Here is a 52,545-nt window from a genome sequence, read left to right as displayed (position 1 = left end):
CCGTGCGCGCCCGGCCCATCGCCTCGTCCGAGACGGCCTTGGCGACGATGTAGGCGACGGCGTCGCGGTTGACCCCGCTGGCGCTGCCGAGGAAGCGCAGCTTGGCCGTCTCGAGGGGGACGAAGACAACGTCGTCCTGATCCGGCCCCTTGGCGTCCAGTACGCCCACCACCTCGAACGGTACGCTCATGATGCGCACCTCGGTGCCCAGGACCTTCTTCAACTCGTCCAGCAGGCCATCGGCCTCGAACGCCGTCTTCGGATTAGCCCCGGCCAACAGCTGGTCCAGGAGCGCATCAGGGATACGGGGTGCTTTGCGTCGTGCCATCGGAACCTCCTTCGGGTCCACTATGGCCGCCCGCACACGAAATTCCTTACAGTCCCGACGCGCCCGCCCGGCACGCCGCCCCACTCGACCGAAATGGTGGCCGAGGTGCTGGCGCTGACCTGCTCGGAGCCGTCGGGCGAGGTCACCCACTGGACCGGCCGTGCCGTAGCCCACGCGGTCGGGATCTCGTTGCGCGCCGTGCAGCGGATCTGGGACGCTCACCGCCTACAGCCGCATCGTCTGCGTACGTTCAAGCGCTCGCGCGATCCTGCCTACGCCGCCAAGGTCGAGGACGTGGTCGGTCTCTACATGGACCCATCCCCCCACGCGGTGGTGCTGTCCACCGACGAGAAGAGCCAGATCCAGGCGCTGGAGCGCACGCGCCCTGACCGTCTGCTCGCCCCGGCCATCCCGCCGCCCAGACCCACGACTATACCCGTCACGGCACGACGACGCTGTTTGCGGCCCTCGACGTCTTGGCGGGCACCGTGCTCGCCGCTGCATGCAGCGCCACCGGAACGGCGAGTTCATCCGGTTCCTCAACGCTGTCGAGGCTGCCGTCCCACCCGGCAAGGTGATCCACGCCATCCTCGACAACGTCGCCACCCACAAACATCCGAAGGTGGGCACCTGGCTCGCCCGCCACCCGCGCTGGATTTTCCACTTCACCCCGACCTCAGCCTCCTGACTCAACGCCGTCGAGAGCTCCTTCTCAGCACTCACCCGTCGTCGGCTGCGGCAAGGCTCATTCACTGGCGTCGTCGACCTGCAGGCGGCGATCAAACGCTACATCGCCGAGCACAACCAGAGCGCCAAACCCTTCGTCTGGACCAAGCCGGCCACCGACATCCTCGCCGTCGTCTGCCGAGCCCCTGAACCATCCGTCTGAGTCAGTGCACTAGCGGTGTAGCCGATGCACCATTTGAACTTCGATATAGCATCGGCGCTCGCCGCGAGACCATACCGGATCGCTCTTCGCGCATCGCTGCACCGCATTACTGCCCTGAATAATTACCGTCTCCGTTCCCGACACCATTGCCGATACCGAAATTGCCATTCCCGTTGGTAAGATTGCCGTTGCCGTTGTCGGAGCCGATGTTGCCGTTGCCGTTGAAGTTGCCTGAATTGCCGTTGCCGTTGTTGGAGCCGGTGTTGCCATTGCCGTTCCCGTTGCCGGTACCGCCCATCAGGTCTAGGTTGGAGGGCATGCCATTCCCATTGAGAGCGGCGGCACCGCCGGGTGCGAGCGCTGCAGCCAAACCAGCGGCGCCGGAGCCTGCGGAAGGCACGTGACCTGCCCAGAACGGGACGGTGACGCCACTGGGGGGCATGTGGTGGTGATGCCGGAAGAAACCCGGCATCGGGCTCCAGCCGTTGGCCGGGCCGGTGGGGGCCGAGGGCGACGTGACCACCTGGGCCGAGAGGGGGGCCGGGAGCAGCGCCGCGACAGTGATGCAGGCACCTCCGGCCATGCGTCGGAATGAGTCGTTCATGCTGAAATCTCCTTCGATGCTGGGAAATCTCCTTCGATGCTGGTTTGCATGCGAGGCGCTCGGCTTCCGGACAAAGCCCGAGATGTGGCATGCCTGCCGCACTCGGAACCGGCTCAGGATGCGGCCTGCCGCGGTCGAGAGAGGGCGGCCGGTGGCCAAGCGACGATCACACAGGTGGGACGAAGCACGCTGCCGAGCTGGAGCATCGCCGTTTCCGTCAACACGGATCCAGGCAGTCAGAGGGTGGTGCTGAGTTGTAATGCGGTGCGACCGGCCGCCCGCTCTTCTGTCTGTCGCCCTTCTTCCGGCCGGGCCGCTGTTTCGGCGTACGCTGGATGGCCCCCGCCTGCTCGTCCTCCGACCAAACATGACCGTTTACGGTCTGAAGGCGAGAATTCGGCTTTGGGGGTCGTCTACGGCCGGACCCGGACACGTTTTTCCTCCAGCTTGAAGAAGTTTGACACTCAGCCTCGTCGACGTTTCTAGCGAAAGCGCAGGGTCGGATTGCCGTTCAAGTTCCCGTTCGCAGACCCGATATTGCCGTTGCCATTGAAACTTCCGCCGTTCAGGTTCCCGTTGAACGAGCCGACATTGCCGTTCCCGTTGTTGGCTCCCGTATTCAGGTTGCCGTTGAAGGCGCCTGCGTTGTTGTTGCCACTGGTCGAACTGGTGTTGCCGTTGCCGTTGAAGGCACCGACGTTGCCAGTTCCCGAGTTGAAGGCGCCCAGGTTTCCGTTTGTCTGAATGGCACCGTTGCCGTTGCCGTTGCCGTTGCCGTTGCCGGAACCGGTGTTGCCGTTGCCGTTGAGGTTGCCGTTAGCGATCCCGATGTTGCCGTTTCCATTGCCGTTGCCGTTTCCGAAGGAAAAGGCGCGCGCTTGAGCCGAGGCCCCATCCGCGGCTAGGAGTGCCGCGAGAACGAGAAACCGAGCGTTCTTCATCATCGCCTCCCTGCAAACAGGTCGGGAGCGACCAGATGGGCCGCTCCCAAGGTCATCGTCGCGGCTCAGCGGTTCAGGTTGCCGTTGCCGTTGCCGCTGAAGAAACCGCCGTTGAGATTGCCGTTGGCGTTGCCGTTGCCGATACCGCGGTTGAGGTTGCCGTTGACGTTACCGTTGCCGAAACCGACGTTGCCGTTTCCGTTCAGGTTGCCGTTCAGGGCCCCAGCGTTGCCGTTGCCGTTCAGGTTGCCGTTGAACGCACCGAAGTTGAAGTTGCCGTTCCCGTTGCCGTTGTAGGCACCGGTGTTGCCGTTGCCGTTGGCGTTGCCGTTGCCGACGCCGATATTGCCGTTGCCGTTGCCGTTGCCGCTTCCCACGGAAAACGCGTAGCCCGTCGAGGGCAGAGCGGCGAGCGAGAGCGCGGCGACGGCCGAGAGCAGAATCTTTTTCATCAGATGCCTCCGTTGATGAATGCACGGCCTCATTGACCGTTTGAGCCGGCGCTCGCAGACGAGAGTTCTGCTCTGCATGACCGACGTCGCTAATATTAACGGCTAAAGCGCTGATGTGAATACTGATAAATTACTAGTAATTTTGGACTACATCAAAGGTAGTAGAAAAATCAAATTGTCCATTTTTTCAATCGCTTAATGATATTTTTGACCGATGTGAAAATTAAAAAAAATCGGCACAATACGGCCATAACCGTACAGCCAATAAAGCAAAATCATCAGATAAAACATAATATTTGAGATTTATATTCTGAATTACTAAAATATTGTCAATTCTTGGACAGTAAAAATCATGTCATCTGTCTGGATGTGAGACTTTCTTGGCACGTGCGGCTACCTTGAGGGCTTTCGGGAGTGCATTCGGGTCCGGCGGTTTGGTGACGGGTTTGGCGAGCTCAAGCTTCGCCTTCAGCCGGTCGCGCAATACCCTATCGGGTGAGCGGCCCTTCAGGACGCGCTGACAGCGGCGGTTGTAGGCGACTTTAAAACCGGAGAGCAGCGTCTCAAGATCCTGGTGGCTCCAGAGCGTGATGCCCAGCACCTCGCGCTGCACCCGGCCATTGAAGCGCTCAACCATGCCGTTGGTCTTCGGCGTGTAGGGACACGTCTTGCGATGCTGTACACCGTGCCGCTTGCAGGCGTGCTCGAAGGCGTCGGCCGTGAAGCAGGAGCCGCGGTCGGTGAGCACGTGCGTGACCTTGAGCGGAAAAGCCTAGAGGGCGTCCGTGAGGAAGGCCACCGCCGAGGCCGTGGTCTCGTCGTCCTTGACGGCGAGATGCACGTAGCGGGAGGCCCGGTCGATGGCGACGTACAGGTAGCGCTTGCGCGAGACGCGGTCGCGATCCTGCAGCTTGGGCAGGTGCTTCACGTCGATGTGGATGAAGCCGACCTCGTAATCCTTCAAGCTGCCGTGCGGTTTGCGGACCTTCTCGGTGGACGGCGGAAGGTTGAGGCCCTCGGCCTTGAGGATGCGGTAGACCGCATCCCGGTTCAGGTGTGGCAAGAAGTGGCTGACCACGAAGGTCAGCACGTCGAGAGGAAAGCCGGTGGCGCGGCGGAGCGCGCATACGATGGCGCGCTCCCCATCGCTGGCGCGCCACGCGAGCTTGTGCGGGCGCGCCGAGCGGTCCTGGCACGCATTGGGACCGCGTTTGCGCCACTTGCGGATGGTCTCGGTGGAGACGCCATAGCGTTTGGCCAGTACGCCGGAGCTCTCGTGGGAGCGGGCGATCTCGGCGCGCACGGCCGGGGTCGTGCGGGCCTGGGGATGGATGGCGAGCATCAGCGCTCCCTCCTGGCAGACTGGCGGCGCACACCGTCGAACCGCCACGCCTAGGCTTTGATCGCCCAACGCGCCGCATCTCAACGACGTCCCTCAACCTGACAGGCGGAGAACTTCGTGACCTTCCTGCGGATGTTGGCACGCGTGTGGCGGACGCGTTGCCTGCCCGAGGCGGTACGGAGCTGCGGTGCTCCAGTAACCTGACGTCGCTTAAGGCACAGAGTCAGGAAGGCTTTAAGAGCGGACGGGATGCGCCCTGGAGCTGGAGCGGCTGAGACTGCCGGCCGCTTCTACGATTCCGGTCTGCGTACCACTCCCGGCACCAGCACTCGGCGGAGATCCTGGCTCCCGCGCGAGATGCAAACGCGTGGGGCGAGCGCTCGGCGATTGCGCCCTCAGGAGAGCGGATCACCCAGCGGAACACGCTGGCGTCCATCGTGCAGGCGGTAACGTCGACCGCATGAGTACGAGTGAAAAGTCGTGCCACCATAAGCAGCTAGCGTGTTCACCTGGAGCCGTGATCCATCGCGCAGGCAAGAGGCTGGATTTCAGACTGCGTAGCGCGATCGTAGACGGCCGAAAGGCTGCTCCGAGTACTCAAATTGGCTGAGCTATGCCGGCCGCTGGCGAGCCTCCTGAACGGTCTGAGGGCCTACGGGTTCAACAAGGTGCCTAGGAGCCTGTCTGAGTAATCCCCTCGACGGCGGATCGAAAGGGTGCTTCACTCGGCTCATGGCCAAGGTGTTTCGCGCGTGGGATGTCGATCAGGGCTGGCTGCTACCGCCCTCGCTGCACGAGTTCGTACCGCCCGGGCACATGGCGCACTTCGTGCGCGACACGGTGCGGGAAGCGCTCGACCTCTCGGCCATCCTCGACACCTACACGGAGGAGCGCGCGTGTGCGGGTACCCGCCCTACCATCCCGGCATGATGGTGGCCCTGCTACTCGACGACTACAGCCGCGGCCTGTACTCCTCGCGCCAGCTCGCCCGCGCCTGTGAGGAGCGGGTCGACGTCATGGCCGATCTTGCCCGCGATCGACTGCATCGCGGCCCAGGGTGAGCCGTGCTCGCCCCGATGCTCCCGGACCATCCGGACAGCCCGCTCGCGGACCTCAGGGGAAAACGGTGGGGTATGCTTCGTCATGGCTCCAGTCTCTCAAGAGTTGGAGACTCCGGAAAACCCGGGGCGGTTCAGAACCGCACCATCAAGGACGCTACGGTCAAGCGCTATCACTATACGACACGCACGAACAGCTTCAGGCGCACCTCCAGCTGTTCGTGGACGCCTACAACTATGCCCGTCGGCTGAAGATCCTGCGCGGCCTCACGCCCTAAGAGCATGTCCTTCAGGTCTGGACCAAAGAGCCCGAACGCTTCAGACTCGATCCGTTACACCACATTCCGGGACCATACACTCGAGAGTCCAAAAGCTCATGACCAACAGTGCACATTGCCTTGAACGCCTACTACTTATTTCCTCGATCTAGGCGCTCGCCTGTATCGCGGCGGATAACCCCGCCGCCGATCAACCGCTTGAACGGACTCGCCTTGCTGCCTGGTAATGGGCGCCGCTGTGGATTCGCAATGCCCGCGTGCCGGTCGCGCACCCGCCGCACCCGCGCGATCACGCCGACGTCGACCACCGTCTTGGCCGCATGACAGGGCCGGCACAGCACCTGACAATTCTCCAATGAGGCGTCCTCGGTCAGCGCCGCCGGGATGATGTGATCGTAGTGGAACCGCCCGACCTGAAGCGTGCATGGGCAGCGGCTGCCGTCCATGAGGACACCCTCGCAGCGCTCGTCAGCTCGGGCGAGGGCGGCGCGCAGCACCGCCTTGCTAAACTCCCGCCGCGCCATCACGCTACCCCCGCAGCGCTGTGCGCGGTCGGGCCACCCAGGTCAGCCGCGACCTCGGCCCGCTCCGACTTGGACTCGGCCAACCGGTAGGCGTGCAATTCGCGCGCGCCGAGCGCAGCACAGGCGGCGAGCCAGCCGAGGAAGCCGGGATCGCCATCCTCGCAGGCGCGGGCCGCAGCGACCGAAGCCTGACCGTGTTCATCGCGAGCGACCGCAAGGATGACGGCCGCGTGCTCGGCGACGAGGTCGAGGGAGTCGAGCGGTTGGACGACCACGACGTAGCGCCGGCCGGAGCGCCCGCGCCAAACGCTCATGGCGAGTGCAGGCGCGCCGCGTAGACCCGCGGTCGTGCGCAGGCGCTCCTCACGAACCGAACAGCGGACGGCGCGGTCAGCCTTCAGCTCGCGCAGGGCAGCCGCCCAGGAGATGGTGCGCTTCGACATCGCCGGCCTCAGGCGCTGAGCGGGAAGAGGGCGACAGGCGGCTCGTCAAACGGCCGCGAGTGCAACTGCGTGGTTGAAAGGGACCCAGCAGGGCAGGGGGCTGGCTGAAAGGCCGCTGGGATTGAGGAGGCGGTTCGAATGTGGCCCTGAGTAGGAGAACGCATGCTGTGCTCCGAGTCGTCGGCGGGACCTGCCCCGCCACCAACCCGACCCCGCTGTCGGTCCATGAGACCGGCGGGGTTGAGGCACGCACGCCGCAGCCCTCAGGCGTGCTGGCTACTCGGCGTCAGCCCGAGGGCATGAGCCAGCCCCTGCCAGCGGTCACAGCGGCTACGTTACGCACGATCGGCTTACAGCTGCGGACGCTCATCGCGCGCGGGCGCTTAATAATGAAGGCCAGCCAAGCGCTTGGCAGCTTAGGTTTCCGACTCATCGGACCGGTCACTCGGGCTCTGACTGCGTCGCTCTGTGAGCATTGACGCTCCGTTAGCCGCGGCAGTCCAGTGTAGATCGATGTTAGCTGTCACTTTTCGGCGAAAAATCTTATAAGATACTTACGCGACACACCTCGCAACTGATTGCATTCGACCATGCGAACGAAGCAGGCGGTGATGTTTACACGCCGAGGCCGCCGGCGAAGGTGGATGAGGCTTCGGCTTACGAAGCCGTCACCATCCGAGGACGTCGTCTGTAGGTTAGCCCGGCATCACGATGCCGGAACGATCCAATCCACTAGGCCATGGTGCGATCCTTCCGCCTCACGGATGGCAAGACCGCCCGTCACCTCTTTGTACCGCCTCACGATCAGGTCGACGTAAAGCGGGTCGATCTCGACGCCATAGCACCGTCGTCCCGTCCGCTCGGCCGCAATTAACGTCGAGCCCGAGCCCAGGAACGGGTCGAGGACGACCTCGTCGCGCCCCGTGAGATCGAGCAAAGCATCCGCGAGCAACGCGACTGGCTTGACCGTTGGGTGATCCTGCAGGCCTTTCCGCGAGCCGGATCCGAGCGACGAGGAGCCGGGATGGGTCCAGAGGTTCGAGCGCCAGCGCCCGCCCCGGCCCAGATCGACGTTGTTGACGTGCGCCTCCTCACCCTTCTTGAACAGGGGGAGCAGCTCGTGCTGCGAGCGGTACAAGCTGCCCATGCCGGCGTTGGTCTTCGCCCACACGATCAAGTTCAACGGCGTTAAAGCCAGCTCAGCCGCCGCATGTTGAACCACGTGCAGCCCGCGCCAGTCGATGAAGGTGCCGAACACGCCGCCCTCGACGAGGTAGGGCAGGGCCGTCCCAATCCACTCCAAGTTGAACGTCCGGAATTCCGCCTCGCTCATCTCACCGCTAGCCATCGCGAATTCGCGGTGGTCACCGCCCGTCACGTGCCCGCGGATCGGCACGTTGTAAGGCTCGTCTGTGAGGAGCAGGCGCGCACGCTCCGGTCCCATGAGCGTGGCTAGCACGGCTGGATCGCGGGCATCCCCGCAGACCACCCGGTGCCGACCGAGCACGAACACGTCGCCCAGTCGCGCCACCGCTGCTGCACCCGCCGACGGTGTCAGCGGGCCGGGTTCGACGGCCTCGGGCTCATCGTCCAAGAGGACCTGATCGATCTCGCACTCCGTGAAGCCCGTCACGTCGAGCGCGCCGTCCTCAAGCGCGAGCTCCTCGAACTCAAGCTTCAGCTTGTCCAAGTCCCAGCTGCCGCGCTCCTGCAGCCGGTTTAGCGCCAGCCGCAGGGCGCGCTGCTCGCCAGGTGTGAGGTGGCCCGCGACAATGCAGGGAATGGCGCTTAAACCCACGAGCTTGGCCGCCTCGACGCGGGCCACGCCGTCGAGGATGCGGTCCTGCGCATCGATCAACACCGGATCGCAGAAGCCGAGAGCGCGGATCGAGGCGGCCACGCGATCCACCTGGGCAGCATCGCGCGTGCGCACCGCGCGAGCTGGCGCTGTTAGTGCCCCGGGTGAGCGCTGGACCAAGGCGAGGCTTGGAGCCAAATCGTTGCGGATGCGGCCAGCTGCAGCGCTTGGCCGATCCAGGCTAGCCCGACGACGATGGCTCTTGCTGTGCAGAGCGCCGACGAGGGCATCAGAGCCGTCCAGGTGTCCTTTCGTTGGGCGGCCCATTGCCACTGCTCCCTCTGTCCATATGACCGTCAGATGAGTGTGCGACCCGCTGCCCCTGATTGCTCCAGGGGCTGATGCGAGTCCTATCAGAGCCCCTGCGCCTCCAGCCGGCTTCTGTCGCCCTGTGCCTCAGCCACCAGCCGTCGCTGCTGGATAATCGCGTGAGCCTCCCATTCAGCATCGCTGTAGGGTATCTTGCTCGTGTGCGGTGGTGGCTCACCGACGCCGAAGACCTCGAACTCGAGGGCGTCGATCTCGCGAACCTTGCGAAACGCTCCGCCCATCGACATGCCGGGTTGCCAGTCGGGCGGGCGGGGCGCCCAGAACCAACCCACGCGCTCGAGCCCCGGCGCTCTCGATGGTTGCTGCAGGTACTGTGCCCGGAAGTTATAGGCGCCGACCTCGTGCAAGATCGCGGTCAGGATCTCCTGCCCTTCGCGATCCGGCAGCAATGGTTCGCCCTTCCGCCGTATGACGGTCCGCCGCTCGTGGAGCCGCCATGCCTCGTCCTTGAGAGCGATGGCCGGCAGCACCACCTCGGTCCACACCCCACTTTTTCGGACGTGAGCCGTCAGATCATCCCGATGCACACGCTGCATCACCAGGATGATCGCGCCTCCGCTTTTGTCGTTGAGGCGCGGCACGATCTCGGCGTCATACCAAGCATTGACACCCTCGCGCTCCGCGTCGTCTTGCGCCCGGTGCGGCGAGATCGGATCGTCGATGACGATGAGGTCGGCACCGCGCCCGATCAGGCTCTGGCCGACCGCTGTGTAGAGGATGCCGCCGCCGTGCGGCAGAACGATCTCGCCAAGTGTCACGGTCGGCCGCAAATGCGGGAACAAGGCACGGCACCGCTGATTGCGCATCAAGGCGATGGCCCGGCGCTGCAGCTCGGCAGCCAAGCCCCGCGTGCCGGCTCCGACGATAATCTTGCACGTAGGATCGCGGCCCAGGGCAAAGACCACCGTCGCGACCGAAGCGCAGTGCGATTTAAAACTGCGCGGCGGCGCGTTGAGGATCAGGCGGCTGGTGCGGCGATCGAGACAGCCCTGCAGCGCATCGGCCATGACGTCTATGTGCCAACTGGTGTCGAGAGCATGTTGCGAATGCAACTCGTTGAATGCGAGCTTGGTGAAAGAAGCGAGGTCCGTGCGGTAGAGACGCTCGTGAATTGAGTCTCGCATCATCAATCCTCCGATTTGACGTTATCGTCAGGCGGGACGAGCGTGGCGGCAAATTCGGCTAGGATCTTGTCGTCGTAGGGCTTGACCCCGAACGGATCAGGTTTGCCACTCTCGCGCATATGCCGCAGCAGAAGCTCCTGAGCGCGCGAATTGCCGTTCACCGCAGCCTTGACAATGTTCATCGCGAACAGCTCGCGCACGCTGACACGCACTTTCCGGCCGTCGCGGTTGACGAAGACAAGCCGGTCAAGCTGTTGATCAAAGAGCGTGCCGATATCCTTCGAACGGCGAGGGCGACCACGCGGGTTGCCGGAGGTCCCCTGCTTGAACCGTGTGTGGCGTGGCGGCTTTCCGTAGCCGACCTCGTAGCCATCATTTGTCATGATCACGCTCCTGAACGTGGAACTGGGCTACGGCATCGCTCCAGTTGCTCGGCGGCTTAGATGACCGACGCCCACGCTTGCGCGGCGGGGCACGCTGAGCGAGTTCGGTGACGCGGACGGCGAGCTCTGACAGCTCGATTATGAAGGCACCGAAGAGGCCATCCACGAGTTCCTCCGAGAGAAACGCGTCGAGGCTGGCACGACCGTACAAGACCTGCTTATGGCAGAGACGCTCGCCCGCCTTCAGTTCCCCTCCGAAGAAGGCAACAGCACTCTCGGTCGCCTCCACGCGCCGGACCGCGAGGAATATCTTAGTCTGCTCTCGCTTTTCTCGCAGCGACAGGGTCGAGTGCGAAACGCTTGATTGCGTTAGTTTTGTGCGGCCCCAGGTCTGCAACCCTGCATTTGCTCTATCGAACGCAGTCTTGAGGTCTTTCTGGAACTCGGAGATCAGCTCGACGACCTCTCCTTGTTTGCATCCGAAGCGCGCCAGCTCATGAGCGACAGCAAGGTTGAACACGCGGAGAGGCGTATACTGGACGTCATGACCCGTCCCGGCCGGTAGCTCGTCATAGAACGCCAGGGCAGCTTCTGGCTGCAGATCTTGGCTAGCGCGAGCGCGCGTGACGTCCTCGTCGAGAAGGCGTCTGACGCTGGCGATCAGCCGGGGAGGGATCGGTTTATCGAGGCGCAGGTGCGCTGTGTCTGATGCTCCGTACAGGAGCGCATAGACGAGCTGGATAGCCTGCTGGCGAGTCACGGTCATGATGCGAATATAGAGGCACTGACCGAGGTTTCAATAACGCAAACTGATCTCACATCTGCGCTGGCATATCCCTGCAAGGGGCCCTGTCATCCCTGTTGAGACAGAAAAATTCCCTGCTTCCGCAAACCGGCAGTTTCACAGCCAACCAATTGATTTTATTGTCTTATCTACGCGATTCTGTCTCAAAGCAACGCGGTTTCGCACTCGCTTCCCTGTTGCGCGGCTAAATTCAAGCCGTTTGGCTGCGCTCACGGTGATGAACGCGTAGACGATAAGCCAGGCATAGCCGCCCAACACGACGGCACCCGCGGGCAGGAAATGCACGAGGGGCTCACGCACCAGGGCGGCGATCCAGGCCGCGGCCCGCGCGCCCTTCGCCGGGCCGCGGCGCTCAGCCCCGGCCGCTGCGGGGCAGGTGTGGTCGGGCCTCGGAAGCATGACCCTAGCCCTACCGCCCGACGCGCCGGGACGTGCGCCGGGACGTGCGCCGGGCGACGCCGGCCACGCTCGGCGCGGTCGCGGGCCGTGCGATCCGCGCCCCGGCGCGGGAGACGGAGGCGAGACCGCCGAACCGCCCGGACGGCAGCGCACCGGCGATGAGGCCCGTCCCGAACGCGGCGGCGGCGATCAGGCCGTCGCGTGCATGTCGCCAAGGCCGAGCCATCCTGCTGCGATCCTCGCTCGCGCCGAGGTCCCGGTGCGCGGCCTCCGGCGGCGTCGCTCCCATCATCGGGAAATTCGTCGCGCGCTTGATTCCGCGGGACAGCCCGCCTCGAAAACAGGCCGTGGCCGGCGCGGGACGCGCAGCGTCCGCCCGGCGAGGGCGGTTCGGCGCGCGGTGCGGATCCTCCTGTCCAGTTCGGTCAAGCGGCGCGCGGCGTCACCGGCTAGGTTGGCGGGCCTCCATCCGTTCAGCGGCTGCCGCGAAGGCCGTCATGACACGCCTCCAGATCTCCACCGTCACCCTGATGCTGGCCTTCGTCGCCGGATTGGCGGCCGGGTCCATCCGCCCGGAGGCGCGGGACCGCCCCGCGCAGGGCACCGTCACCATCCCCAGCGACGCGGAGCTCAACCGGCTCGAACGCGAGGCGATCACCACGCCGCCCCTCGATGTGAGCGGAACGCCGCCGCGCGGTGGGGGCGGGGCACGGGACCGGCGCGAGCGCCGCATCGAGCGGCGCCCGCCGGAGCGCGGGGGCGCCTGCGACGACTGCTGAACGGATCCGCACGAGGTCGCGATGCCGGACCCTGAGCCCGCTTCCGTCGATCACGACCGGTCGGAGACGCGCCGTCCTGCAAGCCGTGCACCGCGACGGCGGTGGAGCCGCGCCCTCCTGGCCGGCGGCGTGCTGCTCGTGGCCGCGGCCGGCTTCGCCCTGGCGCATGTCTGGTCGCCGCACGCCAACCTGCGCGTCACGGTCGGTCCCCCCGGCAGCACGGCCGAACGCTTCATCACGGCGTTCGCCGCCGTCTCCAAGGTGCAGCATCCCCGCGTCAACCTGGACCTCGTCCGGGTGGACGACCTCACGGGCAGCGCCAAGGCGCTCGAGGAGCGCCGGACCGACCTCGCCATCGTGCGCAGCGACGCCGCGGTGCCCGCCAACGCCCAGACCATCGTGATCCTGCGCAGGGACGTGGTCGCCTTCGTCTTGCCCCCGCACGGCTCCGTGACATCGGTCGCCAGCCTAGCGGGCAAGACCGTCGGCATCGTGGCCGGCCCCCTGCAGGCCGCCAACGCGCGCCTCCTCGACATGGTGCTGAGCTACTTCGACATCCCCGCCCAGGATGTCGGCCGGACGTTTCTGCCGGTCGACGCGCTGGCCCAGTCCGTCAGGCAGAAGAAGCTGGCAGCCATCCTGGCGGTCGGCCCCATGGCGCCGGGCGAGGTCGTCGACGTGGTCGCCGCAATCGCGCGCGCCACGAAGGGGACGCCGCGGGTGCTCGCCCTCGACGAGGCGGAGGCGATCGGCAAGCGGTTCTCCGGCTGCGAATCGATCGACGTGCCCGTGGGCGCGTTCCGGGCGCGACCCGCCACGCCGAGCGAGTCCGTCACGACGCTGGCGGTCACCTTCCGGTTCGCCGCCTCGGAGTTGATGCCCAACGTCGTCGCGGCGGCGATCGCCCGGTCGATCCTGACCACCAAGGCCAACCTCGCGGCGGTGACGCCGCTGGCCACGCAGATCGAGGCGCCCGATCCGGACGACAAGAGCCCGATCCTGCCCGTCCATCCGGGCGTCGCCGCCTACCTGAGCGACGGGGACCAGAGCTTCTTCGACCAGGTCAAGCAGTACTTCTATCTCGGCGGCCTCGTGATCAGCCTCGCCGGATCGCTCCTCGCCGCCGCTTCGGCGGGCTGGAACCGGCGCCGGTCGGAGGCGGAGTGGCGCCCCGTCCGGCGGCTGGTCGAGATCGCCGACGCGGCGCCGGGGGTCGACCGCGCCGGGCTGGCCGCGCTGGAGGGCGAGTACCGGGCACTCGTCTCGGAGATGCTGGGCTGTACATCCGGGCTCGTCAGCACCGAGTGCCTGTCGGCCTTCTCCACGGCCCTGGCGCATGCGCGCCACGCCCTCGACCGCCGGCGGGCAAGCCTCGAGCCGCAGACGGCGGTTCCGTCCGGGCCGACGCTCGTCGTCGCGCGGTGATGACGGGCGGCGGCAACGGGCAGCGAGGGCGCGCCCGGCGCCGGTCAGCGCCACCCTTTCGCAGAGGCGTCACCCGGTCCCCTGCGCGCGCAGCAGCAGGTCGCGCAGGCGTCCGGCGCCCAGCACGCGGCCGATCTCCCGGAACGCGAAGTACGGGAGCAGCACCACGAACATCACCCAGGCGAAGGTGAGCACGCCCCGCGGCCCGCCGGCCATCTCCGGCAGGACGGCGCCCGGTGCCTTTCCGTGCCAAGCGCCGACCAGCACCTCCTCCAATCCGTAGGCGACCACCAGGACGGCCGTGAACAGGAGGGCGCGGTACAGCACCACGTAGACGAGGGGCCTGCGCCCGACGCGCCGGCCGAAGCGCAGCGATCCGAGCTTCGTCGCCTCGGCGATCAGCATGAACTTGGCCAGGACCAGGGCATTGATCAGCCCGAGCGCGTAGAAGTGGTAGCCCGGATAGTTCGGGATGTCGCGGTCGATCCGGGCGTAGATGTTGATGCTGAACAGGATCAGGGTGCCGAAGACCACGATCAGGTAGATGGCGAAGGCGAGGTATCGCTCCGCTTCGGCGGCCGCTCTCCGCCACAGGGATCCGGACCTTTCGGGCGCGTCGGCACGCGGCAGACCTTGCGAACCGGTGCCGGCGGCCTCCCGGGACGGGGCAGGGTGCATGGCGACTCCTCCGCGATTCCGGTCCGCGCACCACCCGGTGCACGTCCCGCCTTCACCCGCGCGGCGCTGGATCGGCGGGTCGATCCGGCGCCTGCAGGGCTGCGATCAGGCAGCCAGCTTGACCGCGTGCTTGCTCTCGATCGTGCGACGGGTCAGGCGGCGGGTCCGCTCCGTGAAGGCGATCTTACCCGCCCGGCAGCTTTCCAGCAGGACGCCGACCCCGAAATGCCCGCTCACGTCGGCCATGGCGACGAGCGCCACGTATTCGGCGATGCGCAGATGCATCAGGTGATTGGCCTTGATCAGGATGAACAGGGCCTTGGCGGCCGGGGCCCGGATCTCGGCCAGCTTGCGCCGGAAATCCTTGAGGAAGACTTCCTGGAGCCGGCCGTTCGCGGCGATCGGTTTCTCGCCGATCAGCTGGAAGCAGCGGTCGAGCGACTTGATCGTCTTATCCTGGATGAAGGCGCGCGCCTGGAGCGCCTCCTGGATCGCCGGATCCTGCGCGACCTGCCCCGGTTCCTCGTAGATCTTCGTCGCGCGCTCCGCATGATGGCGCGCATCGCTCAGCATGCGCACGAAGAGCTCCTTCGGTGTCTTGACCGCCATGGCAATCTCCTCACCCTTCATCGCTGTCGACCGAGGCATCCCTCGAATGCCCAGACCGCTTCGTGCGCCCTCGGCGCGACCGGAAGCAGCGTTCTGCCGGTCGCCGGGACGAGCCCTTCGCTCACCGCGCGGAAGCGGGGGACGCAATATGCCTCCGCGCCGAGCCCATGCTTGATCGGGGAAGACACCGGCCGAGCCGGGCATCGACCATGCCGCGGCGGCTCCGATGCGGCACGATCGGGTCACGCTCCTCAACCCGGCCGCGTCCCCGCGGATCAAGCGGCGGCGCCCGCGCGGCCTTACTGTGCGGTCGGTGCGTATCCGAGGGCAGAAGGCTTCGCACCTCGCCCAGCCCCCTCGGCAGGTCCTTCTCCAGAGCGGAGACCATCCCATGAGGATTCTACGGATTGCGTCATTGGCGGGTGCCGCCCTGATCCTGAGCGGTCTGGCCGCCGAGGCGCGCGGCTTCCACGGCGGTGGCTTCGGCGGCGGCGGCTTCCGCGGCGGCGGTGTCCGCGCCGGCGGCTTCCACGGCGTCCGGGCCGGCGGGGTCCGCGGCTATCGCGGGGCGGCGGGTTATCGCGGCCGTTACGGCGCCGTCGGCCGGTACGGCGGGGTCGGCCGTTACGGCGCCGTCGGTCGATACGGCGCCGTCGGACGCTACGGCGGGGTCGGCCGTTACGGGTATGGCTACGGCCGCTACGGTTACGGTGTCCGCCCCTACGGCTACGGCCTGGGCGCGGCTGCCGTCGGAGCCGCGGCCGCCGGCTACGGCGCCACCTACGGCCGCTGCGGTCCCTACGCCTTCTACGATGCCTATGCGGGCGTCTGCCGTCCGTACTGAGGCCGCTGAACACAGCCGAGGCCGCCAGGCCCCGGCTCCCGCTCATCCCGCCTGAACCCGCCTGAACCGGTGGTCCGCTCGGCCCGGCGGGCAGATGGCCTCAGAACAGAGGTGGTCGAACGCCATGACCTTCCGATCTGTCGCTCCGCTCCTGGTGATCTGCTCAGGCGCGCCCGCGCTGGCACAACCGTACGGCCTGCAGCAGCCGGCAGCCCTGTTTCACGGCAATTACTGCGGGTTCGGCAACAACGCCCCGTTGCCGCCCCTCGACGCGCTCGATGCCGCCTGCGCCCGCCATGACGCCTGTACCCCCGTGGGCCGGCTGCCGTCGCGGGCGTGCAATGCACGGCTCTTTCGGGAAGCCGACCGGATCTCGCGCGATCCGCGGCAACCGGACGATCTCCGGGCGCTGGCGGGCTTCGTTGCCGCGGGCGCCGCCATTCTGCCGGTCGACCCGAACGGGCCGGTTGTCGCCGTCAGGATCCCCGCCGCCGCGCGCTCCGGCGCACGCCCCATCTATCACGCCTATTAGCGCGCGCCGCCAAGGGCTCGACGCAGGCGTTCCGGTGCGGTCAGCGGCGGAATCCGCCCCTGTATCCGCCGACGCGACGTCCGTAGACGGCCCGGCCGCCATGAACCCGGCCGCCCCGATACACGCGCCCACCCCGATAGACGGCCCCGCCCCGATAGACGGCCCCGCCCCGATAACCGTACCGGGCGCCGCCGGGGTAACCGGAGATTCCTCCGCCCCGGTACCCATAATAGCCCGGCGCGCCGTAGACATTGGGGCGACAGGCGCCGTAGGGGCCGCGGTGGAAGCCGGGGCCGCACCCCCCGGCGGCCTGAGCGGCCGCGATGCCGAGCCCGCCCGCTCCGGGAGCGTTCAGGCCCAACAAGGCGCTGAGCGCGAGAGCCGTCAGTGGAATGATCCGCAACGACCGCATCGGTTCCTCCTGTCTTGTCCGTATTTTCGAATCTGTGAGAGATTTCCCCGGCGCATCGAGCATCACTCTTGAGCAAGCGGGGTGTTTTATTGATACGCTTGCCAAAACCAGTGTCGGCAATGCTCTGAACTGGCGGCCCGCTCAGCGCCCTCATTGATTCGGGACAGGACCGGGAGCCTCGGATCGGCCGCCGTTTCTGGGTGGCGGCACGTACGCCTCCAGATGCTGGGCGTCATGCCGGACCAGCGGCGGAACGCGTGGGTGAACGCAGCCGCCTCGGAGAAGCCCAGGCAGGCGGAGATCTGCGCCAACGGCATGTTGGTGTCGGCCAGGAGCTGTTTCGCCGTCTCGAACCGGATCTGGGTGGTCACCGACCGGAAGCTCGTGCCTTCAGCCCTCAGGCGACGGCTGAGGGTGCGCCGATGGACCGCCAAGTGGCGTGCCACGGCCTGGCCTGACCACGGATTCTGGATGAACTCCATGCGGAGAAGCCGCCGCAGCTGGTCCGATATCTGGGGCGGCGCTGCCACCCCGATCTGTCGGATGCGGTGTTCCGCGACCGCGAGAGCCGACCGATCCGCTCCCGCGATCGGTTGTTCGAGGAGGCGTGAGGGAAACGCGATGGCTGCCCATTCCTGATCGAAACGGACGGGCGCGCGGAAGAAATGCCAATAGGGATCCGTCTGATCCGGCGGCGCGCGCGGCAGCAGGAGTTCCGACGGCGACCATTGGGCACCCGTCAGGGCGCGCACGATATTGACGATCGTGGCGAGCGCCCCTTCCGATTGCAGGCCTACCGCCGTCGCCCCGGCCTCGTAAGGGAAGTAGTGCAGCAGCGCCAAGTCGGCCTCGACCCAGAGTCGGACGGCGGAGCCGCATGTCCAGGCCCAGGGTCGGCTCTCCAAAACACGCAGCGCGTCGCCGACCGTCCCGGCGTTCCGGATCAGAGCTCCGCTCGGCCCGAGCTTGGCGAGGGCGATACGCTGTCCGACGAGCAGACCGAGATGGCCGCACCGCGTGCGGTTCGCACCCAGCTGAAGCAGTCGGCCGAGCGCCGCATTCGAGACCGAAGCACCGCCGTCCCGGGATGCAAGCGGGTCGCAGCCTGCCTCGCAGAGGAGGCCGACAGGATCCGCGCCGAGTTCCGAGAGAACGGCACAGGCTGCACTCGCGACGTCGCCGTGAAAGTCGCCGTGGAAGTCGCCGTGGAAGTCGCCAGCGTCGGGCGGCCGATCCGCCTTCGGCCGCCGATCGGGAGCGGGTCGCTCGCGAGCGTCTTCACGCGCCAGCGCCAGGCGGTCGGCCATTGCAGGAACCCGTGTCTTTCCCAAAGTCCGAGTATTTCACGGTATTCGCAGCATGCTCACATTGCGCTGGATCAATCAATCTGTTTTCAAGAGAATGCACGTCGTCATCAATTCAATCATAAAAAATCGGACACATAATTCTCAGCCAGCCCCGCCCGTCCGTACGGCGGATGCGGAAGCCGTGGACATGCCCTGACGCCTTCAAGACCTGCGCAGATCGAGAGCGATGGAGGAGGGTTCGCGCCCGACACCAGGGCGTTTCGATCCCGGTCGAACGGACCATCCGACCGGCGATCCTGAACAGCGGCCGGCGCGCGAGCAGGTCATGGCGGCGGCCGGTATCCACCGCTTCAGAACATCCAGCGGAACGCACGCCGGATGCGCGCGCGTCCGATCCGGCCATCGCGCAGATGGGATCGGAAGAGCTTCCGCAGGGCGTAGGCGGCAAGGTCGTACTCGGCCCGGCATTGCACGGCGCGCACCTTGGGCAGGCTGCCCGCTTCGACCAGATAGCCGAAGGTTCTGCGATCGGCGCCGTAGGCGAGGCAGAGCAGGTTGTAGAGGCGCTGTCCGGCGAGGCTGTGACCATCGGCCAGAACCGCCTGGTCCGGAGTCTCCTCGGCGGCTTGGCTGCGCAGCAGGTCGGCCGCGCCGTCGATCGCGTGCCGCGCCTGGGCGGGCGGCAGTTCGAGCAAGACGAGGGCGGCGAACTGGTCGGCCGCGTCCTCCTCGCGGCCGAGCACGGGCACGTCGAGGAGATCATACAGGGCGTGGCCGAGTTCGTGGAGGAAGATCTGCGCGACGGAACCGAGGACGGCGTCGTTCGGAGACACACGAGTCTCGGACAGGATTCTGGACGCACGATCACGCACCTCCTGGACGTACTCGTAGCAGACCGTGATCGTCCGGCTCCTGGACGCGTACCATGCGTTGGACTCGCCGCAGCTCGACAGCCGCAGCGTCAGCGAGCGCGATGGGCGCATGCCGCCGGCGATCGCCCGAAGGCCTTCCAGAACCCGGCGCGCCTTGAGGTCGCGGTGGAGCGCACGCGTCGCTTCGTCGACGGGACGCTGATAGACGATCCGGATCGTCGCGCCCCCGGATCGGGCCGCCTGAGTCGGCAGCGCGCCGATGACGAGCGTCAAGCTCGCCGCGAGGCCGACGGCGCAGCGCATCCGGCACTCCCTGGACCTCGCGCCTCACTGCGACCGGACATGCACGATCCGGCGCGACGCGGGATCGACGATGACGGCCTTTTCACCCGGCGACGTGAAGCAGCCGCAGTAGCCCGAGGGGATCAGACCTGGAATCGACGGGTTGCGGAGGAATCCCATGTCGATCCGGGAGGGGACGCCGGTCCCGACCCCTTTCGCCGCGGCGTGTCGCGGTTCTGTCTCAGGCCGGGCGGCGATCATGCCCGGGACGCCGCCGCGTTCGATCTTCCCGGTCGTGCCGTCGCGCGGATCGATCTGCCGGGTGAGCGGCCGCGCTTGCGGCGGCCTGCAGACCCCCATCGCAAGGATGCCGGAAGTGCCCTTCGATGATGTTCCTGGCGTGCTCTGACTTTCCGCAGACATGGCAGCCTCCACACCATGCCCGCAGGGGAGCAGGGGCGGTTAAACCCCGAGGACCATTAAGCCATCCCGAGGCGCGTGCTTGATCGAACGCGACATGGGCTCGGCTGTGCCGCTCCGATGCTCGCCGGCCCCGCCCCTCATCGTCGTGCGGGACGAGGGCCGCGGCGACATGCGCGGGGTCGAAGCCCTCACGTTGGCGAGCCGGATGATGGGCGCGCAAGGGTGACCCGACCGGCTCGTTCTGGACCGGCCCGATGGACAGGATGAGCCTGGACCCGACGCGGTGGGGAGGAAGCGAGGACAGAGGCCGAGCGCCGAACCAATGGTGTTGAAGCTGGGCCAGATCGAGGTGCAGACGGCGCGAGGCAAGGCATCGCCGTTGCGTGTCAGGAGGCGGATGTCGCTGCGCAGAGTTATGACCGCTCACGCAGGGAGTACGGCGGCCTCGAGGTCAATCAGGCTAAGAAGATGAAGGACCCCGGGCGTGAGAACGCGCGACTTCGTCGTTCGGTAGCCGATCCGTCCTCGGAGGAGGAGGTGCTGGCGGACCTCGCCTCGGGTGAGCGCGCCCCTTCGCCGGCAGGAACTGGCGACGCGGAGATGGCCAGCCCAAGCCAGCATCGTCCGCCGATGTCCGGTTCGCTCGGCGGAACGCCAACTGGACCCGCCGCCAACCTATTGTGCTACGTGCTTGATTTTGCTGGCGCGCCCTACGGGAATCGAACCCGTGTTTTCGCCGTGAAAGTGCGAAGCCAATCGTCCAAATCCGTCCAATCCCGTCCAGATAAGCCATTGATGCAGAATATTTTATCTCGGATTTAGGTATTGGCTTGTCCAATCCGGTGTGCGATTATCCAAACACGTCGACAGGACACTGACGGGACACCATGGCTCGCAACGCGCGCGCACCGAAGCTCGAGACTCGAACCAGTCGGTTGCGCCTGCCAGTAGCCAAAAAACCCGTTTTCGCCCGCATCGCACCGGGGGTTTCGCTCGGCTACCGCCGGAACGAGACCGCTGGAACTTGGGTACTGCGGGTAGCCGACGGGAAGGGCGGCTCCTGGACTAAGCGGATCGGGCTGGCCGACGACTTCAGTGAGAGCAACGGTCAAAGCGTGCTGACCTTCTGGGAGGCACAACAGCTCGCGAAAACTTTGGCAGGCAGCGAGAAAGGGGAGGGGGCGAAGTGGACGCCACTCACCGTCGAAATCGCCGCTCGAACCTACCTAGCGAGCCTTGAAGCCCGGAACCGGCGCACGGCCTACGATGCCCGGCTGCGCTTGGAACGGCTGTTTCTGCCACGCTTTGGCTCGAGCCGGATCGAGGATCTCACACGCCGCCAGCTCGAAGCATGGCGCGATGGCTTAGTGCGGACGGGCGGCGACGCTGAGCAATGCCGCCGCAGCCAGGACACCGCCAACCGGGTGCTCAGCATCGTCAAGGCGATGCTCAACCACGCGGTGGGGGATCCGACGAATGGTTTGACGAACGATAGCGCCTGGCGGCTAGTCCGCCCCTTCCAACGGGTCGGCCGGCCTCGCGAGGTGCACTTCACGCCCACCGAGGTGCTGCGCCTGCTCGAGGGATGTGAAGATGCCGGTTTCCGAGACCTGCTGACAGCGGGATTCCTGACCGGTGCGCGTTACGGTGAGCTTGCAGCCTGTCAGGTCCGGCACTTCGATGCGGAGGATGCAACTCTGTACGTGCCGCGCGGTAAGACAGGAGCTCGCATCGTCATACTACAGCCCGAAGCAACGACGTTCTTCGCACGGCTGGTTGGCGAGCGTGCGAAAGACGCGCCGCTTCTGCCGCGCGCTGACGGAGACGCGTGGGGTGCGAGTCACCAAGTGCGGCCGATGAAGCGAGCACTCCTGACTGCGAAGCTTGATCCGTCTGGCACGTTCTACGCGTTGCGACACTCGTACATCTCACGTGCGATCGAGGCGGGGGTACCACTGAACGTAGTCGCGGAGAACTGCGGAACGAGCGTGAGGATGATCGAGACCACCTACGCCAAGGTGCTGGCCGCAAAGCGGCGAGAGTTTATCGCGAACGGCGCGCCACGTTTGTTCGCTGACGCGGCTTGAGCTTAAAAAATCAGATTGAAAGCCTCAGATTCCGACTTCTCTAACATGCAATTCATTTCGGCGAGAAATCGCGGCGGCAAGCGATCAGAAGCTAGATCGTCCGGCCCCGTTTCCCAGCCTCTAAAACTGGATTTTTCTGCGCGTCCGGGAAAGACTGGGGGTGTCCCCAACCTCATGTTTGTTTTCGGAGGATCTTCGCAATTTCTTGGACGCCCTCAGCCTCTACAAGGCAGACGTTAGTTTACTAAACGCCACGCTTGCTTAGAAAACGCTATAGGACAAACTCGAGCATTACTCGCGTGGGAGCGTGATTGAGGATTTTGATGCCGTTCCGCATCATTGTTGAAAGCGGACTTTCCGCTTTGCGCCCATTGCGGCCGCTCAGCCGGCTCTCGCAGCTTCTCCGAAGCGGACGTTGCAGCAGCTCAGCTTGTAGGTCTCAGTTGCGCCATAAGCTGACCCTCGGCGTAACGCCCAGAGTGGCTGCTCACCATTCAGAATTGCCGACGGGGTTGGGGTCGGCTTGGGTCATGGAGGTCGTAGTGCGGCAACTCATCAGTGTGATCGCGCATTGATCTGCAGGCACCCGACCACCGAAGCCGTAAGGATACTTCCCATGCGCAATGCACGCCTTCCCCTCGTCGGCCTGCTGTTGCTGCCGGCCTTCCCCGCCCTGGCACAGAACGCTACGGCGGCCCAGTCCAGTGGAGGTATGACTTGGCTGTGGATCCTCATCGCCATCCTCGTGATTGCCGGTGGAGCTTGGTACTTCATGACCCAGCGCCGTGGCCTTCGGTCCACGCCGGGCGTCTCCCACGACCGGGTCGGCGGTGCTGCTGAGCAGGCCAAAGGCGCTGTGAAGGACACCTTCGGCAGCGTGACCGGTGACGCCAAGCTCCAGACCGAGGGCAAGATCGACAAGGCTGAGGGCCGGGCGCAGAGCGCATATGGCGGGGCGAAGGATACCTTGCGCGGCCGCTGATCCTGCAGGCGCCTCAAAGATGCTCTGGCCCGCCAATTGGGCGCTGTAGGACGAAGTAAAGATGGAGGAGAGTGCTGCGCTGTGGCCGGCTCGGCTACTGAGACAGGGTATCCGTGGTCACTTTCCGCCGGATCATCTCACCCACCGGGGTTACAGGGGTTGTGGATGTATGTAGCTCGCCGACCAGCGGGTGCGCAGACTGTTATAGGCCTACACCCCCAGCGTTTTACACGTAAGGTCAGCCTTAGGACCGAGAGAGACCCACCACAGTGAACCAAGCAGCTGGAAATGGCGCAGTATAACACCAGTTTCGCCGAGCCGAGATGGGAATGCGAGACGGCGCAGCCGGAGCGGCTGATGGCACGCATGCTGAGCTTCTTCGAGCATCTCGACGGACGTCGGACGACAGAGGCCGGGACCCGCGCGCAGGGCACGCAAACCGCTCGAATTCTGCTGCGTGCGTCGGCGAAGATCTGAGGCCCCCGTCCATTGGATCACTGCGTCTCATCGGAAGGCCGGCGCCCCGTGTCGGACATGTCTCAAAGTCCGGTTGGGGTCGATTGCGACAGTCTAAGGGTTGCGCGCGAAAGCCGGGCGGCTGGAGCGCTCTCGTGGCGCAAGCACAATTATGGCACCTCCCTCTAACTTGCGAGAAGGGCCATTTTCACGCACACTTTGTTTCGTATTGCGTGCGGCGCTGCAGCGTGGTTTGGTTGGCACGAGGTCCCGGGTCGACCGGCCGTAGTGGCGAAATCCGGCATGATTGAAACATCTCCGGAAAAAGAAGCGCTGCGAGGCTCTTCAATCGCCCGTCCCACTGGTCGCTCGTCTAGGTCGGCATCCCCAAGGCGGGGCATGCTGGCCGTGCTCGCCGCAGACGTCGCTGGCTACACTCGACTTATGGAGCGCGCCGAGGAACTCACCCACAAGCGCCTCAAAGATATCCACCGAAATGTCGTACTCCGAAGTATCGCGCGAAATTCGGGCAATATTGTGAAAAATTTGGGCGATGGGTTTCTTGCGACCTTCTCAAGCGCGGTCGCCGCAACACAATGTGCGATTGAAATACAGACCGAAATAAGGCCTTTTTGCTACGGCAAAGCTCAGAGTGATACTATCTTATATAGAATAGGTATTAATCTAGCAGACGTCATCATTGAGGCGCACGACGTGTTTGGTGACGGGGTAAACGTTGCTGCGCGCCTGCAGACCTATGCCGAACCAGGCGGCATCGTCGTTTCCGGAATGGTAGCGGAGGCGATCGCCGGCCAAGTTGCAGCGACGGTGACCAGCGTCGGCGACTTCTTCCCAAAGAACCTTAGTCGGCCAATCCGGGCCTTCGTCGTGCATCCTCATAATGCACCTGCAGCTGCCGTCACTACTGCGGCAAGCGGGATGGATCGCCCCTCCATCGCGGTGCTGCCGTTTCGCCACCTCGGCGCGGACCCCGAGGACGCCATTCTGGCCGAGGGCGCGATCGAGGGCATCATCCATACCTTGGCTGGCCTAGATAACCTGCTCGTGATTTCGCAGGGCTCAACCCAGGCTTACGCAGGCCAGCGACCGGACGCGCGCGACGTGGGGCGTGACCTTGGGGTGCGGTATGTACTGTCAGGCAGCATGCACCGTGCAGGCAAACGACTGCGTATACTTACCGAATTAATCGATGCCGAGACCGGGACCGTCGCCAGCGCAGACCGTTATGACGGCGATCTGGAGGATTTGTTTGACCTGCAGGACCGCATTTCCGCGCATGCCGTTGCGATCATCGCGCCGCATGTGCATGAATGGGAACTTCGCAGAGCACGGCGCAAGCCCGCGGAGAACCTTACCGCTTATGAGTTGATGCTGCGCGGCACAGATTTGATGCTGCGGCTCGACGAGGCCAGCTTCAACCGCGCGCGCGGCTTGCTGCAGAAGGCGATCGCCGAGGACCCCGGGTACGCGCCGGCCCGGGCCTATGCCGCCTATTGGCATTTGCTACGTATCGGCCAGGGGTGGTCCCCCGATATTGGCGCCGACAATGCCGAGGCGGACCGCTGCGCGGCAGCCGCATTGGAACGCGACGAGGGCTACGCACTGGCGTTGGCCATCCGCGGCCACATGAAGTCCTTCCTGCATCGCGCTTTTGCGGAAGCCGGCGAGCTGCTCGACCGAGCCTTGCGTGCTGGGCCGAACGTCGCCCTGTGCTGGTCCTTCGCCAGCGCTACGAGCGGTTATCGCGGCGACGGCGTCACCGCGGTGCTGCAGGCCGAGCGGGCGATGCGGATTTCACCGCGCGATCCCTTCGGTTTCCGACACGAGCACATGCTGTCGCAGTCGCACTACATCAACGGGAACTTCAAGGAAGCCGTCGCCTGGGGCGAAAGGGCAGCGCAGCACAACCGGCGGATGGCTTCGAACCTTCGCACGCTTTGCGCTTCGCTGATCGCGTTGGGAGAAACGGTGCGTGCTCGCGAGGTGGCAACCGAGTTGCTCGCGGTGGAGCCGCGATTCCGCATAGGACCGTGGTCTGAACGCACGCCGCTGACCGGCACCATCCTCGAAGGGTTTGCGGCGCGGCTGCGGGAGGCTGGGTTACCGGAGTAGCACGCGCGGGCAGACCTGTGCGGCACATCAGGAAGGGGGGCGCGCCATGGCTGGAAGCAACGAAGGCAACGAAGGGAACGAGGGCAATTCCGGCAGCTTGGGGCGGGGCGGCGGGGGTGGTTTCAGCGTGCTGCCCGACCGCGTGGACCTGCCGTTCGTGTCAGTTGGCAGTATCGACGGCAAACGCCTCACGCGCGCAGGCTGGCGTCAGCGCTACTGGGCCGGCGAATGGGCAGCTTGGCTGACGCTGGTGGATTTCTCGAAGACGGCGGTGCTGCCTTACGCCCGGCCCAACCCGGCCGTGACCATCACCCAGGCGCGCCAGCCGAACAACATTGGCAACGGTACCTGCGTCGCGGCGAGCCCTGCCGTACAGGCGTCCTGGCAGACGGGGATCTACCAGTTGCGCTGCATCAACGCGGCGAACAATGGCATCTTCACGCTGACCGACCCGCTCGGCCGTCTGATGCGGCTGGTGACGCCGGCGAGTTCCGCAGTGTCGGCCGAAATCGTCTTCACGCTCACCGCCGGCGGCACGCCGTTTGCCGTCGATGACGGCTTCGACATCGCCGTCGGGGTGAGCAACAACAACATCTGGCTGAACCCGCCGGTCGCATTCCGGGCGCGGGCGCCTGTTGAGCTTGCCATCTCGTCCAGCTTTCCGGCCACCGCAAACAAAGGCACCTGCAATCTGGTGCGTCCGGAGCCGACGCTGCGCGGCGTTCAGAAAGGCGACTACAAGCTGGCCTGCACGAACGTTGACTCGTCCACCCAGGTGGCCACCTTCAGTCTCACCGCCCCCAGCGGCACCGTGCTCGACAACGCCATTACGGCATCCGCGGCACAAGGGTCGTCCGCCCTGGTGAGAAACCAGGTGCAAGTCACCATCGTGACGGGTAGCACGCAATTCAGTGTGGGCGATACGTTCACGATCACGGTTTTCGATGTTGTCGTCGACATCGCACCCAAGCTGGCAGGCAACCAGGGTAACGGCACCTGCACGTTGGACCCGGTCGCGCCGTCGCCGGACGGCGCCATCATCGGGTTGTACACGCTGCGTTGCACGAAGGCGGCTACCGTCGGCGCGGGCACCTTCACGACAGGCGCGGAGTTCAGCCTAGTCGACCCCGACGGCGTTGCCGTCGGTACCACCATCGTCCTGTCCGCCGGCGCGGCATCGTCGTCTGCCCTCGTCAACGCCCCGCTCAAGTTCACCGTCACGGATGGCGACCCTACCAAGCCCGGCACGCTCTTCGCGGTAGGCGACGGCTTCGATCTGGACCTTGGCGGCTTCGAGGAGATCGAACTGCGCGACCTGGTGCGCGCGGCCGAAGACGAGCGTGCCGATGCGCTCGGCGAGATCATCGCGCAGCATGACGGGTTCATCAGCTACTTCATGGCGGCACTGTCGATCTCTCCCAAGACGCATCCGGCCACCTGCCTGCTGCTGCAGATCGGCAGCGTCGTGGGCGCCTTCGTCTCCCTGCACTTCAAGGGCATCTACCAGCGCCGACGGCCCTCGCAGCGCGCCCCAGCGCTGCTGCCGCCGGTGCCGGTGCCGGGGCACCCGGCCTATCCGAGCGGGCATGCGACCCAGGCGCATCTCATGGCGCTTTGCGTCAGACGGGCTCTGCCCGCGAACGGCATTCGCCAGCAACTCGGACCAGTGCTAAATGCCTTGGCCAACCGCATTGCCCGCAATCGCGAGATCGCCGGTCTGCATTTCGGCAGCGACAGCAGGGCCGGCGCCCAACTGGCGCAGCAGATCGTAGACATCCTCGACTCCAACGGGATGCCGCAGAGCCTTCCGCAGAGTATCCCGCCCGACACGGCCGTGGGAACGCGGAGGCGCTTCAAGGACATCGTCGCAACTGCAACGGCTGAGTGGCAATGACCATCATCGTACCTAGCAATCCGCTGGCCGGCGCTCCGACCATGCTTGGAGCCGGGCTGGTCAACCGCCTCAGAGCCGACATGCAGGCACGGATCTTACCGCCCGCGGATGACAAGGAGCAGGTTTTGGGCGTGGACTTCGACCCGGAGGACCCCACGCTTGATCTCGCGGCCTGCCTACGGCGGGGCATTCCACCTCGCCCGCAGGATCCAGCCGCCCTGGCGCTATGGCTGCGGATGGTGGAGCCGCCGCTCACGTTGCTGCCGTTCAGGGCGGCCGACGTGATGCTGCGCGGCGACATCACTCATGGCAGCTTCAGGATTGCCGGCGTCAGCGGCGAGGGCATGGATGCTGGCCAGGAAGAGGCGATAGCCGTCTTCACCGGCGGCGGACGCCTGTCCAGCAGCGCCAACTGGTCCGGCGGCGCCATCCTCCCGCGCAACGGCGAGCGCTTCGTCCAGGTCCTGGCCTCCTGGCGGGTGCCAGCGGTGCGCGCCGGTACCGGTGCGGGACCCTGGGTCTGCTCGACCTGGATCGGGATGGACGGGCTGCGCCGATGGATGGGGTCGATGCCACAGATGGGCACCACCCAATCGTTAGGACAAATTGAACGCGGCAGCTTGCTGCCGGCCAATTTCCCCTGGTTCCAGTGGTGGTTGCGAGGCCAGGGCATCCAGCCACCGGTCCCACTTCCCTTAAGCATCAGTCCTGGAAGCCTGGTTTATTGCGTTGTGACTCGGCTGCCCAGGAACCAGCCATCGCTTGGCGACCAGGATATGGTGCAGTTCTTCATACGAGCCGGTTCCACCGCGACCTACCTCATATGTAAGCCGCCACCGGTGGCATCACCCGGCGAGAAATTCGCCTCACACGGCGCCAGCGCGCAATGGATCCTGGAGCGACCGACTGCGCTGAACCCCAGCCCAAATGGCAATGTCCGCGTGGGTGACCTGTTTCCACTGCCTGACTTCAGCACCGCCGGACTCGACGACTTCGCCGCCAGCTTGGCGCGCACGCCGAACGACACCGGAGTGATTGGTAGCATTGAGGCGCCCGCCTTGACCCCAGCGACGCCGCTGCGAGCGCCACGTCTGCTGCGCATGGTCGAGACCCTGCCCGATCCGCCCCGGACTGCGGTGATCGCCAAGCCGGCGTCGCTCGATGGCCGCCTGCTGGAGGTACGCTATCGGGGCCCGGGGTAAGAGGCGTCGGTGGACCCGACGGGGCTGACGCTGTCGAGAGTCCACGGTCTGCCTATCTAGGCAGGCGTACCCGACGTCCCCATATAGGGAAGTGACTCCGCTCGACCGGGGCGCCTGGCGCTGCACCCCGGTGCGAGGTGCGCGGGTGTGGAGGGTGCTCGCGAGCAGCAATGACACCTTCGCGGTTGATGGAGCCATGGGCGACAAGCCAGTGCGGGTCCGGGCTGACTTGATCTTGGCTAGATTGGTCGCCGTTGTGAGGAGGAAAGATCCTTCCCTATAAATACCATCCGAACCACGCTCGCATCTCGTGGCAAAGCGGACCTTTGGAGATGCGGGCAAAGGCTTGGAAGGGGTCAGCTACTGCCGTTTCGGGCGTCTGCGAGGAGCCGATCCGCGGCCTCAGAAATCTCGTTGCGCCAGGCAAGTTGATGAAGCCAGCGTTCTGGGATGGCGGACGCACCGTAGAGTGCGCCGACGAGCTGGCCGGTAACGGCGCCGACTGTGTCGGCATCGTCGCCGAGGTGCACGGCTAGGATGAGAGCCTCTTCAAAGCTTGTGGTGCTACCGACGGCCCAGAGTGCCGCTTCAAGCGTGTCGACGACGAAGCCGGATGAACGGATCTGGTCGCGGGCCTTGTGGCGCCAGGAGCCAGCCGCGATGGCGGCAATAGCAGGGTCGCCGGACCAGGTGCGGGATCGGAGTACGTCGGGCTGGCCGAGAATGGCTTCCCGCAAGAGTTGGGCGAAGTAAGCGCATGCCTCAACGGCTTGCCGGGCAGCGTGCGTGACGCGGCTTTGGTCACGGGCGAGCTGGTCGGCGCGGCCGACGTCATGAAGGGCGAAGAGCGCGACCGGTGCGAGGCGCATGAGGCTGCCATTGCCGGCAGTGCGAGGGTGAGTGGAGCCGGCATAGGGCTCGCCGGTGTGGACGAAGTGGGCGAGCGCCTCGCGGGTGGTCATGCCAATGTCGAAGCAGGAGCCCGTACAACTGTAGGCGCCCTGTTGCCACCAGCGGACGAAGCGCGTGGCGAGGTCGTGTGGATCGAAGCCGCTGCAGCTGATCAAACTGTCGGCGAGCGCGAGCGCCATCGCGGTGTCGTCGGTCCACTCGCCTGGCGCGAGGTTGAAGGGACCACCGCCCGTCATCTCGGCGTGATGAGGTAGGCTGCCGCGCTCAGTGAACTCCAGCGTAGTGCCGAGGGCGTCACCGACGGTGAGGCCGAGGAGTGGGCCGTGGGCGCGGTCGTGAATGGCGGGGGAAGTAGCGGGGACTGGGTCAGGGGTTGAGTTCTTTCGAGCGGGGGCAGCGAAAGCTTCACGGTTACGGCCGGGAAGTTGCTCTCTAGCTGTCGCGCGGGAAACGGAGCGGAGGACCCGGGAAACGGAGCAGCGGGCGGGTAAGTTACTGACCCAGATGACGAAATTGGTGAGGCCGCGTACTGCGCTTGTCGCCGCCCCAATAGGAGGGGAGCAGGTAGCCGTCGAGCCGAATGGTAGGATCGGAGAGGACGGGCGGCAGTCGGAGGTGGCGAAGAGGCGTGGGGAAGAGATCCAGCAGTAGTGGGACAGCTAACGTCGGCAGAGATGCCACGGTCTGTTGGGATGCCGCCATCAAACGAGGTTATGCGAGAATATGGTAGCGGAATAAGTCTTCTGGCATGTAAAAGTCAGGATTTCACCTATCGGACAGTGTCAGACTAAGGCGTGACCGAGGGGAAAGCGTTGCCCCTACAGCAAGATATTCGGCCCCAAAACCTCTGGCTTGGGTCGATCAGGCAGTCAGGCCCCGTAGCCGCGAAGCGGTGCGCCGCAAGTGCAGGCTTGACGGCGTGACCGCACTGCCCATTGCGCGTCGCTCAGCATCGTCCCTCCTCAGGTCGAGGGCACAAAACGCCTGCTAAGCCAGATGGTTCAGGCGACGACAGACCCTAGCCACGTCCTCCGCGGTCCCGTCGAGCGCTCCCCGATCGCTGGCCGGTGGCGGCGTGCCGAGGGTTGGGCCGGTTTATGGTTTCGGATTGCGGTTCGCGCCGTAAACCTGTCGAGCCGCGCACCTGTCTATCTCGTCGACCATTGAGGGCCGATCGGCTCAGGATGCCGGCGATCCTGCAGAGGCCAGAGCCTTTCGGCACACAGGTGCGCGCAGCCTCACAACGGAATATGCTTCAAGTCTTGATGGAGTTTTTGACAATTAAATAATGCGTAAGAATATATTAAAACGATTCGATACAAGAATATTAGAATTCATTCTGATCTGAACCACTGAAAATCAAAAGGCTAGGTAGGGCCGGACGCGATTTTTTGCAAGGCTGTACGATCAAACACGGTGCAGGCGCCCGGCGCCAGGGCGATATATCCCTTCCGTTGCCACGCTGAGAGATGCCGGTTGGTCCCCTCGCGGGAAAGGCCGACCATGTGGCCGAGTTCGCGTTGCGTTGTCAGCACGCGGTTGCCGTTGCGGTCCGGGGCGCCGGCCAGCGTGAGCAGGGTTTTGGCCAGGCGCTGCTCGGCGCAGACGAAGGCGTGATCCGACAATTGCTGGCTGGTCCGCCGTAGCCGTCCGCTCAGGATCGCCAGGAGCCGGACAGCCAGCGTCGGGAAGTCGTTGACCAGGGGCAGGAGGTCGCGCCGCTCCAGCAACAGGAGGCAGCAGCGCGTCGCCGCGATTGCGTCGGCCGTGCGTGGCCCGTCATCGAGAAGCGCAATTTCGCCGAAGACCTCGTTCGGCCCGATCAGGTTCAAGATGAGCTCGGACCGGCCCTCCGGACAAGGCGTCGAGATCCGAACGTGCCCGCTCACGACGGCGAGCAGTCCATGGCTCTCGTCGCCTCGGTGAAAGATGCGTTGCCCGCAGCGAAACGTGAGGGGCTGCGCGCGCTTGGCGAGGCGCTCGATGACGGTTTGCGGCGCGTCCCTAAATAGCTCGTGCTGCGTCAGCATGCGTCGCTTGTCGAGCGGCGCTGCGGCTCTGTAGGACGGCACGGGTCAGGCTCCCGGCCCGGGCCGGAACACCCGTAGCACGCGTCCGCCGATGATCCTGAAGACCGACGGCGTAGCCCATGAAGACCTGTTGTCTCGCTCAAGCCCTAGCATATCGGACTGTATCCACTGCACACCGATGACGGATGTCATCTCCGGGATTTCGCCGACGCGCGGCAGCATACTACAGTCGGACACGAAACCGGGACAAGGCCCTCCCGCTTCAGCATCGGGCGTAGCCAGCTGTGTCGATCGTCAACAGAGACTGGATCCCGTGGCGATCAGGTAGTGTCATGACCGGCTGGAGAGGCGCGTTGCGCCCTCAACGATGGCGCCGCCGCCCGACATCAGACTCCGGCGCCAGCAGGCGCGCTGCGGTCGCCCTGTTCTTCTGCGCGGTGCAAGAGTGACGAACCTCACACCCGCTCGGATGCGACGGACAACACTCTATCGGCGCTCAGGAGGTCGTTTCACCTGAAGCGGAGGAGGGATCGCTCATGTTGGCTGCCGCAGACCCAACCCCGATGATGCCGGGCGCCCCGCATGCACCCCGCGGTGACCTGAGCGGGGCCGGATCAGACCGGGCGGACGACGCCGACGGACCGCAACACGCCCAGGTCGAACCGACGCGCGTCGCCGCCGCGCTTCAGGCTTTCGTCGAGCATCTCGAAGAAGGGGTGGTGGTCATCGCCACCTGCGGACGCGTGCTGTTCCTGAATTGCGCAGCCCGAGCCATGGTGCGCGGTGTTCCGTTGCGGCTCGTGAACGGTCATCTCCGCGCCAGCGTGCCGAACGACACGGCAGCCCTTCGTAAGATGGTTTCGGGTTGCAGGCTCAATGGCGGCGATTCGATCCGTCTCGTGAGTGAGGATAGGACCTTGCTGATCGCCGCGAGCGCGCTGGCCCCGATAGCCTTCGCGCCGGCCGAGTCGGCGGTGCTCCTGCGCCTGATCGATCCCGCCGCCATCCGGCTGCCCCGGCAGGAAATATTGCAGGTGCAATTCGGTTTTACGCCCGCCGAGGCCGCGTTTGCGCTCGAAATGCTGGCCGGGAACGATCTGGTGGCGAGCGCGACCCGCCGCGGGATCGCGCTGAACACCGCACGTGCGCACCTGCGCCGCATCTTCGATAAGACGGAGACACGTCGGCAGGCGGCGCTAATACGTCTGCTCCTGCTCTGCCCCCAACCGGTCACGCGGCAGGTATGAAGCGGAAGTCGATCCAACGGTTGAAGCAGGTCTCAAGCGAGGCAGCCCTCGTCCGGACCAGCGGCTTTCGGCCAGATCCGGTCGGCCACTTCGGACGCACTGCAGCCAAATGCGACCTTGCAGCGCGAGCTGTAATGGCGGCGCAACCAAATTAGAAAGCGATTGGGTGCGCCTTCTGTCATGAGCCGCTCAAGAGGCGGCTCAGTCGACCTGCATGAACCGCTCCGGGTTTCCCGGAGGCCGTTTGGTTTGGGTCAGGCGGCGGAGGCTTGGACCTCGGCCTGGGCATCCGCACCGCGCGCTCGCGGACCTCGGGGGAGAAGGGTGGGGTATGCTTCGTCATGGCTCCAGTCTCTCAAGAGTTGGAGCCTCCGAACATCCCGGGGCGGTTCAAGTCCGATCGCGCCGACCCGACGCGCGTTGAGGCGCTCCTGGCCGTAGAGGAAACCGATGAACGCGAGGAAGATCGGCATCAGCGACAGATTGACGATCGCCGATATCCCGCTGGGGGCATGCGCGATACCCCAGAACACGAAGCTGTAGCAGCCCGTCGTGATGAGGAGAGAGGCGGCGGCGATCCGGCCGAACGCCGGGATGCGCAGTGGCAGGCGCCGTACGCGAACGATGACGAGGAACAGGACGCCGGAGAGGAGGAAGCGCGCCGTTGCGAGGAAGATCGGCGGCACGGTCTGCACAGCGATCTTCGTCGGCAACCACGTCACCCCCCAGATCAGCGCCATGACGCCGAAGGCTACGAGGCGGCTCACGCCGGATTGCTTCCGACACTCATGCGGAACTCATCGCCAGCGACTCATGAGTAGCAGCGGTGCAATACCGATGGCCGTGGAGCGACGACGGACCGCGCTCGGGATCGCGATCAGGAGTCGTCGCAGGATGTAGGCGCCCATGGCGCTTAGACTCCCGCTCAGGCCTCCCTGTACCAGTCGGGCAGGAACGACAGGTCGTTGTCCCAGCCGCTCTGCGGGGCGACGAGCTTGGCGCCAGCGGCCGAGACCTTCGCCCGGTGGATCAGCGGCAGCACGTTCTCGGAGACCGCGAGGTCGTTGCACGTGATCAGGAGTGCGGCCCGCTTGACCGGGTCGAGCTCGGTCTGAGCGGCGTTGTAGGCCTTGTCGTAGGCATCGTTGCGCCAGCGCACGACGTTGCGGCCCTGCCACTTGTTGGCCTGCGCCGCGACTTCCCACGAGACATACTGGAGCAGCCAGATCGCCGGATCGGCCTGCGTCATGTTGTTGGTGTACATCTCCATGTCGGCGTAGAAATGTGGGTAGGTGTCGGGGTTGGCCGGGTCGGAGGAGAAGAACACCGAGCCTGTGACCGATTTCAGCTCGATCTCGATGCCGGCCTTGGCGGCCGCCTGCTTGATGATCGCCTGGGTCTTCTGGCGCGGGGCGTTGATCGAGGTCTGGAAGACGAGCTTGAGCTTCTTGCCACCCTTGGCGCGGATGCCGTCGGAACCCTTCTTCCAGCCGGCCTCGTCGAGGAGCGCGTTGGCCTTGGCCGGGTCGAAGGCGAAGCTCGTGTTCTTGGAGACGAAGCGCTCCGGGCCGTTCACCGTGTTGGCGGTGGGCTTGCCGGTGCGGCCGTAGATGTAGGTCTGGATCGACTTGCGGTCGATCAGCAGGTTCATCGCCTGGCACACCTTCGGGTCGGAGAAGGCGGGGTGCTTCGTCGTGATCGAGGCGCGCTCGCCGTCGACCTCGACGTTCGGGTCGGTGGCATTGAGGAGCAGGAACTCGAGGTTGCCGCCGTAGACCACGTCGACCCGGCCCTTGCCGTCTGTCTCCAGGCGCTTCAGCACCTCGTCCTCGACTTGGAGGTTCCAGGCGTAGTCGTACTCGCCGGTCTGGAGCACGGCCCGGGCCGCCGAGACCGCGTCGCCGCCGCCCTTCATCTCGACGGTGTCGAAGTAGGGCCGGTTCGGCAGGTGATAAGCGGGGTTGCGCTCCCCGCGGACGATGTCGCCGGGCCGGATCTCCACGAACCGGTACGGGCCGGTGCCCACGGGGGCGAGGTTCTGGGGCGCGTCCCGGGACTTGGCGCCGCTGTAGGGTCCGAACAGGTGCTTGGGCAGCACCATGCCGACGACGCCCACGAAGGCGTCGCACCAATAGGGCGTCGGCTTGTCGAACAGGACCCGGACGCTGAGATCGTCGACCTTCTCGACCTTGCAATCCTTGTAGGACCCGGCCGTCACCGCCGCGGTGGCGGGGTCGCGGGCGTATTCCCAGGTGAAGACCAGGTCATCGGCGGTGAGCAGCTTGCCGTCGTGCCACGTCACGCCGGGCTTGAGCGTCCAGACCACCGAGCGTCCGTCGGCGGCGAGCGCCCCGTTCTCCTTGGACGGGATCGTGGCGGCGAGCACGGGTGTGAGGTTGCCGTCCGCGCCCCATGCGGCGAGCGGCTCGTAGAAGATCCGCGAGGCTTCCTGATCCTTGGTGCCGATGGCAAAATGCGGGTTGATCAGCGTCGGCGCCTGCCACCAGAGGAGTCGCAGGAGGCCGCCACCGCCGGGCTTGGCCGGCTTGTAGCCGGCCCGGATATCGGCCGCCATCGCAACCCCGTTCTCGGCCAGCATCAGTCCGGCCATGGGCGCGGTGAGGCCGACAGCCACCATCCGCTGCACGAAGGCGCGCCGCGACAGGCGGCCGTCCTTCACCTGCCCGATGAGGCCGCGCAGATCCCGCTCGTCCATGAGTTCATCCCTGATCCCCGCCGCGCAACGCGTCGTGTGATCATTGCGTCAATTCGTGCCCCGTGTAGTCGATCCGGCCGTCGGTACCTTTGGTCCACGCGTACATGACGTAGTCGGGCCGGGTGATATCGCCCTTCTTGTCGTAGGCGATCTCGCCGATCACCGTCTGTGTCGGCTTACCCTGATGCAGCCACTCGGCAAGCTTCTTGCCGTCGCTGGAGCCGGTCTCGGCCATCGCCTTCGCCAAGACCTGCACGGCCGCGTACGAGTAGAGCGTGTAGGCCTCGGGATCGATGTTCTTGGCCTTGAACGCGGCGACCGCGTCCTTGGCGTTCGGGTTCTTGCGGGCGTCCGGCGAGAAGGTCATCAGCGTGCCCGCTGCGCCCGGCCCGGCGATCTGGACGAACTCCTTGTCGGTGATGCCATCACCGCTCATCATCGGTGCCGTAAGGCCCTGGTCGCGCATCTGCCGGATGATCAACCCGGCCTCGGTGTGCAGGCCGCCAAAGTAGATGGCGTCGATGTCGGCCGACTTCAGCTTGGACACGAGCGCGGAATAGTCCTTCTCGCCCAGGTTGATGCCCTCGTACATCGCCTCCTTGCCGCCCTTGGCCTTGAGTGCCTTCAGGGTCTCGTCGGCCAGACCCTTCCCGTAGGGGGTCTTGTCGTGGACGAAGGCGATCTTCTTGCCCTTGAAGTGCTTGGCCAGGTAGGTACCGGCCACCGCGCCCTGCTGGTCGTCGCGGCCGCAGGTGCGGAACGTGTTCCACATGCCGCGCTCGGTGAACTTCACGTTTGTAGAGGCGGGCGTGACCTGGATGATGCCGGCGTCGAGATAGACGTCGGAGGCCGGGATCGACACGCCTGAATTGAAGTGACCAACGACCATCTTCACGCCGTCGCTGGCGAACTTGTTGGCCACCGAGACGCCCTGCTTGGGATCGCCAGCATCGTCGCCGATGACGGCCACGAGCTTCTGGCCGTTGATCCCGCCGGCCTTGTTGATATCGTCGACCGCCTGGCTGACGCCGTTCTTGATCTGGGCGCCGAATGCCGCGTTAGGTCCGGTAATCGCACCGACGATGCCGATCTTGACCTGAGCCTGCGCTGAGCCGACCATCAGGAGAACGAGGATACCGGTCAGTATAGAAGCGCGCATGTCTATCCCTCGGGTTATCGCCCTCAGGCGTCAACCCTGCCTGCAAGATCGCGGCCGACGAGGACCACGCGTATCCGGCCAAACCGGCCGGCGACAGCGGTTACGGTTTAGCTGAGATGCTGGGCTGGCCCGTCTACGAGCACGGCATCGAGCCGCATATCAGCGTGTTCCACAAATCGGCCCGCACCGACGGCACCTTCTCGTGCGCCGACTTCACTTACGACCAGCCGGGCGACGTCTATCGCTGCCCGGCGGGCCAGTTGCTGACCACGACCGGCACCCTGGTCAACGACGGGGCGACGCTGCTGTACCGCGCGAGCAAGTTCGATTGCGCGCCATGCCCGTTGAAGACGCGGTGCTGCCCGAACGAGCCGGTGCGCGAGGTGCCGCGCTCGATCTACGAGGGCGCGCGGGACATGGCCCGCGACATCGCACGCTCCGAGGAAGGCCGCACCTCCCGGCGTGAGCGCAAGAAGGTCGAGATGCTGTTTGCCCACCTCAAGCGCATCCTGAAGCTGGATCGCCTCCGGCTGCGAGGGCCGAACGGAGCGGGAGACGAGTTCCACCTCGCAGCCGCCGCCTAGAACCTGAGGAAGCTCGCCAAGATCATCCCGGTCCCGCACCCGAGCCCGGTTTGACCGGCAGGCGACACCTGGCCTGAGGGCGAGGACTCATCTCGCCCCACTTCGATCTCAGCCGCCAACGAGTTTTTCAACATCGGGTAATGGGCGGCAGCTCTTCCGCGGAAGTCGATAGGATCGGCTCCGCTGCTGGAAGAGGAGGCTGATCATGGAGTATTTCGCTGGCCTAGACGTCTCGATGGAGGAGACGCACGTCTGCGTGGTCGATCGCGACGGCACGGTCACGCATCAGGCAAAGGTGGCCTCTACGACTGCCGACATCGCGCAGGAACTCGCGAAGGCGCCTGCCTGCCGTCGGGTTGTGTTCGAGACGGGCCGGATGGCTCCGTTGCTGTTCCACGGCTTGGCTGAACGCGGTGTGCCGGTCGTCTGCGTCGAGAGCCGGCAGGCTTACCAAGCGCTGAAGTCGCTCACGACGCACAAGACCGACCGCAACGATGCGCGTGGCCTTGCTCACCTGGCACGAACGGGCTTCTTCAAGTCGGTGCACGTGAAATCGTTGCCGGCTCACGCCGTGAGGTCGTTGATCATCGCTCGCAAGAAGCTGGTCGGCCAGCGGGTCACGCTGGAGAACCAGATCCGCGGCCTTGCTGTCGTGTTCGGGGTGCGACTGCCGCGGGCGCTCAGCTCTGCGTTTATCGAGCAGGCTTTGCGTTCGAGCGAGGGGATCCCTGGGCTGTCTGCCGCCATGCGCGGCCTGGTCGGAGCGCGCGCTGCCGTGCTGTCAGCCGTCATCGCCATCGACGCCGATATCAAGCGGATGGTCCGAGCCTCAGAAGCCTGCCGCCACTTGATGACGATCCCAGGCGTCGGTCAACTCACCGCGCTCGCCTTCACGGCAGCCATCGACGATCCCGAGCGCTTCAAGCGCTCTCGCGACGTCGGGCCGTATCTCGGTCTCGTCCCACGGCGTTACCAATCGGGCGAGGTCGACTACAGCGGCAGCATCTCGAAGTGCGGCGACCGGCGGGTCAGAACGCTGCTGTACGAAGCCGCCAACGTGATGCTGACGCGTTGCAGGCAGCCCCTGAAGCTGAAGGCTTGGGCTCTGGCCATCGCGAAGCGCTCGACGATGCGCAAGGCGCGCATCGCACTCGCGCGTCGGCTGGCGATCATCATGCACGCGATGCTGCGGCAGGGCACCGAGTTCAGGCCTGCGTAGCGGCTGACATCACCGGACAGGAGGCCGAACCGAGCTCCCGAGCGGGAGCGACGCCCGAGGGAGGGAGCAGAAGACGGCGCCGATTCTGTAGCATGCGGCCTTGTGCCGGCTGCGCTTTCAACCAAGCCGCTCTGCACCCAGCTGACCCCATCAAGTGCCGCACGAGCACGTAGAGAACGCAGGCACCCGAAAGCGTCCAACGATCAGGACCGAGCTGTCGCCCGTTGACTTATTAGAGAACAAAATCGGTCGGTAGCAGGCTGTCCGCTTTTCCCGCGTACCTTCTCCAAAGCGGACTGGCAGCTTACGGCCAGGACCGGCTGTTCGAGCGCACCTCCGGCAGTCGGAACCGGCGGGGTCCTCACAGGGGGGCATCTCGGTCCGGGGGTTCACCAAGATGGACGCGGGCAAGCGCGCACGATGGCGCGGGCCAGAGCCGCGAGCGCGGGCTCATGCGGGCTAGCTGCTCGGGGTCAGAGCCGTTCCGGGTCTTGCGCAGTCGGCGGACTCCATCAGGAGACACCCGCGAGGCGGCGGTGGACCCGTGCCGGAAGGCTGGGGGCGCCAACAAGCTGCGGCATCGCCGGTTTCCGAGAGCCTTGACTGGAAAGGTCGCTACGAATGTCCCGCTCTGCCTAGCACTCACACGGGAGGACGGACCGCGACGCTGGCAAAGGTGTTTCCCTTGGGTACCGCCTCACAGATCGCGGTTCACCGCCGCGCAGGCCACGGGTGACATGAGCTTCAAGAAGATCACACTGAACCGCTGGCGCTTCCTCGGCTCCGGACGGCGCCTTCCGGGATCATCGCTCGCCTTCATGCTGCTCGCCCTCGCCGTGGCGGCAGGCGGGTGGAACTACGTGGCGGGCGCGCACAGCCGGGCCGAAACCGCTCGCCTGAACGGCCTCGTCGCTCAAAGTGAACACATCCTCTCGGTCATGAGGGACCTAGAAACCGGCATGCGCGGCTACGCCCTGACCGGGCGCGAGGAGTACCTGCAACCCTACGATGCGGCCTTGGCCGGCATCAGCGGCAACTTGGACAGGCTCGACAGCCTAACCCTCGAACCGCCGACGCGGGAGCGTCGGAGACAGCTGATCGAGGCCGAGAAGTCCTTCTCCGCACGTGTGGTCGCGTTGCGCCGGTCTTCCGGACAACAGGCCGCCACCGACCTGATCCAGTCCGGCGAGGGCAAGCGCAGCATGGACGCGATCCGCACTTTGACGCAGGACGTCCAGGACCGCGCGAGCGCGGACATGGAGACACGGGCGGCCTCGGACAGGGTTCGCTCGCCGCTGCTGACATTGATCACGTTGGCTGCCGCCGTGGCTGCCGTGGGCCTACTCGCACGTCTCGCGTTTGTGCGCCGTCGCGAGGGTCAGCGTATGGCCGACCTCCTAGAGAGCGTGCTGGAGAACGCACCCGTAGGCCTGGGCTTCCTCGACCGCGACCTCAACATCCGGCACATGAACCGAGCCCTGGAGAACATGAGCGAGCGCGGCTTCGGTGCCGATGTCGGCGCACCGATCTGGGCCCTCCTGCCGTCGCTGCAGGACGAACTCGCCCCGAAGCTGGCGGCTGCACGCGACCAGGGTCTAGTCACCGCGAACGTCGATGTCGGTGTGCCGGCCCCGAGCGCGCCGGGTGGCACCCGCCACCTTCAGTCGAGCTTCTTCCCCCTACGCCGTGAACGCGGACGCGACGGACGGGCGGACGGCGTCGGCATCGTCATGGCCGACGTGACGCTCGGCAAGCTCTCCGAGCTGCGGCTGGTTGAGAGCGAGGAACGCTTCCGCTCCCTCACCGAAGCCACCTCGGCCATTGTCTGGAGCACGACCCCGGACGGTGAGTTCCGGCGGGTCACCTCTGAGTGGACGCGTTTCACCGGCCAGGCCCCAGCCGAGGCCGCCGGTCGCGGCTTCCTGGAGGCCGTCCATCCCGAAGACCGGGACAGGACGCGTGCGGCCTGGGAGCAAGCGGTGGAAACCCGCACGCTCTACGCCGTCGAGCACCGCCTGCGCCGGCACGACGGCGTCTACCGGTACATGGATGTGCGCGGCGTGCCGATCCTGGAAGAGGACGGGCGCGTGCGCGAGTGGGTCGGCGCCCATGCAGACATCACGGCCCGCAAGGAAGCCGAGCTGCAACTGGAAGCCGCCAAGGAGGCAGCCGAGGAGGCCAACCGTGCCAAGAGCCAGTTCCTGGCCAACATGAGCCACGAGCTGCGCACGCCGCTCTCGGCCGTCATCGGGTATTCCGAGATGCTGCAGGAGGAGATGGAGGATCTCGGTGAGGAGAGCCTGCTCTCGGACATGCGCAAGATCGAGTCGAACGCCCGCCACCTGCTGGGCCTGATCAACGACGTGCTCGACCTCTCAAAGATCGAGGCCGAACGGATGGAGATCTACGCCGAGGAGTTCGACGTCGCAGGGACCGTGAACGACGTTGCTGCCACGGTCGGTGGCTTGGTCGCCAAGAAGGACAACAGTCTCGACGTCCGGCTCGCTGACGAGCTCGGCAGCGCGCACACGGATGCGACAAAGCTGCGCCAGTGCCTGATCAACCTGCTGAGCAACGCCGCCAAGTTCACCGAGGGCGGCCTGATCACCCTCACGGCGGAGCGCGAGCACCGCCAGGGCACCGATTGGCTGCGTTTCACCGTGACCGACACCGGCATCGGCATGAGCGAGGAGCAGCTGGCGAGACTGTTCCAGCGCTTCAGCCAAGCCGATGCTTCCACGACTCGTCGCTTCGGCGGCACGGGTCTGGGGCTTGCGATCACTCGCGCCTTCGCCCGGATGCTGGGAGGCGAGATCGCGGTGGCGAGCAAGGAGGGGGAGGGTACGACCTTCACCCTGGACCTGCCTGCCCGGTACGAGGAGCGACCTTCCGCCGAGCTTGCGGCTCAGGTCATGCACGACCTACCCGCTCGACCAGCCAATGCCGCGGCCACTCCGAGCCATGCCGAGCAGATCCTGGTCATCGACGACGACCCGGCCACGCGGGACCTCCTCGCTCGCTTCCTGCAGCGCGACGGGTTCAAGGTGGTCACGGCCCCGGACGGACGTGAAGGTCTGGAACGGGCTCGTGCCCTGCGTCCACGGGTAATCCTGCTCGACGTGACCATGCCACGCATGGATGGCTGGGCCGTCCTGCGGGCGCTGCGCTCTGACCCGGAGCTCGGAGCGACCCCGGTGATCATGGTGACCGTGCTTGACGAGCAGAACCTCGCCTTCTCGCTCGGCGCGACCGACTACCTGCACAAACCGGTCGAGTGGGGCCAACTGAAGGAAGCGATGGAGAGGTTCAGGCCCACGGTCCACGAAGGGCCGATCCTCGTGGTCGACGATGATCCCGATGTGCGCGAGCGCATGACGACGCTCCTGACGCGAGAGGGTTGGCGGGTGGTCTCGGCAGAGAACGGTCGGGCTGGCCTGGAAGCAGTGGGCGTTCGGAAGCCCGGGTTGATCCTGCTCGACCTGATGATGCCGGAGGTGGACGGGTTCGGCTTCCTGCGGCAGTTGCGGGCGAAGGCGGAATGGCGCGACATCCCGGTCATAGTGCTGACTGCCAAGGACGTGACGGCGGACGACCGGAGGCGGCTCGGCGGCCAGGCCGACCGCATCTTGCAGAAGGGCGGTCTCAGCATGGCCGACTTGGCCGCAACCTTACGCTCGCTGATGAGCCCCGCCGCAGATCCTGATGAACGAGATGAGGCGGCGGCGAAGGCTTCGGAGTTAGGCTACGAGGCCTCATAAGGGCGTACGAGCCGCCTCCACCTTCGGCCAGACTACGTCGCGCCGGATTGCCGTTGCGCGCAGAACCGGACGTTCGGCTTCGCGCCCGTTCCAGTCACTCGGGTCGACTCGGGCGCTTCTCAAGAACGGACATGAGTCTTGGCGGATCACCAACGGTTTCACTTACGTGAGGTGCGCTTACGCGCTGAGGAGGAGCCCTCTCAGCTCGGCAGGTCCGACCGAGCCCGATGATCCAGCTCGCGGCGGCCCCTCTCTTTGGCCACCTCACTTTGCCCTTGCCATCGAGCGCCTGCGAGGAAGCTTAAAACAAGCGCTCGTCACCCGTCGCTTTAGGGTACGTCGGCGGCAATCCACGCCTGCACGGCGGGGCGAATTTGCAGCCGCTGCCGGTACGCGATGAGCGCCGGCGTCGATGGTCGCGCAATGGGCGTCAGAAGCCATCGTTGAAGCGAAAGGCCGACCACTACGTCGGCCAAGGTGAAGGTGTCACCGACGATATAGGCATCGGTCCCGGCCAAGTGCCGCTCTAAGATGAGCATCAAGTCATTCCACCGTTCCGCGCTCCGTGCAATCGCAACTTGATCATGCCTGTAAGAAGTATTCTTACGGACCAAGCCCAGGAAAGCCGCCTGCCAAGCACAATTCAGATCGGCCACCTGCCAGTCCATCCACTTCTCGACGGCCGCACGCGCGAACGGAGTATTGGGCAGAAGATCATGCCGGCCTGATTTCGCAACCAGATATCTGCATATCGTATTGCTTTCCCAGAGGACACCCTCTGCGGACACGAGGACGGGAACGAGACCGTTCGGGTTGAGGGATCTGAACTCTGGACCTTGCGTGTCCTTGGTCAGCGTCCAGTCGTTTTCGTGCTCGAAGCTCAACCCGGCCTCGGCCGCGGCCCAAAGAACCTTGCGGACGTTGATCGAAGTCGAGCGGCCGAGGATGCGCATCATGAACTTGCCTTGGCATAAGGTGTCTGGTCTGGCCATCCGGTGCAGCCCGTCAGGTCCCAACGATCACCTCTCGCGGCCTCCGCCGGTGGCCGGACGGTTCGCTCAGGTCTTCCTGATGTTCCAGAGGATCGGAAATCCGAGGACCCGGCCCGTTAGATTGCGACCGAAAGAGGTCATGGATCGATAGGAGCCAACCGGTACGTAGGCCACTTGATCGAGCGCGACCCGCTGCATCTCCGCGCAGAGCGCCTTGCGCACCTGCGCATCCGGAGCGGCGAACCAGGCCGCGCGGAGTTCCTCCAGCTTCGGAATCGACGGCCAGCCGAACCAAGCACCAGCGCCGTTGGCCCTGAGCGGTTGAAGCGCAGCCGGATCAGCATTGTCGAACGACGAAAACGTGGTCAGCAGCACGGACCAGCCGCCCTTATCGACGGGCTCGCGTGGGACGCGGCGTTGGATGACCGTACCCCAGTCGCTGAGGGCCAGATCCACGTTGAAGCCGATACGGGGCAGCAGATCGGCCGCGACCTGGGTGATCGCCGAGGGCGCCAGGATGTCCGTCGGGCCGATCAGCCGGACCTTCGCGCCGCTATAGCCCGCAGCTTTCAGCGCCGCCCGCGCCTTCCCGAGGCTACGCGGCCCCGTGAGCACCTCCATGCCGGCATCCGTGGCCATCGGCGTGCCCGGCGTGAAGATCCCACACCGATCGTCATAGTTGGCTGGATCATCGCCTGCGATAGCCGCCATGAAATCGCTCTGGATGATGGCCGGCAGCACCGCCCGGCGCACCTCGACATTGTCGAACGGCGGCTGCAGGTGGTTCATGCGCAGGATCGCTGGATTGGTGAAGCGGTCGAGCCCTTCCACGACGATGTTACGATTGCGGGCGAGGAGCTGCTGGAGTTCCGGCGGTGGCTGCTCGTACCAGTCGATCTCGCCGTTCTGCAGCGCAGCCGCTGCAGTCGCGCCGTCGGCGATGATCTGCCACTCGACCCTGTCGAAATGGGCGATTTTGCCGCCGGCGGTCAGGCTCGGGGCGCCGGGGGCGGGCACGTATCCGGCGTGCCGCTCGTAGACCATCAAGCTGCCCGAGTTGAACTCGTCCGCCTTCCAGCGGAACGGCCCGGAGCCGGTGGCGTCCGTGATCTGTTTGAACGGATCGGTCTGCGCGATCCGCTCCGGCATGATGAAGGCGGGTTGGCTGACGCTCGCCAGTGCGTTCGGCAGCAGCGGGAAAGGCGCCTTCAAACGGAAGACGATGTTCGCATCACCGTCGTGCACGATCTCGTCCGTCGCGGCCATCAACGTCTGGCCAAACCCGTTTCGCGCGGCCCAGCGCCTAATGCTGGCGACGCAATCCCGCGCGAGGACGGGTGTGCCGTCATGAAAGCGCAGCCCCTCGCGGAGGGCGATCGTCACCTTCCGACCATCTCGCTCGACCTGGTAGCCGGCCGCCATCTGGGGTTGGGGTTGCAGGTCGGCATCGAGGCCGAAGAGGGTGTCGTAGACGATGTAGGCGTGATTGCGCGTCACGATCGCGGTGGTCCAGATCGGGTCGATGGACGTCACGTTCGCCTGGGGCACCATGCGCAGCACCCGGGCGTCTTGCGCTCGGCCGACGATTGGCGCTGCCAATGTCGAGGCACCTGCGGCGAGGAATGTGCGTCGCTTCATCGTGGCCCCCCAGCGAGACGCGCCAGCATAGCAACCGCCGGACCAACGCGAGACTCCGCGCACGCCGCATCCTCGCGACTGCTACCGCAACGCATCTCGAATGCCACGCGAGAAGAGCGCGGTGCATCCGTTGTCGGCAACAGTAGAGTTCGCTTTCGTGTCCGGCTGCAGGTCTTCGACGATGGTAAGCGGCACGTTCATCCCGGCCTTTGCGCCGATCGGCAGGTAATAAGAAGCCTTTCCTACGATAATGAGCAGCCTTTCTTACGATGACGAGCGAGAGTCAGACCAGTTTATGACCCGAATTACCGGCACGATAATCCGTACGGGCCGCTCAAGGTCAGGCCTACCATGCCTACTCCACCCGCGGTGAAGTGCTCGGTCAGAACAGGTGCATGGCACACTACACTACCTTTTCAGTGATTTGCTGCGGCGTGGGTCTCGTCCTCTGGAAAGACGGCCGCCGTTCCATGCGATCGCTGTAGGCGGCAAGGCTTGGGTACTGCTCACGCCAGGGGTAGTCCGGCCAACGAACGTCGAGATATCCGACGACCGTCCCTGCCGCGATGTCCCCGAGCCCGAAGCTGTCGCCGACCGCGTAATCACGGTCGCCGATCAGGCGGGCAATCTCGCGCACTCCGCCATCGACCTTTCGGCGCTGCCGGGCGATCCATTCCGGGCTCTGCCGCTCTTGATCGCGCATTTGCTCGAAGAACATGAGCACGAACGCGTCACACGTGCCGTCGCACAACACCTCGAACTTACGTGCAAGGAGCCGACCGTCGATATCAGCTGGAACGAGCGGCGGCGCGGGGTACTTCGCCTCGATCCATTCCATGATGTAGTGCGACTCGTAGACCGCACTGCCATCCTCGAGGATGAGAACCGGAAGCTTTTCCAGCGGATTGTACTGCGGCGTCACGGACGTGCCGTGCCAGGGCACTTCCGTCTCCAGATCGAAGGGGATGCCCTTCTCGGCGAGGGCGATTCGCACCTTGCGAGCGTAGGGGCTCGGTGTCGCGCTGATCAACTTCATCATGGCGTGATCCTCAGAGGACTCATTCTGCGGCCACTGGAACGGACGGGGCTGTCCGGCCGATCGAGGCGCCCCGCTGGTGATCGATCCTTGCCTGCGGACTCTTGTCCGTCACTGACACGACGTAGCAGACGAGGAACGCCAGTGGCATCGTGACGATTGTCGGCGGATCGATTGGGAAGATCGGTGTCGCGTAGCCCAGCACACCGACCCAGACCGGGCGGCCTAAGACGGTGAAGAGAAGTGCGGTTCCAAGCCCGACGCATCCCCCGACCACTGCACCGCGCGTCGTGAGGCCTGGCCAGTACAGAACGAGGATCAGGAGCGGCAGCGTTGACGAGCAGGCGATAGAGAACGCCAAGCTCACCATGTAGGCGACGTTCTGGTTCTGGAACGCGATGCCGAGCCCGATCGCGACGACTCCCAGGATCACGGTGGCGTAGCGCGAGACGCGAACCTCGGATGCCTCGCTTGCGCCGGCGCGCCGGAATACGCTGGCATAAAGGTCGTGCGACACCGCGGTCGCGCCTGCGAGCGTCAAGCCTGCGACGACGGCGAGGATCGTCGCGAAAGCGACGGCCGAGATGAACCCGAGCATCAGGTCGCCGCCGACCGCGTGCGAGAGGTGAATCGCCGCCATGTTCCCGCCACCGATCAAGCCGCCGGCGGCGTTCACGTAAGCTGGGTTTTTCGCGACCAGGGCGAGCGCTCCGAACCCGATGACGAACACGAGTGCGAAGAAGTAGTTCATCCACACAGACGCCCAGAACACGGACACGCGGGCGGCACGGGCATCGGGCACTGTGAAGAAGCGCATTAAGATGTGAGGAAGACCGGCAGTCCCGAACATCAACGCGAGCCCGAGCGAGATCGCCGAGACCGGATCGCGGGACAGAAACTGCGGCGTGAGGATAGCCTCTCCACGAGGGTGACGGGAGACCGCCTGTCGAAGTAGTGCGCCGTAATCGAAGTCGAAATGGGCCATCACCAGCAGCGCTATCACCGTTCCGCCGATGAGGAACAGCACCGCTTTCGTGATCTGCACCCAGGTCGTCGCGACCATGCCGCCGAACAGGACGTAGCAGATCATCAGGAGCCCAACGATGAACTGCGCATAAATGTAATCGAGGCCAAGCAGAAGGCGGATGAGCTGCCCACCTCCGACCATTTGGGCGATGAGGTAGAAGGCGATCACGACGAGGGAAGCCGAGGCCGCGAAGATGCGGATCGGCTTCTCTTGGAGGCGCGTACAGGCGACGTCCGTGAAGGTGAAGCGGCCGAGCGCGCGCAAACGCTCTGCCATGAGGAAAACGACGATCGGCAGCCCCGTCGTGTACCCGACCGCGTAGATCAAGCCGTCGAAGCCATTCCCATAGACGAGGCCGGCGAGCCCCAGGAAAGCACCCGCCGAGATGAAGTCTCCGGCGATTGCGAGGCCGTTCTGGAATCCTGTAATCCGTCCGCCGGCCGTGTAGAAATCGGAAGCCGATTGCGTTCGTTTCGCCGCCCTGTAGGTGATGTACAGCGTGCCCATCACAACGGTAGTGAAGAGCGTAATCGCTGTCAGGTTAAGGCCATCACCGGCAACTCCCGACTGCGCGAGTGCGGGTGCTGGCGCGAGGAGAGCGAGACCGATCAGCGTGCGGCGCGCAGCTAAAACACTCATCTGATGACCTCGCGGTTCGCGATGAGCACGTAGATCCCGGTCAGGGCAACGCCGAGTGCGATGACGAACAGACCGTACGCGAAGGCGACGGTTACCGTACCGCCATCGAAAAGGGGCTTGGCTAAGATGGCGGGCGCGAAGGCGCCGAGCCCGACAAAGCCGAAGTAGAAGACGATCAGGATTGCCGTGAGGGCGAGGCCGAGCCGGGGCCGCCCAATTTCGACGCCTTCCTCGGAAGGTGGAGAGATCTGCACAGCCATGGATTCCTCCGGACGCGTACCGGAAGGATGAGCAACTCGGATGCCAACCTGGTCACCGCTGCGAGAAAGGCCTACCGCCTCGATCGGGTGGCGCCGAATATCCTCAATCTAAAAACGTCTACTGAAATCGATGACCCCGCCATCAGTTGAAATTTTTCGGTATGATCAAGGCTGCTTTCCTGCATCTTTCGCTTCAAAGCGGGCAGGCCGCCTTCGGCCAACAAATGTCATTGTGGTTGGCGCGTTCGTTTCGCCATTAGGCACTTGCTCGCTCTATAAGTTCATAACCGAGGTCAAGCCTACTGACGTCGCGGGAGGGATTTCGAAGTCGCTTCATCAGCATCTCGGCTGCTTGATGTCCGATCTGATAGCGAGGAAAGCGCAGCGTTGTCAGCGGTGGGGAGACGGCCTCCTGGAGTTCGTTGTCATCCGAGCCGACGATCGCGATCTTATTCGGGACATCCAAGCCGCGACGGTTCGCTTCAAGTAAAGCTCCGGTCGCCAGCACATCGCCTGACAAAAAGACCGCATCGACGGCCGGCACGCGCTCGATCAAAGTAGCTAGTGCGAGCCCGCCGCTCCGCAGTCCGGGCGGGCTTTCGAGCAGCAACTCGGGAGCGGAGATCAGCCCACGCCGTTGATGGGCGGCTAGAAATCCCGCTCGCCTTTCGGCAGCGCGATCATTGTCGTGAATGGGCAGGCTGACAAATCCGATGTTCTTGTACCCGCGGCCAATCAGGTACTCCGTCATCGCGCAGGCTGCATCGTAATTCGAGAAACCGACTGTCATGTCGAGAGGTTTCTCGGTCAGGTTCCCCGTCTCGACGCAGGGGATACCTGCATCCTCGAGCATCGAGCGACTGCGCGTCGTATGCTGCGTGTTGTGCAGCACGATCCCGCAGATGCGCTGGGCCAAGAAGGCCCGAATAGCGGCCTCTTCACCGGCCAACGCGTAGCCGCTATCCGCGATCATCAAAGGGTGATGTGCGCCGAGAGCGTCCGATACGCCTTGGATCGTCTCCGCGAAAAGCGAGTTGCGAAGGCTCGGCACGATCAGGCCGACGACGTTCGTCCTGCGCGAAGCGAGGCTGCCGGCGATCCGGTTGGGAACGTATCCGGTGGCATCGATTGCCGCCTCGATACGGAGTCTAGTCTCGGTATTCACGGAAGTCGGATCGCGCAGTGCCCGCGAGACCGTCATTGCTGAAACTGCGGCGAGGGCGGCCACATCCTCCATGCGCGGCTCAGGCTTCCCCTGCTTGGGATTCTGCTTCCGGCGCGGTCTCGTTGTTAGGTCTGCCATCTCAGTCGCTTGGCCGTGCCTGTAACCTAGTTGATCCCGCACTCTGCTGCATAGCCCGCCCGCATGGATTGCGGAACGCCGCAATTCCGCTTATGTTTGCGCTAACATGAGGGGTTCGGGTTCGAGATTTGAGCCCGGTCAAGCTCGCTTCGAATCTCCCGCCCGATGCAACCCAGAGGCCCCGCTTTGTCCCGCTCATCCCGCTCATCCCGCTCATCCCGCTTCCGCGAACTACTCAAATCGCCGCCGTTCGTCTGCATGGGCGCGCACGACGCCGTCACGGCTAAGCTGGCCGAGCAAGTCGGTGCGCCCGCGATCTACGTGAGCGGTTTCGCGGCCTCCGCCATCGTCGCAGGCGCTCCCGATATGGGTTTGCTGACGCAGACCGAGATGTTCGAGCATATCCGCCGCATCTGCAGGGTTACCAGCCTCCCCGTCTTCGCGGATGCGGATACGGGATATGGCGGCGTGCTCGACGCACAGCGCACGATCAGACTGTGGGAAGAGGCGGGCGCTTCGGTGCTGCATCTGGAGGATCAAGCGGTTCCCAAGAAGTGCGGGCACTTCTCGGGCAAGCAGCTCGTCAGCGCCGAGGAAATGCAGCAGAAGCTGCGCGCCATGCTCGAGGCCCGGAGCGATCCGGACTTCTTCATCGTCGCGCGCACGGATTCGCTTGCCGTGACCGGCTTCGACGACGCGATCGCCCGCCTCATCAGCTACGCTGAGGTCGGTGCCGACGGACTTTATTGCGACGCGATGGAGAGTGTGGAGCAGATGCGCGAGATTAGTCGCCGCCTGCGACCGCTCGGCAAGCCGCTCCTGTTCAACATGGCCAGATCTGGGAAAAGTCCATACCTGTCGCTGAAAGAGGTCGAAGCGTGCGGATTCGATTACGCTCTTTGCCCGATCGAGCCGATGTTCGCCATGCATAAGGCGGTCAAAACGATGATGGAGCGGTTCATGGAGGCGGGGTGCTCGACGAACGCGGTGGCAGACCTGATGACACCTTTCGACGAGTTCAACGAGTTCGTCGGCATGTCCGATCTCATCGCGCAGGAGCGGCGCTACGCCTCCTGACGCGAGGGGTTTTCGGCAGGGGTGTGACTCGGACTGGCGGGATCTTCCGTCCAACGGAGGGCGCAGCAGCGATGCGGCAGATCGAAGTCGAGACGTATGGCCGGGTGGCGATCCTGACGCTGAGCCGACCCGACGCCGGGAATAGGATCACGCAGGACATGGCGGACGAATTGACCGCCGCCCTGAACGCCGCTCGCAGCGACAAAGCGATCAGCGGATGCGTCCTGACGGGGAGCGGCTCTGTCTTCTGCCTGGGAGGCGACTACCGAGGCGCTGGCCCAACTGCTGCCGGACGGATGGAGTTCGGGCGAGCCCATATCGATCTCTTCGGCGCGATGGCTGGTCTCGGCAAGCCGCTGGTCGCTGCGCTCAACGGCCATGCGCATGCGGGCGGGTTTGCTGTGACCCTGGCCTGCGACATGGTTTTCGCTACGCGCGACGCGACACTCGGCCTGCCGGAAGTGGCACACGGCCTTTTTCCCTTCTTGGCGCTCGCCGTCGTGCGCGACGCCTTGCCCAAAGCGGTTCTGTTCGAGATCGCTTACGAAGCGAGATTGATGAGTGCGGAAGAAGCACGCGCGCGCAGCCTGGTGAATGCCGTGTTGCCTGCGACGGAGTTGCTGCCCCGGGCGGTCGAGACCGTGGAACGTGCGACCGCGGGACATCCCGACGTGCTGGCTCTCGGCCGCGACCTCTACTACGCGACCCGTGGAGTCCCGCCAGCCGAGGCGCTTGCCATGGCGCGGTTCGCACTCGGGGCCGCACTAGCCGCATGCGACCCATAGAGCCGCAGACCAGCGGCATAGCTTCAATAAAGAAACCCAAGAAACCGGCCAGGTTCGAACAATATGCGAAAATTCAGGGAGGTCATCAATGCTAGCGCTACCGCGGAAAGCCCTAAGCCGTCGTGCCCTGTTGGCCGGTGGCCTCGTGATGGCGATGCCGTCGATTGTGAGGGCAGGGCCGGAATTCGATTTCAAGTTCGCAACGGGTCAGGACCCCAGTCATCCGAACAACGTCCACCTGCGCGCGGCACTCGACCGCGTCCGCGAACAGACGAATGGACGCCTCAGCATTCGCTTGTTTCCAGCCAACCAACTCGGGACAGAAACCGATGTCTTGTCGCAGGTGCGAAACGGAAGCATCGAGTTCTTGCTACTTTCAGCTTCGATCTTGGCGACTTTTGTGCCCGTCGCGGGTATCGCCAACACAGCCTATGCCTTTCCGGATTACGATGCCGTTTGGCGGGCGATGGACGGGGGGCTGGGTCAGCACACCCGGGCATTGATTGAGAAGGTCGGCGTTATCGCGCCGGGGCGGATCTGGGACAACGGCTTTCGCCAGATCACATCATCCGGACGAGAGGTCCGCGCTCCGAAGGATCTGTCCGGCTTCAAGATCCGGGTTCCACCGGCACCGATGCTCACATCGTTCTTCGCTGCGATGGGGGCGTCGCCGACGCCCATGAACTTCGCCGAGGTCTACACGTCGTTGCAGACCGGCGTCATCGACGGCCAGGAGAATGCACTCTCGCTCATCGCGACGACCCGGCTCTACGAGGTTCAGAAATTCTGCTCGCTGACCGGCCACAGCTGGGACGGCTACTGGCCCTTGGCCAACCGCAAGGCCTGGGCGCGCATGCCGGAGGACATCAGATCCGTCCTTACAGCCGAACTCGACCGGTCCGTCGTCGATCAGCGCAGCGATGTCGCCGAGCGCGATCGTTCATTGCGAACCGAGCTGGCCAAAAAGGGCCTCGCATTTATCGAAGTTGTGAAACCCGACTTCCAGCGGGCACTCGCAAGCACGTCATACTTCCAGACATGGAAGCAGAAATATGGTGACAACGCCTGGTCGTTGCTAGAGGAGGCTTGCGGAAAGCTGACCTGAAGCGAGATTCGTCAGGACAGGCGCGCGCGAACAGGTAACGTGCCCGTCTTGCGCTCCACGAGGCCGAGTGCAGGTGCCTGGCTCAAGCATTGGCCCCGCTTGTTGGCCTTCGGCCGCTACAGCCTGCCAGCGCTCGGCAGCACATCCCAGTTCTGCGCTCCTCCATGGGCCGGACGGGCAGTTGCTGAACGACCTCGGTAAGCTCGCTTGAGGGACGATCGCCATGCAGATCAATATCGCGGCCGTCGAGACGACGGCGGGGGTTGAATTGACCGGCCCGCCCCTGCGCGCCCGGACCTGGCTGCGCCGGCTGGACGACGGCCTCGGCCATCTGGTGGAGATCCCGGCGGCGCTGCTCGTGCTCGCGGAGATCGCGGTGCTGC

Annotated in this window: 45 protein-coding genes and 7 pseudogenes; 22 read left to right on the top strand and 30 right to left on the bottom strand. The window is 65.0% G+C overall.

The genetic code is table 11. The annotated features are described in order from the left end of the window. A partial coding sequence (locus tag MFF58_RS23185) for an ABC transporter permease (protein ID WP_238291350.1) occupies window positions 1-328 on the bottom strand: 328 nt, incomplete at its 3' end. A gap of 57 nt (window positions 329-385) precedes the next feature. Here MFF58_RS23185 and MFF58_RS23180 point away from each other — a divergent pair. Continuing rightward, window positions 386-1,217 (top strand): annotated as a pseudogene (locus MFF58_RS23180) (IS630 family transposase); the annotation flags it as partial. A gap of 106 nt (window positions 1,218-1,323) precedes the next feature. On the opposite strand, the gene MFF58_RS23175 reads toward MFF58_RS23180, so the two are convergent. The 4 genes and pseudogenes from MFF58_RS23175 to MFF58_RS23160 all read right to left on the bottom strand — a co-directional run bounded on the left by MFF58_RS23175 (window position 1,324) and on the right by MFF58_RS23160 (window position 4,556). Further along, entirely contained in the window at window positions 1,324-1,821 is a 498-nt protein-coding gene (locus MFF58_RS23175; protein ID WP_238291349.1) for a hypothetical protein, read from the bottom strand. 482 nt (window positions 1,822-2,303) lie between these two features. After that, window positions 2,304-2,765: a hypothetical protein gene (locus MFF58_RS23170; protein ID WP_238291348.1), complete on the bottom strand. Its 462-nt coding sequence runs from the start codon at window positions 2,763-2,765 to the stop codon at window positions 2,304-2,306. Between the two features lie 62 nt (window positions 2,766-2,827). Continuing rightward, window positions 2,828-3,214 (bottom strand): hypothetical protein, encoded by a 387-nt coding sequence (locus MFF58_RS23165; RefSeq protein ID WP_238291347.1) that lies wholly within the window; start codon window positions 3,212-3,214, stop codon window positions 2,828-2,830. Between the two features lie 355 nt (window positions 3,215-3,569). Then, window positions 3,570-4,556, bottom strand: a pseudogene (locus tag MFF58_RS23160) (DDE-type integrase/transposase/recombinase). Window positions 4,557-5,288: 732 nt separating this feature from the next. Here MFF58_RS23160 and MFF58_RS23155 point away from each other — a divergent pair. After that, window positions 5,289-5,578, top strand: a pseudogene (locus MFF58_RS23155) (transposase); the annotation flags it as partial. On the opposite strand, the pseudogene MFF58_RS23150 reads toward MFF58_RS23155, so the two are convergent. Continuing rightward, a pseudogene (locus MFF58_RS23150) lies at window positions 5,576-5,701 on the bottom strand (IS3 family transposase); the annotation flags it as partial. The pseudogenes MFF58_RS23155 and MFF58_RS23150 sit on opposite strands and share 3 nt — an antisense overlap. Before the next feature lie 51 nt (window positions 5,702-5,752). On the opposite strand from MFF58_RS23150, the pseudogene MFF58_RS23145 reads away from it, so the two are divergent. Beyond that, window positions 5,753-5,994, top strand: a pseudogene (locus MFF58_RS23145) (IS3 family transposase); the annotation flags it as partial. Window positions 5,995-6,023: 29 nt separating this feature from the next. Here the strand turns inward: MFF58_RS23145 and MFF58_RS23140 are convergent. From MFF58_RS23140 to MFF58_RS23110, 7 genes are all read right to left on the bottom strand, one after another. Next, window positions 6,024-6,416: an HNH endonuclease signature motif containing protein gene (locus MFF58_RS23140; RefSeq protein ID WP_238291346.1), complete on the bottom strand. Its 393-nt coding sequence runs from the start codon at window positions 6,414-6,416 to the stop codon at window positions 6,024-6,026. Continuing rightward, a complete protein-coding gene (locus MFF58_RS23135) occupies window positions 6,416-6,859 on the bottom strand; it encodes a hypothetical protein (protein ID WP_238291345.1) in 444 nt (147 codons plus the stop codon). The genes MFF58_RS23140 and MFF58_RS23135 overlap by 1 nt, the downstream gene beginning before the upstream one ends. Window positions 6,860-7,565: 706 nt before the next feature. Further along, on the bottom strand, window positions 7,566-8,759 hold the full coding sequence (locus MFF58_RS23130; protein ID WP_238291344.1) for a DNA modification methylase: 1,194 nt from the start codon (window positions 8,757-8,759) through the stop codon (window positions 7,566-7,568). A 311-nt stretch (window positions 8,760-9,070) separates the two neighbouring features. Then, the gene (locus MFF58_RS23125) at window positions 9,071-10,174 is read right to left on the bottom strand and encodes a hypothetical protein (RefSeq protein WP_238291342.1); all 1,104 of its coding nucleotides are present in this window, start codon (window positions 10,172-10,174) and stop codon (window positions 9,071-9,073) included. Beyond that, window positions 10,174-10,554, bottom strand: a complete 381-nt coding sequence (locus MFF58_RS23120) for a DUF5681 domain-containing protein (protein ID WP_238291340.1) — start codon at window positions 10,552-10,554, stop codon at window positions 10,174-10,176. The genes MFF58_RS23125 and MFF58_RS23120 overlap by 1 nt, the downstream gene beginning before the upstream one ends. Next, window positions 10,544-11,320 (bottom strand): hypothetical protein, encoded by a 777-nt coding sequence (locus tag MFF58_RS23115; RefSeq protein WP_238291338.1) that lies wholly within the window; start codon window positions 11,318-11,320, stop codon window positions 10,544-10,546. The genes MFF58_RS23120 and MFF58_RS23115 overlap by 11 nt, the downstream gene beginning before the upstream one ends. 448 nt (window positions 11,321-11,768) lie before the next feature. Next, window positions 11,769-11,984: a hypothetical protein gene (locus MFF58_RS23110; protein WP_238291353.1), complete on the bottom strand. Its 216-nt coding sequence runs from the start codon at window positions 11,982-11,984 to the stop codon at window positions 11,769-11,771. 271 nt (window positions 11,985-12,255) lie between these two features. On the opposite strand from MFF58_RS23110, the gene MFF58_RS23105 reads away from it, so the two are divergent. Next, window positions 12,256-12,537: a hypothetical protein gene (locus MFF58_RS23105; RefSeq protein WP_238291337.1), complete on the top strand. Its 282-nt coding sequence runs from the start codon at window positions 12,256-12,258 to the stop codon at window positions 12,535-12,537. 21 nt (window positions 12,538-12,558) lie between these two features. Then, window positions 12,559-13,962 carry a TAXI family TRAP transporter solute-binding subunit gene (locus MFF58_RS23100; RefSeq protein WP_238291336.1) on the top strand — a complete coding sequence of 468 codons (1,404 nt, stop codon included), beginning with the start codon at window positions 12,559-12,561 and terminating at the stop codon, window positions 13,960-13,962. A gap of 69 nt (window positions 13,963-14,031) precedes the next feature. Here the strand turns inward: MFF58_RS23100 and MFF58_RS23095 are convergent, their stop codons facing one another. Further along, entirely contained in the window at window positions 14,032-14,640 is a 609-nt protein-coding gene (locus MFF58_RS23095) for a hypothetical protein (protein WP_238291335.1), read from the bottom strand. Window positions 14,641-14,745: 105 nt separating this feature from the next. Next, entirely contained in the window at window positions 14,746-15,249 is a 504-nt protein-coding gene (locus MFF58_RS23090) for a DUF892 family protein (RefSeq protein ID WP_238291334.1), read from the bottom strand. Between the two features lie 391 nt (window positions 15,250-15,640). Between MFF58_RS23090 and MFF58_RS23085 the strand changes: the two genes are divergently transcribed. Then, window positions 15,641-16,093: a hypothetical protein gene (locus MFF58_RS23085; RefSeq protein ID WP_238291333.1), complete on the top strand. Its 453-nt coding sequence runs from the start codon at window positions 15,641-15,643 to the stop codon at window positions 16,091-16,093. A gap of 124 nt (window positions 16,094-16,217) precedes the next feature. Beyond that, window positions 16,218-16,625, top strand: coding sequence for a phospholipase A2 family protein (locus tag MFF58_RS23080; protein WP_238291332.1), 408 nt, complete (start codon window positions 16,218-16,220; stop codon window positions 16,623-16,625). Between the two features lie 40 nt (window positions 16,626-16,665). On the opposite strand, the gene MFF58_RS32630 is transcribed toward MFF58_RS23080, so the two are convergent. The 4 genes from MFF58_RS32630 to MFF58_RS23065 all read right to left on the bottom strand — a co-directional run bounded on the left by MFF58_RS32630 (window position 16,666) and on the right by MFF58_RS23065 (window position 19,933). Then, complete coding sequence (locus MFF58_RS32630; protein ID WP_373323378.1) at window positions 16,666-17,037, bottom strand: GCG_CRPN prefix-to-repeats domain-containing protein; 372 nt, start codon at window positions 17,035-17,037, stop codon at window positions 16,666-16,668. A gap of 86 nt (window positions 17,038-17,123) precedes the next feature. Then, window positions 17,124-18,344, bottom strand: a complete 1,221-nt coding sequence (locus MFF58_RS23075; protein WP_238291331.1) for an AraC family transcriptional regulator — start codon at window positions 18,342-18,344, stop codon at window positions 17,124-17,126. A 350-nt stretch (window positions 18,345-18,694) separates the two neighbouring features. After that, on the bottom strand, window positions 18,695-19,519 hold the full coding sequence (locus MFF58_RS23070) for a DUF4344 domain-containing metallopeptidase (RefSeq protein WP_238291330.1): 825 nt from the start codon (window positions 19,517-19,519) through the stop codon (window positions 18,695-18,697). A 24-nt stretch (window positions 19,520-19,543) separates the two neighbouring features. Then, a complete protein-coding gene (locus MFF58_RS23065) occupies window positions 19,544-19,933 on the bottom strand; it encodes a hypothetical protein (protein ID WP_238291329.1) in 390 nt (129 codons plus the stop codon). 67 nt (window positions 19,934-20,000) lie between these two features. On the opposite strand from MFF58_RS23065, the gene MFF58_RS23060 reads away from it, so the two are divergent. The 8 genes and pseudogenes from MFF58_RS23060 to MFF58_RS23025 all read left to right on the top strand — a co-directional run bounded on the left by MFF58_RS23060 (window position 20,001) and on the right by MFF58_RS23025 (window position 28,675). Next, on the top strand, window positions 20,001-20,147 hold the full coding sequence (locus tag MFF58_RS23060; protein WP_238291327.1) for a hypothetical protein: 147 nt from the start codon (window positions 20,001-20,003) through the stop codon (window positions 20,145-20,147). A 96-nt stretch (window positions 20,148-20,243) separates the two neighbouring features. After that, window positions 20,244-20,485 (top strand): annotated as a pseudogene (locus MFF58_RS23055) (transposase); the annotation flags it as partial. 323 nt (window positions 20,486-20,808) lie between these two features. Then, a complete protein-coding gene (locus tag MFF58_RS23050) occupies window positions 20,809-22,008 on the top strand; it encodes a tyrosine-type recombinase/integrase (protein WP_238291325.1) in 1,200 nt (399 codons plus the stop codon). Between the two features lie 616 nt (window positions 22,009-22,624). Continuing rightward, complete coding sequence (locus MFF58_RS32500; protein WP_308445474.1) at window positions 22,625-22,990, top strand: CsbD family protein; 366 nt, start codon at window positions 22,625-22,627, stop codon at window positions 22,988-22,990. Between the two features lie 288 nt (window positions 22,991-23,278). Then, window positions 23,279-23,467 (top strand): hypothetical protein, encoded by a 189-nt coding sequence (locus MFF58_RS23040; RefSeq protein WP_238291323.1) that lies wholly within the window; start codon window positions 23,279-23,281, stop codon window positions 23,465-23,467. A gap of 378 nt (window positions 23,468-23,845) precedes the next feature. Beyond that, window positions 23,846-25,579: an adenylate/guanylate cyclase domain-containing protein gene (locus MFF58_RS23035; RefSeq protein WP_238291321.1), complete on the top strand. Its 1,734-nt coding sequence runs from the start codon at window positions 23,846-23,848 to the stop codon at window positions 25,577-25,579. A gap of 46 nt (window positions 25,580-25,625) precedes the next feature. Then, entirely contained in the window at window positions 25,626-27,473 is a 1,848-nt protein-coding gene (locus tag MFF58_RS23030) for a phosphatase PAP2 family protein (RefSeq protein ID WP_238291320.1), read from the top strand. Then, entirely contained in the window at window positions 27,470-28,675 is a 1,206-nt protein-coding gene (locus MFF58_RS23025) for a G1 family glutamic endopeptidase (RefSeq protein WP_238291319.1), read from the top strand. Before MFF58_RS23030 ends, MFF58_RS23025 begins: the two co-directional genes overlap by 4 nt. Before the next feature lie 356 nt (window positions 28,676-29,031). On the opposite strand, the gene MFF58_RS23020 is transcribed toward MFF58_RS23025, so the two are convergent. Together MFF58_RS23020 and MFF58_RS23015 are read right to left on the bottom strand one after the other, a co-directional pair. Continuing rightward, complete coding sequence (locus tag MFF58_RS23020; protein WP_238291351.1) at window positions 29,032-29,928, bottom strand: ADP-ribosylglycohydrolase family protein; 897 nt, start codon at window positions 29,926-29,928, stop codon at window positions 29,032-29,034. Window positions 29,929-30,954: 1,026 nt separating this feature from the next. Further along, window positions 30,955-31,617: a Crp/Fnr family transcriptional regulator gene (locus tag MFF58_RS23015; protein WP_238291318.1), complete on the bottom strand. Its 663-nt coding sequence runs from the start codon at window positions 31,615-31,617 to the stop codon at window positions 30,955-30,957. Between the two features lie 536 nt (window positions 31,618-32,153). Here MFF58_RS23015 and MFF58_RS23010 point away from each other — a divergent pair. Further along, entirely contained in the window at window positions 32,154-32,864 is a 711-nt protein-coding gene (locus MFF58_RS23010) for a helix-turn-helix transcriptional regulator (protein ID WP_238291317.1), read from the top strand. A 254-nt stretch (window positions 32,865-33,118) separates the two neighbouring features. On the opposite strand, the gene MFF58_RS23005 is transcribed toward MFF58_RS23010, so the two are convergent. The 3 genes from MFF58_RS23005 to MFF58_RS22995 all read right to left on the bottom strand — a co-directional run bounded on the left by MFF58_RS23005 (window position 33,119) and on the right by MFF58_RS22995 (window position 36,739). Continuing rightward, the gene (locus tag MFF58_RS23005; RefSeq protein WP_238291316.1) at window positions 33,119-33,604 is read right to left on the bottom strand and encodes a DMT family transporter; all 486 of its coding nucleotides are present in this window, start codon (window positions 33,602-33,604) and stop codon (window positions 33,119-33,121) included. Window positions 33,605-33,789: 185 nt separating this feature from the next. Further along, the gene (locus MFF58_RS23000; protein ID WP_238291315.1) at window positions 33,790-35,580 is read right to left on the bottom strand and encodes a peptide ABC transporter substrate-binding protein; all 1,791 of its coding nucleotides are present in this window, start codon (window positions 35,578-35,580) and stop codon (window positions 33,790-33,792) included. Between the two features lie 40 nt (window positions 35,581-35,620). Continuing rightward, window positions 35,621-36,739, bottom strand: a complete 1,119-nt coding sequence (locus MFF58_RS22995) for a branched-chain amino acid ABC transporter substrate-binding protein (RefSeq protein WP_238291314.1) — start codon at window positions 36,737-36,739, stop codon at window positions 35,621-35,623. 50 nt (window positions 36,740-36,789) lie between these two features. Between MFF58_RS22995 and MFF58_RS22990 the strand changes: the two are divergent. The 3 genes and pseudogenes from MFF58_RS22990 to MFF58_RS22980 form a co-directional block, all read left to right on the top strand. After that, a pseudogene (locus tag MFF58_RS22990) lies at window positions 36,790-37,323 on the top strand (transposase); the annotation flags it as partial. A gap of 205 nt (window positions 37,324-37,528) precedes the next feature. After that, window positions 37,529-38,542, top strand: a complete 1,014-nt coding sequence (locus MFF58_RS22985) for an IS110 family RNA-guided transposase (RefSeq protein WP_238291313.1) — start codon at window positions 37,529-37,531, stop codon at window positions 38,540-38,542. Between the two features lie 737 nt (window positions 38,543-39,279). Next, on the top strand, window positions 39,280-42,300 hold the full coding sequence (locus tag MFF58_RS22980; protein ID WP_238291311.1) for a response regulator: 3,021 nt from the start codon (window positions 39,280-39,282) through the stop codon (window positions 42,298-42,300). A gap of 329 nt (window positions 42,301-42,629) precedes the next feature. Here MFF58_RS22980 and MFF58_RS22975 read toward each other — a convergent pair whose 3' ends face one another. The 6 genes from MFF58_RS22975 to MFF58_RS22950 all read right to left on the bottom strand — a co-directional run bounded on the left by MFF58_RS22975 (window position 42,630) and on the right by MFF58_RS22950 (window position 49,129). Then, window positions 42,630-43,256 (bottom strand): glutathione S-transferase family protein, encoded by a 627-nt coding sequence (locus MFF58_RS22975; protein WP_238291310.1) that lies wholly within the window; start codon window positions 43,254-43,256, stop codon window positions 42,630-42,632. Window positions 43,257-43,358: 102 nt separating this feature from the next. Next, window positions 43,359-44,930, bottom strand: coding sequence for an ABC transporter substrate-binding protein (locus tag MFF58_RS22970; protein WP_238291309.1), 1,572 nt, complete (start codon window positions 44,928-44,930; stop codon window positions 43,359-43,361). Window positions 44,931-45,333: 403 nt separating this feature from the next. Continuing rightward, a complete protein-coding gene (locus tag MFF58_RS22965) occupies window positions 45,334-45,969 on the bottom strand; it encodes a glutathione S-transferase family protein (RefSeq protein WP_238291308.1) in 636 nt (211 codons plus the stop codon). A 19-nt stretch (window positions 45,970-45,988) separates the two neighbouring features. Next, a complete protein-coding gene (actP, locus tag MFF58_RS22960; protein WP_238291307.1) occupies window positions 45,989-47,632 on the bottom strand; it encodes a cation/acetate symporter ActP in 1,644 nt (547 codons plus the stop codon). Continuing rightward, entirely contained in the window at window positions 47,629-47,892 is a 264-nt protein-coding gene (locus tag MFF58_RS22955; RefSeq protein WP_238291306.1) for a DUF485 domain-containing protein, read from the bottom strand. The genes actP and MFF58_RS22955 overlap by 4 nt, the downstream gene beginning before the upstream one ends. Before the next feature lie 256 nt (window positions 47,893-48,148). Then, window positions 48,149-49,129, bottom strand: coding sequence for a LacI family DNA-binding transcriptional regulator (locus tag MFF58_RS22950; protein ID WP_238291305.1), 981 nt, complete (start codon window positions 49,127-49,129; stop codon window positions 48,149-48,151). Window positions 49,130-49,360: 231 nt separating this feature from the next. Here MFF58_RS22950 and MFF58_RS22945 point away from each other — a divergent pair, with 231 nt between their 5' ends. The 3 genes from MFF58_RS22945 (at window position 49,361) to MFF58_RS22935 (ending at window position 52,162) form a co-directional block, all read left to right on the top strand. Further along, window positions 49,361-50,272: an isocitrate lyase/PEP mutase family protein gene (locus tag MFF58_RS22945; RefSeq protein ID WP_283206460.1), complete on the top strand. Its 912-nt coding sequence runs from the start codon at window positions 49,361-49,363 to the stop codon at window positions 50,270-50,272. 71 nt (window positions 50,273-50,343) lie between these two features. Further along, a complete protein-coding gene (locus MFF58_RS22940) occupies window positions 50,344-51,057 on the top strand; it encodes an enoyl-CoA hydratase/isomerase family protein (protein WP_238291302.1) in 714 nt (237 codons plus the stop codon). A gap of 148 nt (window positions 51,058-51,205) precedes the next feature. Next, the gene (locus tag MFF58_RS22935) at window positions 51,206-52,162 is read left to right on the top strand and encodes a TRAP transporter substrate-binding protein (RefSeq protein WP_238291301.1); all 957 of its coding nucleotides are present in this window, start codon (window positions 51,206-51,208) and stop codon (window positions 52,160-52,162) included. The last annotated feature ends 383 nt before the right edge of the window (window positions 52,163-52,545 follow it).

Origin of the sequence: Methylobacterium longum (assembly GCF_022179385.1) — a bacterium.
In the GTDB taxonomy this organism is placed as follows: Bacteria; Pseudomonadota; Alphaproteobacteria; order Rhizobiales; family Beijerinckiaceae; genus Methylobacterium; species Methylobacterium longum.
This window is presented reverse-complemented; position numbering and strand designations above follow the sequence as displayed.

Coding starts and splice junctions, on each gene's coding strand:
- MFF58_RS23090 (WP_238291334.1), bottom strand. CDS start 15,249: ATGGCGGTCAAGACACCGAAGGAGCTCTTCGTGCGCATGCTGAGCGAT.
- MFF58_RS32500 (WP_308445474.1), top strand. CDS start 22,625: ATGCGCAATGCACGCCTTCCCCTCGTCGGCCTGCTGTTGCTGCCGGCC.
- MFF58_RS23135 (WP_238291345.1), bottom strand. CDS start 6,859: ATGTCGAAGCGCACCATCTCCTGGGCGGCTGCCCTGCGCGAGCTGAAG.
- MFF58_RS22965 (WP_238291308.1), bottom strand. CDS start 45,969: ATGATGAAGTTGATCAGCGCGACACCGAGCCCCTACGCTCGCAAGGTG.
- MFF58_RS23035 (WP_238291321.1), top strand. CDS start 23,846: ATGCTGGCCGTGCTCGCCGCAGACGTCGCTGGCTACACTCGACTTATG.
- MFF58_RS32630 (WP_373323378.1), bottom strand. CDS start 17,037: ATGCGGTCGTTGCGGATCATTCCACTGACGGCTCTCGCGCTCAGCGCC.
- MFF58_RS23015 (WP_238291318.1), bottom strand. CDS start 31,617: ATGCTGACGCAGCACGAGCTATTTAGGGACGCGCCGCAAACCGTCATC.
- MFF58_RS22975 (WP_238291310.1), bottom strand. CDS start 43,256: ATGATGCGCATCCTCGGCCGCTCGACTTCGATCAACGTCCGCAAGGTT.
- MFF58_RS22940 (WP_238291302.1), top strand. CDS start 50,344: ATGCGGCAGATCGAAGTCGAGACGTATGGCCGGGTGGCGATCCTGACG.
- MFF58_RS22935 (WP_238291301.1), top strand. CDS start 51,206: ATGGCGATGCCGTCGATTGTGAGGGCAGGGCCGGAATTCGATTTCAAG.
- MFF58_RS23120 (WP_238291340.1), bottom strand. CDS start 10,554: ATGACAAATGATGGCTACGAGGTCGGCTACGGAAAGCCGCCACGCCAC.
- MFF58_RS23165 (WP_238291347.1), bottom strand. CDS start 3,214: ATGAAAAAGATTCTGCTCTCGGCCGTCGCCGCGCTCTCGCTCGCCGCT.
- MFF58_RS23115 (WP_238291338.1), bottom strand. CDS start 11,320: ATGACCGTGACTCGCCAGCAGGCTATCCAGCTCGTCTATGCGCTCCTG.
- MFF58_RS23125 (WP_238291342.1), bottom strand. CDS start 10,174: ATGATGCGAGACTCAATTCACGAGCGTCTCTACCGCACGGACCTCGCT.
- MFF58_RS23025 (WP_238291319.1), top strand. CDS start 27,470: ATGACCATCATCGTACCTAGCAATCCGCTGGCCGGCGCTCCGACCATG.
- MFF58_RS22970 (WP_238291309.1), bottom strand. CDS start 44,930: ATGAAGCGACGCACATTCCTCGCCGCAGGTGCCTCGACATTGGCAGCG.
- MFF58_RS22995 (WP_238291314.1), bottom strand. CDS start 36,739: ATGCGCGCTTCTATACTGACCGGTATCCTCGTTCTCCTGATGGTCGGC.
- MFF58_RS23000 (WP_238291315.1), bottom strand. CDS start 35,580: ATGGACGAGCGGGATCTGCGCGGCCTCATCGGGCAGGTGAAGGACGGC.
- MFF58_RS23070 (WP_238291330.1), bottom strand. CDS start 19,519: ATGCGCTGCGCCGTCGGCCTCGCGGCGAGCTTGACGCTCGTCATCGGC.
- MFF58_RS23050 (WP_238291325.1), top strand. CDS start 20,809: ATGGCTCGCAACGCGCGCGCACCGAAGCTCGAGACTCGAACCAGTCGG.
- MFF58_RS23010 (WP_238291317.1), top strand. CDS start 32,154: ATGTTGGCTGCCGCAGACCCAACCCCGATGATGCCGGGCGCCCCGCAT.
- MFF58_RS23095 (WP_238291335.1), bottom strand. CDS start 14,640: ATGCACCCTGCCCCGTCCCGGGAGGCCGCCGGCACCGGTTCGCAAGGT.
- MFF58_RS23075 (WP_238291331.1), bottom strand. CDS start 18,344: ATGGCCGACCGCCTGGCGCTGGCGCGTGAAGACGCTCGCGAGCGACCC.
- MFF58_RS22955 (WP_238291306.1), bottom strand. CDS start 47,892: ATGGCTGTGCAGATCTCTCCACCTTCCGAGGAAGGCGTCGAAATTGGG.
- MFF58_RS23030 (WP_238291320.1), top strand. CDS start 25,626: ATGGCTGGAAGCAACGAAGGCAACGAAGGGAACGAGGGCAATTCCGGC.
- MFF58_RS22945 (WP_283206460.1), top strand. CDS start 49,361: ATGCAACCCAGAGGCCCCGCTTTGTCCCGCTCATCCCGCTCATCCCGC.
- MFF58_RS22950 (WP_238291305.1), bottom strand. CDS start 49,129: ATGGAGGATGTGGCCGCCCTCGCCGCAGTTTCAGCAATGACGGTCTCG.
- MFF58_RS23080 (WP_238291332.1), top strand. CDS start 16,218: ATGACCTTCCGATCTGTCGCTCCGCTCCTGGTGATCTGCTCAGGCGCG.
- MFF58_RS23040 (WP_238291323.1), top strand. CDS start 23,279: ATGGCGCAGTATAACACCAGTTTCGCCGAGCCGAGATGGGAATGCGAG.
- actP (WP_238291307.1), bottom strand. CDS start 47,632: ATGAGTGTTTTAGCTGCGCGCCGCACGCTGATCGGTCTCGCTCTCCTC.
- MFF58_RS23140 (WP_238291346.1), bottom strand. CDS start 6,416: ATGGCGCGGCGGGAGTTTAGCAAGGCGGTGCTGCGCGCCGCCCTCGCC.
- MFF58_RS23170 (WP_238291348.1), bottom strand. CDS start 2,765: ATGATGAAGAACGCTCGGTTTCTCGTTCTCGCGGCACTCCTAGCCGCG.
- MFF58_RS23100 (WP_238291336.1), top strand. CDS start 12,559: ATGCCGGACCCTGAGCCCGCTTCCGTCGATCACGACCGGTCGGAGACG.
- MFF58_RS23110 (WP_238291353.1), bottom strand. CDS start 11,984: ATGGCTCGGCCTTGGCGACATGCACGCGACGGCCTGATCGCCGCCGCC.
- MFF58_RS23105 (WP_238291337.1), top strand. CDS start 12,256: ATGACACGCCTCCAGATCTCCACCGTCACCCTGATGCTGGCCTTCGTC.
- MFF58_RS22985 (WP_238291313.1), top strand. CDS start 37,529: ATGGAGTATTTCGCTGGCCTAGACGTCTCGATGGAGGAGACGCACGTC.
- MFF58_RS23005 (WP_238291316.1), bottom strand. CDS start 33,604: ATGGCGCTGATCTGGGGGGTGACGTGGTTGCCGACGAAGATCGCTGTG.
- MFF58_RS23175 (WP_238291349.1), bottom strand. CDS start 1,821: ATGAACGACTCATTCCGACGCATGGCCGGAGGTGCCTGCATCACTGTC.
- MFF58_RS22980 (WP_238291311.1), top strand. CDS start 39,280: ATGAGCTTCAAGAAGATCACACTGAACCGCTGGCGCTTCCTCGGCTCC.
- MFF58_RS23085 (WP_238291333.1), top strand. CDS start 15,641: ATGAGGATTCTACGGATTGCGTCATTGGCGGGTGCCGCCCTGATCCTG.